This window comes from Aeromonas sp. QDB39 (assembly GCF_027707585.1).
In the GTDB taxonomy this organism is placed as follows: Bacteria; Pseudomonadota; Gammaproteobacteria; order Enterobacterales; family Aeromonadaceae; genus Aeromonas; species Aeromonas hydrophila.
The window spans coordinates 57,238-114,204 of record NZ_JAPCIV010000005.1; the positions used below are offsets into that span (position 1 = coordinate 57,238).

Here is a 56,967-nt window from a genome sequence, read left to right on the forward strand (position 1 = left end):
TGGGCGCCGTGTTGTCACACCTGGCTCAGGAGGCCGAGATTGCGCCCATGCAGGCGGATCTCGCGGCGCTGCAGCGGCTTATCTACAACCTCAACGGCTCGGTGCGCGGGAGGCTCGGCATCTTCGAGGAGGATCTGGCGTGGCTGAAGGGGCGTTACGATCACTACAACGAGGCGAGCCGCGGCCGGGTCACCGGTTTCGTGCTGCCGCAAGGGCCGCAGCCGATCCCGACCCTGCATCTGTGCCGCTGCGGCAGCAAGAAGGTGGTACGGCTGCTGGTGCGGCTGGAGGAGAGCGGGGTGCGCTTCGACCTCATTCTCTATCGGTTCGCCAACCTGCTGGCCAACTTCTTCTTCGTGCTGACCGTCTACCTCAAGCAGCTGTGGCAGGTGGACGAGGTGCCCTACGTCAGCATCAACTACTGAATACGGCCAAAAAAGCTTTTGTTTTTCATGAAGATCAAACACGATCATCCCATTTGTCGGTCACCGGGATGGTTCCGGTAGCGCAGTGGGGAAGGTCATGACCATGCTTCATCTCAGTGGCAGTTCGTTCTTGATGCCGGGCAATCTCGCCTGGCGACCCCTGGCTGAATACGGCGAAGTGCAGGTGGCCCCCCACGGCCAGTGGTTGCAGACCCTGATGCACCAGAGCGCCGAGGCTGCGGCCGGGACCCACATCATCATCTGGCTGTGGGAAGATCTGGTGCCAGCCAGGACCCTGCAGGAGTGGGGCCGTCTGGCGCAGGATGAGCAGCAGCTGGCGGTCGCCGCCTTTGTCGACGCGCTCTGCCAGCCTCTGTTGCAGCATCTGCAGCGCCGCCCGCAGGATCATCTGCTGGTGGGGGCCTGCAGCCATGCCCCGCTCTGTGTCTATGGCCCGGCCCCTGCCGTGCTCGCCGCGCTGGCCAGTGCGTTCGAGCAGCAGATGGTTCGCCTGCGCCTGCAGCAACCCGGTTTGGATGACTTGCACCTGCCGCTCTGGCTGCAACAGCATGGCCGCCAGCACTGCTTCGATCGGCGCAACCTCTATCTGATGTCCTGCCCCTTCTCCATGGCCGGTCTGGCCAGCCTGGCGCAGTGGATTCTCCCCTTGCTGCAGCGGTTGCAGCAACCCGCCCACAAGGTGCTGGTGCTCGACTGCGACAATACCCTGTGGGGCGGCGTGGTCGGCGAAGACGGTGTCGGCGGCGTTCTGCTGGGGCAGGACGGCATGGGCCGGCTCTACCAGGCCTTTCAGCAGGCAGCCAGCCACTGGCACGGGCAGGGCATAGTGCTGGCGCTCTGCTCCAAGAATCTGGCGGACGATGTGTGGCGGCTGTTTGACGAGCATCCGGGCATGGTGCTGACACGGGCGCAGATCGCCGCTGCCGAAATTGGCTGGGAGCCAAAATCCCAGGGGCTGCGGCGGCTGGCCATGCGCCTCAATGTCGGGCTGGACAGCCTGGTATTCTGGGATGACAGCGAGCTGGAGCGGGCCGAGGTGCAGGCCAACTGCCCCGAGGTGATGGTGATGACCCCGCCGGCCGATCTCTGGAGCTGGCCGGATGCCCTGCTGACGCTGCCGGCCCTGTGCAGTCGCCACCAGAGCCGGGATGACGGCCTGCGGCAGCTCTCTTATCAGGCCCAGGCCGAGGCCGAAGTGGTGCGCCGGCAACTGGGCGACGAGCATGCCTTCCTGCGGCAATTGGCGCTGCAGGCCGACTGGCAGCCGCTCTCCCCGGGTCACCAGTTGCGAGCCGAACAGCTCAGCCAGAAGACCAATCAGTTCAACCTCTCCGGCCGCCGCTATCAGGCGGCGGAGCTGGTCCGGCTGGTCAGTGAGGGGGGCGACGTCTGGCTGGCCAGCCTGCGAGACCGATTCGCCGATCACGGCATGACGGCGCTGCTGGTGGTGCGCCCGCTCGACGAGGGCAGGGCGCTGCTGGATACCCTGGCCATCAGCTGCCGGGTGCTGGGGCGCGGCTTTGAATACTGGCTGCTGGCGCAACTGGCAAACCATCTGCGGGCGCAAGGCGTGACAGAGCTGGTCATCAGCCTGATTGCCACCACCCGCAACCAGCCGGCGCGGGATTTTCTGGCGAGCCTGCCCACCCGGCCGATAACCACTCCAGCGGGGTTGCTGCCGCTGGCGGACGAGCTGTTCCTCAGTCTGGATCTCTGCTCTCTTTCTCTCCCGTTTTTGGAGTTCTACGCCAATGAATGACCTTATCGCGCTGGCACACCAGCAGTTCCCCCAGGCCAGTATCAACGCACAGTCTGCCCTCGGCAGCTTTCCCGAGTGGGACTCTCTGGGTCACTTCAACCTGCTGCTGCTGGTCGAGCAGCACTATGCCGTGCGGTTCGAGCCGCAGGAGCTGGCCGAGTTGAAGAGCCTGGCCGACATCCAGCAAGCCCTGCAGAGCAAAGGGGTTGCCGTGTGAAACAGGCGCTCGAGCAGGCGCTGACCGAGCTGGGGATCCCCAGAGGCGGCGCCCTGATGGTGCACTCGGATGCCATGGTGGTGGCCCAGTTTGCCGGCATGGGCAACGCCGCAGGCATCGCGGCTTTCTGGACATGCCTGGAGCAGTGGCTGGGCGGGCACCTGCTGGTGCCGACCTTCAGTTACAGCCCGATGGCGGACGAGTGCTTCGACCCTGCGCAGACTCCGAGCAAGGTGGGCTTGATGACGGAGCTGTTCCGCCAGCGTGAAGGGGTAGTGCGCACGCGGGATCCCGTCTTCAGCATGGCGATCAGCGGCCCGCAGGGGCCTGCACTGGTGGCGCGGGAGTGTCACGACTGTTTCGGTCAGGAGAGCCCGTTCGGCTGGCTGGCGGAGCAGGACGGCTGGCTGCTGGGGCTGGGTTGCCACCCCGACCGCATCACCTTCACCCACTACGTGGAGCAGCGGCTGGCTGTCTCTTATCGCTATCACAAGATGTTTGCTGGCCGGGTGCGCGTCGATGGCCGCGTGCGGGAGTGGCTGGCGGATTACTATGTGCGCGACCTGTCGCTGGCCAGCGAAATCGACCTCTCCCGGCTGGTGGCCCTGTTGCAGCAGCGGGGCGCCTGGCGCCAGACGCTGTGCCAGCGGGTGCCGGTCTGGGCGGTGTCGTGCCGCGACTTTATCTTGGCTGCCGGCGAATTGCTGGCGGCGGCCCCATACGCCCTGATCCGGGCGGGAGGAGAACCCCATGCAGTTTGATCATATCGGACTGGTGGTGCCGGACCTGGCGAGCGGTGTGGCCTATTGCCGCGACGTGCTGGGGCTGAGCCGCTTCTCGGCGGCGGTGGAAGATCCGCTGCAACGGGTCTGGGTGCAGTTCGTGCATGACGACCATGGCCTCTGCTACGAGCTGGTCGCCCCGGCCGGCGAGGAGAGCCCGGTCGCCCAGGTGCTCAAGACCCGGCGCAACGTCATCAACCACCTTGCCTATCGGGTGAGCAGCCTGCAGGAGAGCGCTGAACGGCTGCGCGCACGGCGCCACCTGCCCCTCGGGCCCAGCCAGCCGGCCATCGCGTTTGGCGGCGCCCACGTCCAGTTTTTCCTGAGCCCGCTTGGCCACATTGTCGAATTGATCGAGGCACCCACCCCATGAGTTTTTCACCCAAGAGCGGCTATCTGCCCACCGACTGGGACGACCAAGCACAGATCGGTGAACAGCTGCATCGGCTGCTTACCCTGCAATTTCCACTCAACCGCAGCCTGACCGGGGACGGGGTACGGCAGTCGCTGGCCCTGTGGCGCGAGCACTGCCTGCCCGAGCTGCAGATTCATGAAGTAGCCAGCGGTACCGAGTGCTTCGACTGGACCGTGCCTGACGAGTGGAACGTGCGGGAGGCCTACATAGTGGGGCCGGATGGACGCAGGGTGGTGGACTTCCAGGATCACAACCTGCATCTGGTTGGTTACTCGGAGCCGGTGCGCTGCACCCTCTCGCTGGCCGAGTTGCAGCCCCATCTTCACTCTCTGCCCGAGCAGCCAGACGCCATTCCCTATGTGACCTCCTACTACAAGCGCCGCTGGGGCTTCTGTCTGCCCCATCGGCTGCGTGAGGCGCTGCCGGAGGGGGAATATCAGGTGGTGATCGATGCCACCCTGGCACCGGGCTCGCTCACCTATGGCGACTGGGTGCTGCCGGGGGAGAGCAAGCAGGAGATCCTGCTGTCGAGCTACACCTGCCACCCCTCCATGGCCAACAACGAGCTCTCCGGCCCCTGTGTCGGCGTCTTTCTGATGGCCTGGCTGGCGTCACTGCCCACACGCCGCTACAGCTACCGGCTGATGCTGGTGCCTGAAACCCTGGGGGCCATCGTCTATCTCTCCCGCCATCTGGACCAGCTCAAGCAGCGCACTCTGGCCGGCTTCAATCTGACCTGCCTTGGCGATGATCGTGGCTACTCCTTCCTGCCCTCACGCCAAGGCAACACGCTGGCGGATCGCATTGGTCGCCATGTGCTCGGTCATCTTGCGCCGGGCTACAAAGCCTACAGCTTCCTGGAGCGGGGCTCCAACGAGCGGCAGCTGTGTGCGCCCGGCATCGATCTGCCGGTCACCTCGGTGATGCGCAGCCGATACGGCTGTTATGCCGAGTACCACACCTCGCTCGATGACCTCTCACTGGTGACGCCGGCCGGTCTGACTGGCGGCTTCATGGCGCTGCGCCGGGCCATCGAGTGTCTGGAGCGGGACGAGCGCTGCGAGATCACCGTGCTGGGCGAACCCCAGCTCGGCAAGCGGGGGCTCTATCCGGATTTGTCGACCCGCTATTCGGGCTGGCAGGTGCGGGAGATGATGAATCTGCTGGCCTACAGCGACGGCAAGCTGACCCTGTTCGAGATCGCCGAGACCATTGGGGCGCCGTTCTGGCGGGTGGAGCCGCTGGCGCGGATGTTGCTGGATGCCGGGCTGCTGCGTCGTCTCAGCCCGCAACCAGACTACTCGATCACTAGATAGGCTGGCTCTGGGTAATCACCAGCTCGGCCGCGGGCAGCGGACTGGCGTGCAGCAACTCGCTGAAGGTCTGACGGCGTGACAGCTACTGCTCGGAGGCGTTGGAAATGGCCTTGATCATCAATGGTTTCCTGTGGTGGTGTCGCCGGCCGGGGTCGACAGGCAGTGCACCACTTCATATTCGAGGTAGTCGGCCAGTCCCAGCCAGTCCTGGCGCTCCTGGCACTGCAGCAGGGCGGCTACCAGCCCGGGCGGCATGTTGCCCTGCTCGGTAAGCACCTCTTGCAGCAGTTCCGGCAATGCCTGACTCGCGGCGACCGACTGCCCCAGCCGAAACTGGTGCGCCAGGGCGGTAATGCGGGTGATCTGGCCGTTTTTCATTGCACGTACTCCGGGTGATAGCGGCAGCCGGCGATCTCCGCCCCTTCCCGGCTGCAGTTCCAGAACTGCACCTCGGGGTGGCGCGCTATGTAGCGCTCTAGCTCGGTGCGGTAGGCGGAAAAGTTCGGATTGGTCTTGACCCGCCGGCCATGGCCGTCGAGGGCCCAGCTGAGTGCCAGCGCGGCGCTGGGGCCGAGGGCACCGTCGGCCCAGCCCGAGTGGGTGAGCTCGCCGGGAAAGGCGAAGTCGGTGCCCAGCAGGATGACCTGGCGGCAACCCATCTGCACGGCGAGATCCACGGCGGGATGAATGACGCTGCCGCCCGAGTGCAGCACGCCCTTGGGGAGCGTCTGCCGCAGCTGCTGATACATGGGGCTGCGGGAGTAGGCGGTCTTGCGCGGCCCCTGCCAGGCCAGCAGGGCTGCCGTGGGAACCGTGGGGTAGTAGACCAGGGTGGTCTGGGCCGACTGGGCGGCGGGCAGCCGGTTGCCGTCGATGGCGTCATCTATGGTGACGACGATGTCGGGCCGGATGCCGTGGCCAAGCAAAAACGCCAGCGCGGTATCGACACTGATCAGCAGGTAGTCCTGCCGACGGCGCTGCAACTGGGCCTGCAAGGTGGCCAGGTTGTGCTGCAGGGTCGGGCCGCTCGCCACGATCAGGGCCTGCTTGCCCTGAGCCAGACCAAACAGGGACGCCACATCGCCGTCGCCGGCCAGCAGATCGCGGTTTTCGGCCAGCCGCCTAGTGACGTCGGGGTGCTCGGCATCGAACCTGGCCCGGGCGAACGGCAAGTCTATTTCACTCACCAGCCGGTCGCGGATGCGGGCGGCGGCATCTTCCACTAGCAACAGTTCGGGCGGCAGGGCGAAGAAGGGCAGTCGCACCTCCCCCTCGTCGCCGGCCATCATCAGCTCGACCCTAGGGTCAGTCAGCCAGTCCTGCTGGTCCAGCAGCCGCAGCACCAGGGCAAACAGGGCGCCATTCATGATCTTCACTTCCAGCCGCTTGAGGCTGTTGCGCCCCAGCAGGGCGCGCGGCAGATCGCCGAGCCCGGTGCCGTAGAGGTGCAGCACCGGCTGCTCGGGCAGGCTGGCGGCCTGCAGCTCGGCTTCCTTCACTCGATCGTGCCGGCTGGTGAGCTGGATGCCGTGGAGACTGAGGGTGGAGCCGAGCCCCTCGGTCAGCTCGGCCGGCAGGCTTTCCACGTCCTGTGCCAACAGGCGGGGCCAGAGGGCGGGCCAGCGCTGGCTGATGAGCCTGCCGTGCTGGTTGAAGAGATCATCACTCATCGTTGTCTATCCACTCCCAGCTCAGCGGTTGATTGGCACTCAGGTTGCGGTTGACCCGCTTGCCGATGAGCCGATCGTAATCGGCGGGGGGCAGGCCGAGGGCGGGGCGCACCGATTTGATGTGCGCTGCGGTGAGCTCCTCGCCAGCGGCCATCTCCTTGACCAGATAGAGGGAGCGGCGAAACGCGCGGTTGCCCTGTTCACTGGCGGTTAGCTGGTAATCGGCTACCCCGAGGGCGGCATGGGCGGTATTGACCGAGGCTACCAGCTCGGTGAGTTCGGCTGGTTCCATGGAGAAGGCGCAATCCGGCCCGCCATCGGCGCGGGCCAGGGTGAAGTGCTTCTCGATGAGGGTGGCCCCGAGCGCGGTGGCGGCGATGGCCGTGGCCGATCCCAGGGTGTGATCGGAGAGCCCCACCTCGACCCCGAAGCGCTGGCGCAACATGGGGATGGTGCGCAGGTTGTATTCGGCTGCCGGCGCCGGATAGCCGCTGACGCAGTGCAGCAGGGCCAGCTGGCCGTTGCCGTGCTTGAGCGCCATCTCGACCGCGGCGGCGATCTCGGCCTCGTTCGCCATGCCGGTGGACATGATGAGCGGCTTGCCGGTCTGGGCGGCGTAGCGGATGAGGGGAAGATCCACCAGCTCGAAGGAGGCGATCTTGTAGGCCGGGCAGTCGAGGGATTCCAGCAGATCCACCGCGCTGAAGTCGAACGGGCTGCTGAAGACCGTCAGCCCCAGCTCGCGCCCCTTGGCAAACAGGGCCTGATGCCACTCCCAGGGGGTGTGCGCCCACTGGTAGAGATCGTACAGGTTGTGGCCATCCCACAAGCCGCCATGGATCTGGAACTCGGGCCGGTCGCTGTTGAGGGTGATGGTGTCGGGCCGGTAGGTTTGTAGCTTGACCGCACTGGCCCCGGCCTCCTTGGCGGCGGTCATGATGGCCAGTGCGCGATCCAGGTTGCCGTTGTGGTTGGCCGACAGCTCGGCGATCACGTAGGGAGCCTGCGCCGGGCCGATGGATTGATGGGCGATCTGCATCTGTGTTCAGACTCCTGTGCCAAGTTGCCAGCCTTGCGGCGCCGGCTGCCAGGGGGCAGGGGGCGCTATCTGCGGTGGCTCGGCAAGATAGAGGGGAAATTGGGAGAAAATTGTCTGCAATCGATGTGCCAGCTCTTGCCACTCCGTGGGCTGAAGTGGCCGGGTGGCCTGCCATGTCAGCCGCCGGCCGTTCAGCGTCAGGGTGAGCAGCGGCTGGTTATCGCAAAGGAAGCGCCACTGCCGGCCATCTGGTAACAGCTGATAATCCGATTGTTGCAGCAACCGGGCGGTGAGCCGATCCAGCCCCAACCCGTCCACCAGCTGCTGGCCACGGTGGCGGTAGTCGTCTGACTGTTGTTCAAGCCGTTGCAGAGCCTGCAGCAGCCGCTCAGGCTCGGCCAGTTCGCTCAGGGTCAGCCGCTCGGCCAGCTGAAAGCGGGCGATCACCTGGTCGTTGAACTGCTGGTTGTCGACGATGGGCACCGCCAGGGTCGGCAGGCCGAGACAGGCCCGCTCCCAGGTCATGCCGCCGGCGGCGCCGATGGCCAAGTCGTGCCGGCTCATCAGGTCGGCCATCTGGTCGCTCTGGCGCAGCAGCACCAGGTCAAGGTCGGCCAGCTCGGCCACTCTCTGCTCCAGCTCGGGCCAGAAGGGATTGGCGCCGCCCGCCACCAGGGTCCAGCGGATGGTGCGGGCCCAGGGCAGCCTAGCCAGGCTGTTGAGGGTGATGAGGCAGGCGCCGGCCGGGTCGGCGCCGCCAAAGCAGATAAGCCCCCTTTGCCACCGGTCTGTATGTTGACGTGCCAGCTGGCGATAGGCGGGGCGCAGCAGGGCATAGTCGGTGCCCAGCAGCAGCCGGCAATCGGCAGGGGTGAGCGGCTGGTAATCGGCGGCGCGGCGCAAGGGGCCCTGATCCAGCAGCAGCTGGCAGTGGTGCGGTCGATCGGCCAGATCATCGATCACCAGCACACGGCGGCAGTGGGCGGCCAGCTGGGTTTCGAGCCGCTGGTCAATCTGGTAGTGATCGAACACCAGCCAATCGGGCTGCAGGCGAGGCAGGGCACCAGCGTCATCGAGCGTGCCAAGGGGATGATGGTGATGGGGCCGCAGCAGTGACAGCAGGTGCGCCGGCAGATCGTGGCAGAGGAAGTGGCACTCGGCCCCGGCGGCGTGCAGCCGATCGGCGATGGCCAGGCAACGCATCAGGTGGCCCAGCCCTATTTCGGCGCCGGCGTCGAGCCGGAAGGCAACTTTAAACGTCATCTTGGGCCAGCACTTGATAGAGCAGTTCGGCCAGGTGCCAATCTTCCGGCGTGTCGATGTCGACTACCCTATGCCGCGGCAATATGTGGCCAATCCCCTCTCCCCCCACCGGGCTGATCCCTCCCAGCCAGGCCGCGCGACTGCCCCAGTAGAATTGGCCGGCATCCTGATACGCGGGCTCCAGATCCTGGGAGCGTTTCGCCATCTGCTCCGGCCAGAACGGCGTGACCCGGCCCTGTTCGTCCATGCGCACCGCCCGCTGGATCGGGAAGCCGAATTCGGCCACCGTGTAGACGAAGGGAGCCTGGCTGGCGAGCAGGCGAGCGTGGGCGGCGCGCAGGTCGGCGGCCTGGATCAGCGGCACGGTGGCATAGATGCAGCAGTAGTGCTCTGCCTGGATGCCGAGCTGGTCGAGCCGCTGGATGGTGTCGATGACCACAGGGGTGGTGCCGGTATGATCATCGGCGAGGTTGGCTGGCCGCAAAAATGGCACTTCCGCCCCCAGTTGACGAGCGACCTTGGCAATCTCCTCGTCATCGGTGGAGACCACCACACGACTGAAACAGCCCGAGTCTCTGGCCGCCTCAATGGCGTAGGCAATCATGGGCAAGCCGCAGAAGGGACGGATGTTCTTGCGGGGAATGCGCTTGCTGCCGCCCCGTGCCGGGATGATGGCGATGGCCATGATGCTCTCTCCCTGAGGAGCCCGACGTGGTCGCCGGGCCGGATAATTGATGACAACTCGTTGATTATTTTTGAGATTATACCGAGTTTTCATCTTATATTATTGAGCTTTGCTACGGAATTGCCCGGCGATGGTCGATAACATGGGCAAGTGATGGGACGTCATTGGTATTGAACATGAGTTATGGTGTCGAATTGCGCCCGCTCCAGCCCTGGGATCTGCCCACTCTACGACGCTGGCGCAACCAGGACGAGGTGCGGTTGCAGATGGTGGAGCAGGCGCTCATCTCCCCCAGTCAGCAACGGCAGTGGTTCGTCAGCAGCCTGGAACGGCCTGACCAGCAGCACTGGGTGCTCTGGTGCCGCGGCCTGCGGGCTGGCTACGTCAACCTGAAAGGGGAGATGAGGCAGTCTTTGCTGGGGCAGCCGGTGGCGGATGCCGGCCTCTATCTGGGCCGCTCCAGCGTGCGCCACCCTATGCTGGCCGTCGCTGCCGCCCTGTCACAGCTCGATCAGGGCTTCGATACCTTCGGGCTCGGCTGCATCCGCACCCTGGTGCGCACCGGCAATGACGCCGCCCTGCGCCTCAATGCGCAGCTCGGCTATCGCCAACAGGGGCAACAGGGCGACTTCATCGCCCTCGAACTGCAGCCCGCCGACTATTATGCCGCCCGAGAACGGCTACGGAGATTTTTCAGATGACTATAGCGTTGGAACAGGTTTTTGCCGATGCCCTCGGCATCGACGTCGGCAGCGTCAGCGACCAGCTGGCCTACAACAGCATTCCCCAGTGGGACTCCGTCGCCCACATGGGCCTGATCGCCCAGCTGGAGGACTGCTACGGCGTGCTGCTCGATACCGATGACATCATCGACATGAGCTCGGTCGCCAAGGCGCGGGAGATCCTCGCCAAGTACGGGGTCGCCCTCTGATGCAGGGGCTGCTGCAAGGCAAGCGGGTGTTGATCACCGGCGCCGGGCGCGGCATCGGGCTCGCCATTGCCCGGTTGTTTGCCGCGCAGGGGGCCGAGCTGTGGCTGGCGGGGCGTGACGAGGCGGCCCTGAGCCGGCTGGCCGATGAACTCGGCGCCGAGTTCGGCGTGTCTTGTCACTCGCTCTGTGTCGATGTGGCACAGCCGCAGGCAGTCAAGCAGGCCTTTCAGCAGCTGTTTGCCCAGACGCGCCAGCTGGACGTGCTGGTCAACAATGCCGGCATGCTGGAAGAGGGGCTGCTCGGCATGGTCAATCAGGCCCAGCTGGAACAGACCTTCAGTCACAACACCTTCAGCGTGGTCTATTGCAGCCAGTATGCCGCCCGCCTGATGCAGCGCAGCGGTGGCGGCAGCATCATCAATCTGGCCTCCCTGATGGGGCGGGTGGGGGCCGCCGGCCTTTGTAGCTATGCCGGCAGCAAGGCGGCGGTGATCGGCATCACCCAGTCGCTGGCCAAGGAGCTGGCCGCCAGCCGTATCCGGGTCAATGCCATCGCCCCCGGCTTCATCGACACCGAGATGGCCCACGCCATCCCGGACGACAAGTTTGCCGAGCGACTCGCCAGCATCGCCATGGGGCGCATCGGCACGCCGGACGAAGTGGCCAAGGTCGCGCTGTTTCTCGCTTCCGACCTGGCAAGCTATGTGACCGGTCAGGTCATCGGCGTGGATGGAGGCATGACGGTCTGATGGATCACGCGCACGCACTGCTCGCCCACCTGCGGGAAGACAACCCGGCGCCGGCCTGGTGCGATCCGCAAGAGGGCTGGCTCTCCTACGGCGAGCTGGCACGGCGGGTGGCGCGGCTGGCGGCCAGTTATCCGGACGAGCGCAACCTGGTCTATCTGCCCTTTTTCACCCGCACCGCCCACCTGCTGCACTATCTGGCCGCGCTCAAGCTGGGGCATGCCGTGATGCTGGCAGACCCGGCCCTCCCAGCGAGCCAGCACGATGCCAGCTGCCGGCAGTTTGGCGTGAGCTGGCGGGTCAATGACGCCGGCCAGCTGGAGCGGCTCGCCGCGACGACGCCCACCCTGCACCCGGTGCTGGCGGTATTGCTGCCGACCTCGGGCAGCACCGGCAGCGCCAAGTGGGTGCGGCTGTCGGGGCGCAATCTGGCTGCCAACGCCGCCTCCATCGCCGACTATCTGACGCTGACAGCGGCCGAGCGGGCCATCACCAGCCTGCCGCTGTACTACTCCTACGGCTTGTCGGTGCTCAACAGCCATCTGCTGGTGGGCGCCTCCCTGGTGCAGCACGAAGGGAGCGTGCTGGAGCGCGACTTCTGGCAGCAGATCGATCTGCACGAGGTGAGCAGCTTTGCCGGAGTGCCCTTTACCTATCAGATGCTGGCCCGGCTGCGCTTTGACTGGGCCCGCTACCCCTCGTTGCAAACCCTGACTCAGGCGGGCGGGCGTTTAGAGCCCGCGCTGGCACAGCAGTTTGCCGAGCAGGCCCTGCGGCTGGAGCGGCGCTTCTTCGTCATGTACGGCCAGACCGAGGCCACCGCCCGCATGGCCTGGCTGGCGGCGCCCGAGGTGGCCGCTCATCCCGATGCCATCGGCCGCGCCATTCCCGGCGGCCAGTTCGCTTTGCGCGCGCTGGAGGGGGGCAAACCCGGGGAGGGGGAGCTGGTCTATCGCGGCGACAACGTCATGCTGGGCTACGCCGGCACGGCCGAGGATCTGGCGCTGGGCGCCCAGCTGCAGGAGCTGGCCACCGGCGATCTGGCCCGTTGCGATGAGGCGGGCCGCTACTACATCTGCGGCCGGCTCAGCCGTTTTCTCAAGCTGTTCGGCAAGCGGGTCAGCCTGGCGGAGGTCGAGAGCCAGCTCCATTGCTGGGGCTGGACGGGGGCCTGCGGCGGGCGTGATGACAGCCTGCTGGTGGTCGTCGAGCCCCGCGGTGACCAGCCGGCCGACGGCTTGCAGCGTGAGCTGGCGCAATGGCTGCAGGCCCCGCCGCGGGCGGTACAGGTGGTGCAGGTGCCACAACTGCCGCGCACCGCCAATCACAAGATTGACTACGCCGCTCTGGCCAGACTGGCGGGGGAGGCGTGATGGAGCAGTTGCTGAGCGCGCCGGTCTTCGCCCTGCCCCAGGCCGCCAAACAGGCGCTGCTGCTGGCGCGGCTCAACGCGCTGACTGCGCACCATCAGGCGCACTGCACGGCCTATGACAATGTGCTGCAAGCCTTCGGCTGGACGGCCGCGGCGACCGACTACGATGCGCTGCCTTACCTGGCGGCCCGGCTGTTCAAACTAGCCCAGTGGCAGAGCGTGCCGCAGAGCGAGGTGTTCAAGGTGCTCACCTCGTCGGGCACCACGGGTTCACCATCACGGATCGTGCTGGACAGGGAGACCGCCGCCCTGCAGAGCAAGGTGCTGGTGAAGATCTTGCAGGAGTTTGTCGGCAAGCAGCGCCTGCCCATGCTGCTGGTGGAGCAACCCGCCCTCATCCAGAACCGCAGCGGCTTTTCGGCGCGCGGCGCGGGCGCGCTGGGGCTCTCTTTCCTCGGCCGTGATCATACCTATGCTCTCGACGAGCAGATGCGGCCCAACTGGCCGGTGATAGAGGCTTTTTGTGACAAATATGCCGGCCAGCCGGTGCTGCTGTTCGGCTTCACCTTCATGATCTGGCAATGCCTGCTGGAACCGCTGCGCGAGCGCGGCCTGCAACTGCCGCTGACGCAGGGTATTTTGTTTCACAGCGGCGGCTGGAAAAAGCTGCAGCACCTGGCGGTGGACAATCCCGCCTTCAAGGCCCGCTGCCGGGAACAGCTGGGGCTGGGCCGGGTACACAACTTCTACGGCATGGTGGAGCAGGTGGGCTCCATCTTCGTCGAGTGCGAGCAGGGTCACTTGCATGCTCCCGTGTTTGCCGATGTACAGGTGCGCGATCCGCTCAGCCATCAGCCGCTCGGGATTGGCAGCCCAGGCCTGCTGCAGGTGCTCTCCGCCATTCCCGGCAGCTATCCCGGCCACAGCCTGCTGAGCGAGGATCTCGGTGTGCTGCTGGGGGAGGATGACTGCCCTTGTGGCCGCCATGGCCGTTATTTTCACGTAGCGGGACGCCAGCACGGCGCCGAGGTGAGGGGATGCAGCGACACCTTTCAATGACCCCGTCCGGGGTGGCCACCGGGCTCTGGCAGGAGGGGCCGGCGGTCAGCTTCGTGGCGCCGGCTGCGGGCTGGCAAACCTTCTGCCCGCAGCCGCTGCCCTGCTTTGCCCCTGTCATCTGCGACTTCGTGGCGGCGCTGTCGACCCGCCTGCAACAGGAGGGTCGTCGTCACCCTGATCTGGCCGCGTTCGGTTTCTGGCTGCGGCCCCGTCAGCTGGCCAGAGAACAGCAGCGCTTGCAGGGGCGGGGGCCGCTGGGGGTCACCTTTCACCTGGTGCCCTCCAACGTGCCGACGGTGGCCTTCTACTCCTGGCTGGTGGCTCTGTTGATGGGTAACCCCTGCGTGGTGCGGCTTTCGTCACGCCGCGATCCGCAGCAGGAGGCCATGTTGACGATCCTCAACGAACTGTTCAGCCTCGGTGAATGGCAAGAGATCGCTGCCCGTACCCGCTTCATTCGCTATGACCACGACGAGGGTATCACCGCCTGGCTGTCGGCGCGCTGCCGGCTGCGCATCATCTGGGGCGGCGACGAGACCATTCGCCAGGTGCGGGCCATTCCCTTGGCACCCACGGCGCAGGAGGTGGTGTTTCCGGATCGCCGCTCGATGGCGGTACTCGACAGCCGCTGGCTGGCGGGGCTGGATCCGCAAGAGTGGCAACGGACGCTGGATGCCTTGCAGCAGGACTGTACCCGTTTCAACCAGCAGGCCTGCGCCTCGCCGACCACCCTCTGCTGGCTGGGTGAGCCCGACGAGGGACTACGCCGCCGCTTGCTGGAAGCCCTGTTCGCCCCCTTTGCCACCGATCCCGCCCTGGCGATGGAACGACTCATCCACAGTCAACAAAATGCCGCCGAGCAGGGGGCAATGAAGGTGACCGGCTTGCCCGGCGTCACCTTATTGACTCCGACCAGCACGCTGCGGCTCGCACACGTCGGAGGAGGTACAGTTGCCGAATTTGTGGCCGATACCCTGAATGAGCTGCTGGCACAGCCCTGGGGCATGCAGACCTGCGTCTGGGTCGGCGGTGACAGGGGCGGGGTCGAAGCGGTGCTGCCGACTGCCCCCACCTGCCGGATTGACCGGGTGGTGGCGCCGGGACAGGCGCTCGCATTCGAATGGCACTGGGATGGTATCGACATGCTGCAACTGTGCAGCCGTGGCCTCAGCCGACGCGAATAATCGGGTGTGGCTCACATAAATCCCGCAGCTTCAATGGATTAGCTTGGTCAGGCATACCTCTTGCAGTAAAACCTGACAGAGAGGGAGAAGGGTTGACAGGGACCGTGCGGTAGCCTTGCCCATTTTCTCCCATCCGCTTCTTTTCTATTCATTTTCCCTTGGATTTCCCTATGAAAGTCAGCGTATTGGTGCCCGTCTACAATCTGGCGTGCTTCATCGAACCCTGCCTGCTCAGCCTGCTCGAGCAGCAGACGGATTTCGAGTTCGAGGTGATCGCCATCGATGACGGCTCGAGTGATGACTCCTGGTCCATCATGCAGCGGCTGGCACGGCAGTGGCCGGCCCTGCGGGCCCTGCAAAACGAACAGAACATGGGGCTGGCCAGAACCCAGAAGCGGCTGCTTGGTGAAGCAAAAGGGGCCTACCTTGCTTATGTGGATGGCGATGACCTGGCCTTGCCGGGCAAGCTGCAGCGGCAGGCCGACTATCTGGACACGCACCCCGGCTGCACACTTTGCTATCACGAGGCGGAGATGTTTGATGATGAGACCGATGCGCGCATCAAGCTCTTCACTCGCGATTACTACAACGCCCGTTACCTCGAACCCGTGATGACGCGGGAGGCGTTGATCCGCTTCGGGGTCTTCGTCAATGCCAGCTCCATCATGTTCCGCCGCTATGACGGCATGGCTGATGCCATCGATGAAGGGTGCAAGATCATTCTCGATTATCCCTGGCACATCCTGAATCTCTCCCTCAATCCTGGCACCCTGGATTTTATCCCCGAGCTGCTGGGGCGTTATCGCTTCCATACCCAGAGCTTCGGCGGGCAGACCCGCAAGTCTGCAGAGCGCCGTGAGCAGTCGCTGCGCGACCTGCTGCGCGCCTGTGACAATGCGGCTGCGTTTGGCGCGGACCCGGTGATCATTGCCCAGGGGCGTGCCCATCACTACTACTCTGCCGCGCTCTACTTTTTGCGGCAGGATGACGTCGTCCGCTTCACACAGCTCATCGAGCAGTCGGTGGTAGAGGTTGCGGAGTTGGCGCCAGGCTGGTTCTTCGACGAGCGGCATCAACTGGCGTGGGAAGAACGGAAGACCCCGAAATCAGTATTCGCACGGTTGTTTTAACATCAGCCAAGAGGACTTAAATGAACAATGTGTTTTCCCAACAAGTTGAGCTATTGTATATAAAGAGCAATAGACTAATAGATCTAATAGAAGACCGAACTGTATTTGGAATTTTTGGAACAGGCCAGCTTGCTCAGAATTGTTATGATCAACTTATAAAGTTTGGGCATACGGCATCCTATTTTGTGGGTAGAAATGAAGATGAAGGTATATTTATGAACCTTCCGCTTAAGACTATAAAATATATCTCCTCAAAAACAGCACCTTTACTGATCGCATCTACATGGGCAAAAGAAATAACGCTAGATTTAAGACGTGCTGGGTTTGTAGGGGAAGTGTTTGTTATAGACCCCTTTGTTACTGTATTTGAACGCATGACAATTACTGATAAGAATGAGCTAATCAATTTTTATTCATCATTAGAAGATGATGCTTCTAAGAAAAGTTTGATTGACCTCATTTCCTTCCGTTGTGGTAATGTAGATAGTATATCCGTTAGTAGCTATCCACAATATATGTCACCCAATGTTGGATATTCAACCGCTGATATAATTATTGATGGCGGGGCATACATCGGCGATACGATTAAAAGCTTGGATGAGCACAATATTATTGTGCGAGAAATTCATGCTTTTGAGCCAGATTCAGAAAATTTTCAAGCTCTGCTCCGTTATGGAGATAAAACAAAGTTAAAAGTGATATCTAACAATTTAGGCTTATGGTCATCAGCACAAGAGCTCAATTTTTCGGATAATGATACCATCTCGTATGGACGACGAGTCGATGAAAAAGGCGAGGTGGCTATCAATGCGATTAGCATTGATGACTATGTAAAGTCGAATGGCATAGCTCCAACGGTTATCAAACTAGATATTGAGGGCGCTGAAATGCATGCTCTTGTGGGGGCAAAAAATACAATTACTACTCGAAAACCAAAATTAGCGATCAGTCTTTATCACTGTCAATCGGATTTATGGCGTATACCAGAGTATATAAAGTCACTTAATCCAGATTATCTTTTTTATTTGGGGCATCATAGAAACAGCTGGATGGAAACAGTGCTATATGCCCAAAGTAAAAATTCTTAGAGCAAAATATAAATGAAATATCAGGCAATCGTCATTGGCGCCGGGCTTTCGGGCGCCGTCATGGCTGAACGAATGGCCAGCCAGCTTGGCTGGAAGGTGCTGGTGCTGGAACAGCGCGACCACATCGGGGGCAACTGTTTCGACGAGTATGACAAGCATGGCGTGCTGATCCATCGCTATGGGCCGCACCTCTTCCATACCGACAGCAAGGAAGTGTGGGATTACCTGTCGCAGTTTACCGAGTGGTTGCCTTACGAGCATCGCGTGCTGTCGCGCATCGATGGGCAACTGGTGCCTATCCCGTTCAACCTGACCAGCATCGAACGCTGTTTCCCCGCCGACAAGGCCGGCGCCATGATTGAGGCCCTGCGTACCCGGTTCGGGGATGGCGCCAGAGTGCCGATTCTCGAACTGCGCAAGGAGCAGTCTCCCCTGCTGGGTGAACTGGCGGATTTCATCTATCAGAAGGCGTTCGTCAACTACACCAGCAAACAGTGGGGAGTCCCCCCCGAGCAGATCTCCCCCGAGGTGACGGCGCGGGTACCTGTGGTGGTCAGCCGGGATGATCGCTACTTCACCGACCCCTGGCAGGCGGTGCCGGCCGTAGGCTATACCGCCATGTTTGAGCGCATGCTTGCGCATCCGCTGATTGACGTGAGGCTGTCGACCCCCATGGCAGAGCACGTCAGGCTGGATTGGCAGCAGAAGCGGGTGCTGCTGGATGGCGAGCAATTTGATGGCCCCTTGATCTATACCGGGATGCTGGATCATCTGCTGCCGGCAGAGGGGAATTACCTGCCATACCGTTCACTGCGTTTTGAGCATCGCCATCTGGCACTGGAGCAATTTCAACCGGTCACCACCGTCAATTATCCAAATGAAGAAGCCTTCACACGGATCACCGAGTTCAAGCATTTCAGCGGGCAGGTACATCCCGGTACCAGCATCGTTTACGAATATCCCTGTGACTATCAGCCGGAACAGGGGCTAGAGCCCTACTACCCGCTGTTTACCGATGTAGCCAAACAGCATTATCAAGCGTGCCGTGATGAGTTGACCCGGTTCCCGCAGCTGATTGCTTTGGGCCGCCTTGCCGAATATCGCTATTTTGATATGGATGATGCGGTGAACAATGCGTTGAATCACTTTGCCAAGCACACGACAACTCTTTGAACCTTGGATACACATGCCGTGACCAAACCACTGTTATCTGTATTAATGCCTGTCTATAACTGTGCAGAATATATCGAAGAAGCTCTTGCTAGTATCCAGGCTCAAACTTTCACAGACTTTGAAGTGCTGGTGATCGATGACGGTTGCAGTGATGAGACACCTGCAATTGTTCGGCGTATAGCTTGTCATGATCAACGGATCAAGATCATTTCCCGGGAAAATCGCGGAATTGTCGATTCTCTTAACGAAGGGGTGGCATTAGCCCAGGGCAGATGGTTGGCCCGCATGGATGGCGATGATATTTGTGAGCCCCATCGTTTCTCTTGTCAGTTGGCTTTTCTCAACGCTCACCCAGAGGTAGACATTGTTGGAAGCTGGGTGCAGCTTTTCGGGGCTCGCAGCGAGATCTGGCATCACCGCCGGGAAGATACATTTATTAAATTCATGCTGTTGTTTCGTTCATCTGGGTTCAGCCATAGCTCTATCATGGGTAAAATCGAGTTTTTTCAGAATTTTGCATATGACAAAAAATATGAAGATGTCGAGGATACTGAGCTCTGGTCCAGAATGGCACTTTGTAGTGGAGTTAAATTTGCCAACATCCCGGAAGTATTGGTCCATTACAGAGTTCATGATGCTCAAGTCTCAAAAATAAAACGAACGCGTCAAATGATTCTTTATCGGCAGATCATGAGCAAATACATGCTAACTCTCGGCGTCGCGGACATAGATATTGAGGCGCATGAATGGTGCTGTGATCTGCGAAGTGATTTAAGTGATGTAGAGTTAGAACGGATTTATTTATGGCTAGAAAAACTCAGTAGTAGTATCAGAGCTGACTGGAAGGATGATTTTGGCGTGATATCTGAACGTTGGGCCAGACTTTGTGCGTTGAATGGACATGCAAATAAGAAAGATGGCCTGTTTGGGTTTCGCCCCGTGACCTGGCTGTACAAGACGCTACCCGTATTGAACTATAATAAGCAGGGTTAACTCATGAATCTCATACTGTTTCCCTTCGATCGTGTCATCAAGGGAGCAAACATTGCTATCTATGGTGCTGGAGAAATTGGCGAATATTTCCTGCGACAGTTGGCTGCAGTTCCTTTTTGTCATGTGGTTTGGCTGGTCGATAAAAAATTTAAGTCCTTGGGAAAACAGCAACAACTCATTTCTTTACCACCGGCGTTGATGGATTGGCAACAGCCTGATCAAATTATTATTGCTTCTCAATTATTTGAAGAAGAGATAACAAAGTATCTTGTTAGTGAGGGCGTTGATCCTACGAGAATTGTAGGTATCGGCGCTGAGCAGAAAATTGATGTGCTAGACCTGATTCAAACCAGACTGAATGCTACCCCGGCAGATGATGAATGGGATGCCTACTATAAATTGGCAGAAAATTCAGCCCAAGCCCAATATAATAGATTCATTCAACCTGTATTGAGCCGGCTGGAAGGTGTGTTGGATTATAGTAATGTCCTTGATTTTGCCTGTGGTAAGGGACGTATTGCAGAGATAGTGCATACTCGTTGTCAGTATCTACAGTTGGTTGATGCCAGCTTTGACGCAATAGAGTTCTGCCGCCAGCGCTTTGCTAAATATTCAAATATTAGTATGCAATGCAATGGTGCAGATCAGTTACCTCAGCAAGCCAGCTCTCTAAGTCTGATATATTCTTGGGATGCGATGGTCCATTTCTCTTATAAAAGCTTGGATTTCTATCTCGGCGAATTCAACCGTGTACTGAAAGGTCAGGGATATGTTGTTATGCATCACTCCAATCTTGGTGCATTGGTGGATAAGATGAGAGTGTTCGACCAATGGAATCTGAATCCGGCCGGACGTAGTAGGATCTCAAAAGATGATGTTGCTTTGATTGCCCAGCATCATAATTTCGAGGTTGTAGAACAAACACTCATCGATTGGGAATGCAAGGATATGGATTGTATCAGTGTATTGAGAAAAGCGGCAGGCGTTCGTAGCTGACCTTTGGTTTAGAATGCCCTTTATACTGCTCTAATGGATGAAAATTAAATGAAAGTTTCTATCATCACAGCAACATATAATAGTGCTGCAACTATCGAAAGATGCTTATGTAGTGTGGCTAAGCAAACCGCCATTTCCCAGATAGAACATATCATTGTCGATGGCCGATCTTCAGATCAGACACTCACCCTAGTGTCTACATTTCCACATATAGCAAAAGTGGTGTCAGAAGCAGATAACGGCGTTTATGATGCTTTCAACAAAGGATTAGCTGCTGCAACGGGTGAAATTATTTATTATCTTAGTTCAGATGATCACCTCTGTGACTCAGATGTCATTTATGATATTTTGACCGAATTTGAAAGAGACGATTCTCTAGATTATTTGGCTGCTAGAGTTATTATAAAAGATCCTGCGACCAATGCTGAGTGGATTTTGCATGGAAATGAGTTGCGTAAAGGTGAACAGGAATTTAGCCATCCTCATCATCAAGGCTTTTTCATGAAACGAGCCCTGCTGAAGGAATATGGTGGTTTTCCCCGGTCTTTTAATATAGCTGCTGATTCCTATATTATGTTGAAGACCATTCTTTTTAAGCATGGGGATTTTTCTGACCGAACAGTGGCCAATTTCTATCTTGGTGGACTTAGCAGTAATATTGAAAATTATAACCTAATTAATCGGGAGACCAGAATTATTTACGAGCTTCTGGATCTGGAAAGAGTAAACCAACAAGATGTAGCTTTGGCGTTGGCAAATAAAAATATGACGTTATTGAAGCGGCTTTTCCATAGTTATTTGGAGAAGGAGCATGATGTTTCAGTATTGAAGGGAAGACGTATTGGTATCTTTGGTACAGGTATTATGGCGAGCATAATATACATGCTGCTTGAAAAATCGGGTATTGTGACAGACTTCTTCATTACCTCTTTGGGGAGTGAGAGTGCCTTTAATGGTAAACAAGTCTGGTCTTTACATGATTTCCCCTCCAATGTGGATATATTGTTTAACTCCGTAGAGGGAGAGCATGGTGATGACATAGTCTTGAAGTTACAACACAAGGCACCTGTAGCACGAATCATCAAGTGGCATGAAATCTATGAATAAGAAAGTCGCACTTATCACTGGTGTAACCGGCCAGGATGGCTCCTATTTGGCCGAGCTTCTGTTAGAGAAAGGATATCAGGTACACGGGATCAAGCGCCGAGCTTCTTCGTTCAACACTCAACGTATAGACCATATCTACCAAGATCCTCATATTGAACATCAAAACTTTGTACTGCATTATGGTGATCTGACGGACTCCTCTAACTTGACCCGTATTATTCAAGAGGTTCAACCTGATGAGGTATATAATTTGGGGGCTCAATCTCACGTAGCAGTCAGCTTTGAGTCTCCTGAATATACGGCCGATGTGGATGCTATGGGCACATTGCGCCTGCTAGAGGCTATCCGGTTGTTGGGATTAGAGAAAAAGACCCGGTTTTATCAAGCTTCGACGTCAGAGTTGTTTGGCCAAGTCCAAGAGATACCGCAAAGAGAAACCACCCCCTTCTATCCACGCTCTCCTTATGCCGTTGCCAAACTTTATGCATACTGGATCACGGTGAACTATCGTGAGGCCTATGGTTTATATGCATGCAACGGCATTCTTTTCAATCATGAATCTCCCCGTAGGGGAGAAACTTTTGTTACTAGAAAGATTACCAGAGGCTTGGCCAATATTGCCCAAGGTTTGGATAGTTGTCTCTACATGGGGAATATTGATTCGCTACGGGATTGGGGTCATGCAAAAGATTATGTAGAACTACAATGGCTCATATTACAGCAAGAAAAACCTGAAGACTTTGTGATTGCGACTGGCGAGCAGTATTCTGTGCGTCAGTTTATTCTTTGGGCTGCGGAAGATGTAGGTATGCAATTACGTTTCGAAGGTAAGGGTATTGAAGAGGTTGCAGTTGTGGTATCGGCCAAGGGGGAGCTGGCCCCGGCAGTCCGTCCTGGTGATGTTGTCCTTCGTATTGACCCTAGGTATTTCCGTCCTGCAGAAGTTGATTCTTTGTTAGGTGATGCGAGTAAAGCACGAAACAAATTGGGTTGGAAACCCAGTATTACAGTAAGAGAAATGTGTACTGAAATGGTTGCTGCTGATGTGAAAGTGGCGCAGCGCCATGCCTTGTTGAAAAAACATGGATTTGAGATTGGTGAGGCCATGGGGGACTGAATATATGGCTAAGAAGAGAGTCTTTGTTTCTGGACATCTCGGCATGGTAGGACAAGCCTTGTGTCGGCAACTTGCGATGTTGGATTCAGTTGAACTGGTTACCGCTACTCGAGGTGACCTAGATCTGACAGATCAGCAAGCGGTAAAACGGTTTTTGATGTGTCAACAAATAGATGAAATATATATAGCGGCTGCCAAGGTCGGAGGAATTTCTGCAAACGAGAGTTTCCCAGCTGAATTCATCTATCAAAATTTAATGATTGAAGCTAATTTAATTCACAGTGCACATCTTGCTGATGTACAAAAAATGTTGTTTCTGGGTTCTAGTTGCATCTATCCAAAGTTGACCCCACAACCGATTTCGGAAGAGGCACTTCTTACCGGCCCACTGGAGCCGACCAATGAACCTTATGCTATTGCCAAAATTGCCGGTATTAAACTGTGTGAAAGTTACAATAGGCAATATGGAAGAGATTATCGCTGTGCCATGCCGACCAATCTCTATGGCCCATATGATAATTTTCACCCTCAGTACAGTCATGTTATCCCTGCTTTAATAGGAAAGTTTTATCGAGCCATTGAACAAGGCGATAAGTTTGTAGAGATCTGGGGTAGTGGCAACGCCCGCCGTGAATTCATGCATGTCGATGACTTGGCGGCAGCATGCATACATATTATGTCTATATCTAAGCAGAACTTACAGTCACTGACTGATCCTAGATGCTCTCATATTAATATTGGGACAGGAGTTGATTGTTCGATTCGTGAGCTGGCAGAATATTTGAAAGCGGTCAGTGGCTTTAATGGTGACTTGCACTTCAATGAACATAAATCGGAGGGTACACCAATTAAGCGACTAGATGTTAGACGGTTGAATGAACTTGGATGGCAAGCAAAAATATGTTTAACGTCGGGACTCAAGGATGTATGGATTTGGTATCAAGATAACCATAAATAAATTCAACAACAACCGGAGAGATTTATATGCTTAGAGTTCTGCCATGGGTTACTGATGGAGCAATAGATTTTCTTGATACTTTTATTTCAGAAAGAAGGAAAATGGGTTTTACAACTAAAGTATTTGAATTTGGTTCGGGAAACTCGACGCTCTATTTCCTGAGTAAAGGTTGTTTTGTTACGTCTGTAGAGCATGATGCCAACTGGGCAAAAAAAATAATCGATACGGCATATGCATTTGATTATCAAGATCGTTTGAAAATGATTAAATCAGAAAGACCATATGATGATTGTTATGAAGATGAAGATATCAGCATCACTGTAATTGACGGCAGAGATCGGGTTATGTGCTTTGAAAGAGTGTTGAGTAAAATTAAAAATAGAAAGCAAATCATAGTCTTAGATAATACCGAAAGGATGGATTATAAATATAGTGAATATATATCTTTAATAAAAAGATATGGTTTTAATTCCATTCATTTTGAACAGCATCAACTAGAGCATGAAGGAAGAAGATTTACAACCCGCTCATATGCTAGAGATAGGGTATATCATCGCCATATTACTACTATTTGTTTCCTAGAGGGGATGTATACAACGGATGGTAAAGCTCTCTTACGTGATTCATTATGGGATTAAAAGTAAATGATTATAATCGATTACATGAATCCGCTTTATATTTTTGGTAGAATAAAAAGATATATTAGGATTGCTCTGTTACGTAGGACTGCAAATGTTCTTTGGAATAGGCTCAGTAGCAATAGCATAATAAAGCTTGAATTGGGATCAGGAACAAAAAAAGGATGTGGTGGTTGGACAACAGTCGATCTTTATGGTGCCGATATCAACTACGATTTAAAGAGAGGAATTCCATTGGGTCAGAGCTCGGTGGATATGATATATACATCTCATATGTTAGAACATTTTAATTATAATGACTTGATAATTTTCATAAAGGAGTGTTACCGAGTTTTAAAGCCAAATGGTAAGCTACTTGTCTGTGTGCCTAATTCTAGATGTTATATTGAGGCATATGTCAATGGCCATCACTTTAGAGATCCAAATGACCTCTATCAACCTGCTCGTATCGATACTGGTTCGTTAATTGACCAAGTAAATTATGTGGCTTATATGTCTGATCAACATAAGTACATGTTTGATGAGGAGAATCTTGTCAATACACTGAAAAAAGTGGAGTTCTCATCTGTATTGCTGAGATCATTTGATGGTTCAATTGATATTAAAGATAGAGAATATGGTTCTATATATGCAGTGGCTGTTAAGTAACCTATACCTAATTCAAAATGGAGTCAGCGATAGTGGGTCAAAATGTGCAATGCAATAGCTGTGCTCCTGTTGTTCTTTTTGCTTACAATAGGCCAGAACATACAGCCAAAACACTTTCTTTTTTACAGCAGTGTAATTTGTCTGAAAAGACTCCGCTAGTAGTTTATTTGGATGGTATAAAGGATATCGATGATCATGGTAAACAAGCTCTGATCTTAGAAAACTTGCACAACCTTAGTCATTTTAAATGTTTTCATTCATTGGTTATTAAACAACGAAGAGATAATTTAGGGCTGACAGAGAACATTATATCTGGTATCGCTGAAGTTATGGCTGAATATGGTAGAGCCATAATATTAGAGGATGACGTTTTAGTTTCTCCATCATTTCTTGAATATATGAATGATGCACTTGAATTTTATAAAAATGAACCTATGGTTTGGCATATTAGTGGTTGGAATTTTCCTATTCAGTCAGAGGGACTTCCATCTACTTTTTTGTGGCGAACCGCCCTTGGGTGGGGGTGGGCTACATGGGCTGATCGCTGGAATTACTATGAGCGTGACCCGCAAGCTTTACTTGATGAATTTGATGAAATTGGCATTCAGAACTTTAACATATATGGTAGTTATAATTTTTGGGATCAAGTTATAAATAATGCCACTGGTAAAATTAGCACGTGGGCAGTCTTTTGGTATGCAACTATTTTCAAACATGGTGGTTTGTGCTTAAACCCGATTAGCGCTATGACCACAAACATTGGTTTCGATGGTTCTGGTACACATTATGCCAGTATTGAACATTCGTTACCACATGACAGTTCCTCTTCTTATCATAAGGATGGTTTTCCTATAGATTTATCTGAGAACCGTAAGGTGGTTAGTTCTATTATTAGATTCAATAACGACCTTAATTATGAAAAGAAGTTAAACCAAAATAAAACGAATGTTGATCTTAAAAGATTGACTCGGGTTTCTTTGTCACCTCACTATTATTTTTCCTATCTTTCAGGAAAAAAAGTTGCCATATTTGGAACGGCAGACCTTTCATTGCTAATTTTCCAGCTGTTAAGGTTTAGGGGAATATCTGTCTGTGCATTTTTAGTCTCTAGCTCAGGTCAATATGAATGTATTGAAGGAGTACCTGTTGGAAAATCTGACCAGTGGCATATATTTAACCCGGATGTTGTTATAAATTGCGTTGAAGGATGTCATGAAAGTGTAATTACAAGTATGTTATCTGACGCGTTACCTAGCTGTAGTATCATGAGTTGGCGTTCATTATAAATTATTGGTTTTTGCCTTGTATGAGAGGATAGTAATGAATCAAAATCAGAGCATAATTGATGATGCTAATATTAACACTAAACTTGCCAACTTAAATAAAAAGTATGAAATTGACAGTGCTATAAATAAAGTTCTGTTAGGGAAGCTGCTAGCTAAACTAAATAATAATATTGTGTCATCCTTACAAGATGCTGAGTTTCGAGTGTTTTCTCAATTTGGTGATGATGGGATCATTCAACATCTTGTAAATATACTGGGTATTAAAGAAACAGTATTTATTGAGTTCGGAGTGGAAAACTATAATGAGGCCAATACTCGATTCTTATTAGAGAATAATAACTGGCGCGGGTTGGTTATTGATGCAGAACCTGCAAATATAGAATATATTAAAAAAACACAGAATTATTGGCGTCATGATCTGACAGCTCTCTGTGACTTTGTTACTGCTGAAAACATAAATGATATAATTTCTGACGCTGGTTTTTCCGGCGATATTGGACTACTACATATAGATGTAGATGGAAATGATTATTGGATTTGGAAGGCCATCAATGTAGTGAATCCAGCTATTGTCATAGTTGAGTATAATAGCCTTTTCGGTTCGAAACGCAGTATCACGATACCGTATGAACCAAACTTCATTCGTCATGTTAGTCATTATAGTGGTCTCTATGCTGGAGCGTCTTTAAATGCTCTATGCTGCTTAGCAAAGGAAAAGGGATACAGATTTATTGGGTGTAATAGTGCAGGCAATAATGCATATTTTGTTATTGACAAGCTGACTGATGCTTTGGCTGAACTAAGTTGTGAGGAAGGTTATATTCTTGCCAAGTTCCGAGAGCATCGCAATGAACAGGGTGAGCTAACGTTTACCTCAGGACTTGATGCTATTGAAGAAATACGTGGCATGCCAGTTTTTAATACTATAACAGAACAGCCTGAGGACTTTTAGCGTGCACTCATTTATTCCAGTCTACCAGCCTGACTTGTCGGGTAATGAAAAAAAGTATGTGGTCGAGTGTATCGACTCCTCATGGATTTCCTCGAAGGGAGAGTTTATTCAAAAGTTTGAAAAAGAGTTCGCTAACTTTACTGGTATGGCACATGCCGCGTCTGTGTCCAATGGAACGGTTGCTCTGCATCTGGCCCTGTTGGCTTTAGACATTGGGCCAGGTGATGAGGTTATTGTTCCTACCTTCACTTACATTGCATCTGTCAATGCTATCAATTATGTTGGAGCAAAACCTGTTTTTGTTGATATAGAACCACTAAGCTGGCAGTTAGATTGTGATCTTATCGAAGAGTTAATTACAGAGAAAACTAAAGCAATTATTTCCGTTCATATTTATGGACAGCCGACGGATATGTTAAAGCTACAGACTATTGCAAAACGGCATAATTTATTTTTGATTGAAGATGGTGCGGAAGCTTTTGGCAGCCTTATTGATGGTCACCACATAGGCCATTTATCTGATATTACGACCTATAGTTTCTTTGGGAATAAAACAGTGACAACTGGAGAGGGGGGCATGGTCACCACCAACAGTGCTGAATTGGACAGAAAAATTCGTCACTTAAAAGGGCAAGGATTGATGGAGGGAAAGGAATACTGGCATGATATTGTTGGCTATAATTATCGTATGACCAACATCTGTGCTGCTATTGGACTGGCTCAATTGGAAAAGGCTAATAGCTTTATTAATCGAAAGCGAGAGATTGCTAACTTTTATATTGCTCATCTTCAAGGGTTGCCGCTCCAATTTCAGAAAGAGCGGCCGGGGAGTTGCCACTCTTGGTGGATGTTTTCTATTTTAACCGACACTAGAGAAGTAAGAGATACATTGCGTCATTACTTAAATAATGCCGGAATAGAAACAAGACCATTATTCCCCCCCATTCACTTCATGCCAATGTATTATCAGGATGGGCATTCTTTTCCGAACAGTGAGGATATTTCAGAGCGCGGCATGAACTTGCCAAGTTGGCCTGGTATGACAGATGAGATGCTGCACTATATAGTGGAAAAAATAACTGGTTTTTATGAATGAACGTTAATTCTAAATATAAAACTAACAACCTTTATATTTTTGGTGCGGGTAGTTTTTCTCGTTGTATTTTACCACTGATAAGGAAATTCTGTGCTCAGCAGGGTTTAGAATATTGCTTTGTAGTCGAAGATATAAATGGAGTTTATTTTCCTTATGGTAAACTTATCTCGGACTCATACTTTGAACAAAATATAAAACCAGGCTTCCTCTTTACTATTGCGATCGCAGATGTAGTATTGAGACGTAAAATTGCCGAACGGTGTATCCGTCTTGGTGGAGTGCCGATTAACCTCATGGCAGACGAACACATATGTTATGATAATGTAAGAGTTGGCCTTGGAGCCATTCTGTGTGCCCATAGTATGGCAACAACCGATATTGTCATTGGTCAATTTTTTCATTGTAACATTTACTCCTATATTGAACATGACTGTATTATTGGAGATTTTGTTACTTTTTCACCTAGAGTCAGCTGCAATGGTCGTGTGCACATATCTGATGATGTATTCGTAGGGGCCGGAGCTATCATTCGCAATGGCAGCCTTCATCGCCCACTCTCCATAGGGCGTGGAGCCATCATAGGTATGGGAGCCGTCGTCACCAAAGATGTACCACCCGAGTGTACTGTTGTTGGCAACCCAGCAAGAGTAGTCACTAAGTCATCTGTATTCTAAGCGGAAATTTATATGAGAAAGTTAAAAGTAGCCTTACTGCCTCAGCACTTTTGTTGGTCGGGAGGGCTGGAGTTTATTCGTCATATCCTCAATGGTCTCACCGCTGTAGTGCCTCTCTACGAATGGCAAGTTGTAATCGCATTGGACGAAGAGTTTGTAAAGGAAGATATATATCTCCAATTACAGGACTATCTTGCCAATGCTACGATTGTTCCTGAACAGGTCTTTTATTCCTCTCGCCATAACGATCTAGCTAGTACATTGGAAAATAACAATGTTGATATTGTTCTCCCAGTTAACAGTGACCTGGGGGCTAATTTTCCTGTTCCTTGGCTAGCTTATATTCCTGATTTCCAACACAAGTATCTTCACTATTATTTTACGGAGCATGAATGCTTCGCTAGAGAGACGGCGTTTTCTGCTCGCTTGCGTGACTGCAAAGCCGTTGTTGTAAACTCAATGTCAGTTAAATCTGATATTATTAAGTTCTATCCATGGATTAACGCTGCACGTATTAAAGTGTTACCTTTTACCCCCCATCCAATACCAGATTGGTTAGCTGTGGACTCGCTAGAGATAAAGAAAAAGTATGGCCTGCCACAAAACTATTTTCTTATCTGCAATCAGTTTTGGATTCATAAAGATCATCCAACGGCATTCCATGCTTTCGCACAGCTAGCTAGTAAGGATGTGCATCTGGTTTGTACCGGTACATTATCTGATTATCGGCATCCGGACTATGTTGAGGAGCAAAAAATGCTGCTTGACACACTTGGTATTTCTGAGCGAGTTCATTTTCTTGGGCACATTCCAAAATTTGATCAAATAGGATTGTTGAAAGGCTCTATTGCGTTGGTACAGCCCACCCTATTTGAAGGTGGCCCTGGTGGTGGAGCAACTTATGATGCAGTCTCTCTTGGTATCCCTGTTCTGCTTTCAGATATTGAAGTAAATCAGGAAATTATGACACCGGAGGTATATCATTTTCATCAGCAGAATGCAGAAGACTTGACCCAGCTTATGCAAAAGGTATTGGTCCAGAAGAGGGGGATGCCGGCAGCAGATGTGCTACTTGCTGAAGGTTTTATCCGTCAACAACAACTAGGGAAAGCATTGTATGAGGCTATCACTTATACCCTTGGTTGTTATGAAAACTCTGACTGAGTCCAGTCACTGGCTATTCAAGTTATTCCAGCTATTCATCGTTTCTATTGCAATATATAAAGTTTTTTCAACTAGCGTCCTTGCTTCCAGCTGACTTTTGGCTTCTGCATAACAACGAAGTTCTGGAGCATTAGCAGAGGCCCGCAGGTGTATGATCCTGTGATCAGGGAGCTGCATTCTTATGCCATCAGTCATGTCTATATCAACATCTATGTCTGCAGCCAACCCTAGCGTTTCCAATAGCCAAAACCGGTTACTGATGGCCTTTTGCATAAAGGCCGTCGGATTAACCTTGATCCTGTCGCTATGAGTAAAGCGGCTTGGTAGCGTGGCCAAGATGGCAGCAAGGCCAGTTTCCCTTGCCAGTATCAATGCAGCCAATGCTGGCAGTAGAGCATCACGAGTGGGGAGGGCCGCAAGATGCCGCCCTTCATGATCAATGCTACTGCCTAGCATGAAGCCTCCATTTGCTTCAAAACCGGCGAATTTTCCTGCGAGGCCACCCATCGCTTCCAATACATAAGGAGAGCCAATCCGAGTGCGTATGACTCGTGTGGCTATCCCTGATTGCTCAACGGCACTATTGCAGTTAAGTGGCATTGCTAAACTCTGGATTCCCAAGTATTGGCAACAGAGTAGTCCGAGAATATCCCCTTTGAGCCAATGCCCCTGTTCATCAGCGAGCATAGGTCTATCCCCATCACCATCGGTCGAGAATAGAGCATCCAGGCTATATTGTTGAGTCCAAGATAGGGCCCTCTGTTCATCCTCTGTGCTCAATGCTTCGGTATCGATAGGAATAAAGTCGTCACTCCGCCCCAATCGTATAACTGTTGCTCCCAATGCTTGGAAAATCGACGGGTAAATATCTCGCCCGGCACTGCTGTGTTCGTAAATGCCAATCCGTTTATGTGCCAGTGCACTCTTGTTGAAAAAATGCAAGTAACGCTCTGTATAGCGTTCTGCTGCCTCTGTGGAGGGCTGCAGCATGGGTTGTGCCATTATCTTGGAGAACACTATATCTGCTTCTAGGATCTGTCGTTCTTCAGCTTTGGTGATCTCTCCACCAGGGCCATAGAACTTGAGACCATTTCGGTCATGTGGGATATGGCTACCGGTAACCATGATGGCCGGAATGCGGCAACGCATGGCTTGTAATGCCAAGGCCGGTGTTGGTAGTACCCCATAGAAGAGGGGCTCAACGCCAAGTTGTTGCAGGGCGGCGGCGCAGGCGCCTGCCATGCCGAGGCTGCTGGGTCTGTTGTCTATGCCCAACGCTACATGCTTAAAGGTGAAGCGATCACGCATGACAGAAATGAAGGCATGCGTAAATGCTTGGCAAACTTCTGCTGTCAACTGGTTGACTAACCCTCTGACACCGCTTGTACCAAAGCCCAAACCACTATGCTGGATAATCGTCTTGGTTCTCAGCATGGCTCGCTCCCATCTTTGTGGTAGTGCTCCCCCAGCCTTACAATGTCGTCTTCCCCCAAATAGGAGCCTGATTGAACTTCGATAAGTACCAAGTCGACTTTACCCGGGTTTTCCAACGAGTGAACGGTTGCAATAGGGATATAGACGGACTCATTTTCCGTGATGTAACGCTCGACACCGTTCATTGTCATCCTGGCTGTTCCGGAGACTACTATCCAGTGTTCGGCCCTGTGGTGATGCAGTTGTAGAGAAAGCTTGGCACCAGGCTTGACGGTGATGCGTTTGACGTGGAAACGCTCTCCGCTGTCGATAGCATCATATTTTCCCCATGGGCGGTAAACCTCGCGATGACGTTCGGTTTCTGTGCGATTCATACTTTTAAGACGTGATGTCAGTGTCTTGACCTCTTGAACCTTGTCGTGCGCGGCAACGAGTATGGCATCCTTGGTTTCCACTATGACTAGCTTGTCCAATCCAATGGTGGTTACTAGCCGGTAACTGCTTTTGATATAACAATCTGTTGTGTCAAGCGCCAAGATGTCACCTTCTAGGACATTCCCTTGCCCGTCTTTCTCGTTCACCTCCCACAGGGTGGACCAAGAGCCCACATCGCTCCATCCGGCATCCATGGGCACGACAACGGCATCTTGCGTTTTTTCCATCACCGCATAATCCACTGACTCGCTGGGCGATTCCTCGAAAGCCGCGCTACCGACACGGATAAAATCGAGATCATGTTGTCTGGTGCTAAACGCTTTTTCACAAGCGGCCAGGATATCAGGGCGATAAAGTTTAAGTTCCTCAAGGTAGCGGCTGGCCTTGAACATAAAGAGGCCGCTATTCCAGAGGTATTTTCCAGAGGAGAGATACTGTTTCGCCGTGTCCAGATCCGGTTTTTCGATGAAGGCGTCGACGCGAGAAACTCCCCCCCCAAGAGATTCCCCTGCTCTGAGGTAGCCATAACCGGTTTCAGGTGTTTGGGGGACGATGCCGAATGTCACCAGTTTGCCATGGACTGCAAAGGGGTATGCGGCTTCTATGGCTTGTCGGAAGGCGTGCGGCTCCTTGATTGCGTGGTCTGCAGCCAGCACCATCAACACGGGATCATCAGCGATCGTCATACCGTGCAGAGCCGCCACAGCGATAGCTGGGGCCGTATTGCGTGCTGAAGGCTCCAGCAGAATATGGTTCTGTATTCCGGCCTCCCGCAACTGCTCCGCGACAATAAAGCGATGGGCCTCATTGCAAACCACGGTGAATGGGTGAGTGGCAAGTTCTTTGACCCTGCCAATAGTATCCAGCAGCATTGAGGCCTCACCCAAAAGCGGCATGAACTGCTTTGGATATAATTCACGAGAAAGAGGCCAAAGCCGACTACCTGACCCCCCAGCCATCACAACTGGCAAGATTGCTGTATCCGTCATTTTATCTCTCTGTAAATCGAGTATCTGGACCTTCTGACGGCAAGCTCAGAGCCTGCTTGTTCTTTTATGTACTGCTACGCATCGGCAATTACCAATGTAAATACCTGATGTTGTTCTGCTGTCGTTAAATGAGGGAAAAGCGGGAGAGTGATGGCTCCGTAATAGTGAGCCTCTGCCATCGGTAGGGCTGACTGGTGGCCTTCTTGGTGCCAAGGCTGCTTGTAGATGGGCATATAGTGCACGTTGGCACCGATACCATGATCGCGTAGTCGCTGGAACAGATTGCGGCGCTGTTCGGGGGCTACATGGTGTACATACAGGTGGAAGGCGCTGCGTCGTTCTGCACTGAAATAACGGGGCAGACGTTCGGGGGCCAATGCTTCAAAGTAACAATGGGCAATTTCGCTACGCTTGGCGATCCAATCTTCCAGATTGGCCATCTGGCTCAACCCCAGCGCAGCCTGAATATCCGTCATGCGGTAGTTGAAGCCCAGCATTTGCTGCTCGTAGTACCAGGGGCCATCGGGCTCATTGATGAAGTCGGCCGGATCCCGGGTGATGCCGTGACTGCGCAACATGCTCATGGTTTTGGCGAGCGCAGGGTCATTGGTCATCGCCATACCGCCTTCGCCGGTGGTGATGATCTTCACCGGATGGAAGCTGAAGACGGTGATGTCGCTGTAGCGGCAGTTGCCGGTGGGTTCACTGTGATAGCGGGCGCCGAGGGCATGACAGGCATCCTCGATGATCCGAAAGCCGTACTCTTGTCCCAGACGATGGATCTCCTGCATGTCGCAGGGCAGGCCTGCGAAGTGTACCGGGATGACCAACTTGGGCAGACATCCTTGAGCCTTGGCTGCTACCAGCTTGCGCTCCAGCTCCATGGCGCACATGTTGCCGGTATCGGGCTCGATGTCGACGAAGTCGACCTGGGCTCCGCAATAGAGAGCGCAGTTGGCCGAGGCGACAAAGCTGATGGGGGAGGTCCAGACCCAGTCACCCGGGCCGACACCCAGTGCCAGACAGGCGATATGCAGGGCGGCCGTACCTGAGTTGACCGCCACCCCGAAGCGGGCACCGCAGTAATCCGCCACTGCCTGTTCGAAGCGCGGCACCACGGGCCCCTGGGTCAGAAAATCGGACCTCAATACTTCGACCACGGCTTCGATATCCGCTTCGCTGATCGACTGTCTGCCGTACGGGATCATTCCATTACCACCTTGCTATTCAATGCTTTCAGCTGTTCAACCGTCAGGAAATCATCGTTGTCACGGGAGTTGTACTCGAATCCCTGGGCCACCATGGCTCCCTTTTCACCTGAGGCGGTGACGGAGAAGTCATTGTTGCGATTGTTGAAGTTGATGGTCGGTCCGATGATGAAGAAGTTATCGAACTCGAAGGTGTGGTAGGAGTCGTCACACGGGCACATCACTTCATGCAGTTTTTCACCCGGGCGGATGCCGATGATCTCCTGGTCCAGCTGAGGGGCCATGGCGGTAGCCAGGTCGGTGATCCGCACCGAGGGCAGCTTGGGCACGAAAATCTCACCCCCCTTCATGCGCGGGAAGTTGTTCATCACGAAGTCCACCCCCTGCTGCAGGGTGATCCAGAAACGGGTCATCTCGGTGTGAGTGATGGGGAGGGTGGTGGCGCCCTGATCGATCCGTTTCTGGAAGAAGGGCACCACAGAGCCGCGCGATCCTACCACGTTGCCGTAGCGCACCACCGCAAAACGGGTTGGATCCTGGCCGGCGATGTTATTGGCGGCGACGAACAGCTTGTCGGAGGCCAGCTTGGTGGCGCCGTACAAGTTTATCGGGTTGGCAGCCTTGTCGGTGGAGAGGGCGATCACCTTCTTGACCTGATTGAGCAGGGCGGCCTGGATGACGTTCTCGGCCCCGTGGATATTGGTCTTGATGCACTCCATGGGGTTGTATTCGGCAGCCGGCACCTGTTTGAGCGCCGCCGCATGCACCACATAGTCAACCCCGCGCATCGCCATGGTGAGCCGGTTGGCGTCCCGCACGTCACCGATAAAGTAGCGCATGCAGGGGGCGTTGAAGACCTGCTGCATCTCGAACTGTTTCAGCTCGTCGCGGGAGTAGATGATCAGCCGTTTCGGCTTGTAGCGTTCCAGCACTGTCTTGACCAGCATCTTGCCAAACGAGCCAGTGCCGCCGGTAATCAATAGGGTTTTATTGTCGAACATGACGGATTCTCGCTAGTGATGCCAAGTGACAAGCAATTTATGTGCCTTGGGCCAGTTTAGCCGAAAAGGGTCGGAAGCGGTCTTGTATGATGCCAGTTTTATTCCACTCTGAGTGAACTAACTAGATGATTCATAGAGAAATCCAACCCAGCTCAAACAACTTTATGTGATATAGGGGCCTTTAACAAAAAGCGGAACACAGGGTTCCGCTTTTTTGACGCCTAGCTGGAGAGCAGCACTCTGGCCGAGTTGGCGGGGATGGTGAGCTGCACCTCGCCCTGCACCACTTCGAATTTATCGCCGTTGAAGGCGTCGGTAAAGCGGCTGGCCGGGCCCGCGGTCTGCCACAGGGGCAGGCTGATGGTGCGCGGCTCGCTGGGGTGGCGGTTGCAGGCCACCACTACCTGATCGCTTTGCAGGGTGCGGGCAAACACATAGCTGTGCGGGCCGGCATAGAGGGTCTGGATATCGCCGCGACGCAGTGCTGGACGCTGCCTGCGGATCTGGATCAACCGGCGGTAGTGGTCGTGCAGCACGTGATCCCAGGCGGTGGTCTCCCACGGGAAGCAGCGGCGGCAGTCCGGATCGTTGCCGCCAGAGAGCCCCACTTCATCGCCGTAGTAGATGGAGGGCACCCCGATGTAGGTGAGCAGCAGAGTGGCCGCGAGCCGCATCCGCTGCTTGTCCTCCCCCAGCAGATGGAGGAAGCGGGCTGTGTCGTGGCTGTCCAGTAGATTGAACTGGGCCAGCTGGTTCTTGAACGGAATGTGGGCCCGCGCCAGCTTGAGCCAGCGATCCAGCTCTTCGGCGCTGATCTTGATGGGGTGGTAGGCGATGTCCTGGCCCGCCAGGAAGGCGCGAATAGGGTGGGCGAAGCCGTAGTAGTTCATGGCGCCGTCCTCCTGATCCCCCTGCAGCCACTGGCTGGCCTCGAAGAAGTGCTCGCCCAGCACGTAGGCGTCCGGGTTTTCCTGCTTCACCGCGCCGCGAATGGCGCGCACGTGGCCGCGGTTGCCCTCGGCAGTGCCACGCTCCCCCAGCATGTGGATGACGTCGAAGCGCCAGCCATCGATCTGGTAGGGGGCACGCATCCAGTAGCGCAGGATGGCGTCGTCGGCGCGATAGACGGCGTCCTGCACCTGTTCGCTGGAGAAGTCGAGCTTGGGCAGGCTGCGGATGCCCTTCCAGCTGACATAATCCCCGTCGTTGTCAAAGGTGTAGAAGCTGCGCCACGGCGAATCCGGGTTGCGCTGGGCGCCCAGCGGCGGGCAGAACCAGGGGTGCTCGGTCGAGGTGTGGTTGACCACAGCATCCAGGATGATCTTCATGCCGCGCTGGTGCAGGTTGCGGGTCAGCTCGGCAAACTGGGCGTTGCTGCCGAGGTGTGCATCCACCTTGAAGTAGTCCTGAGTGTCGTACTTGTGGTTGCTCGGCGAATCGAAGATGGGGTTGAGATAGAGCGCCGTCACCCCGAGGGATTGCAGGTAGTGCAGCTTGGCATCGATGCCCGCCAGGTCGCCGCCGTAGAATTCGCAGGCGCCGTGGCCCTCTTCGTGGCGGCTGACCGGCTCGCCCCACGCCTTGCTGATCACCGCCTTGCCGCGGTATTCGTATTCGTGATGCTTGACGCTGAGCGACGGGTCGCCGTTGCAGAAGCGATCGGGGAAGATCTGGTAGAACACCTGGTCCTGCACCCAGGCCGGTGGCTGGTGCAGGCTGTTGAAGCGAAAATGCTGCTCGCGCGGCGGCATGGCGGCGCTGACGCCGGCCCCGTGCAGCCACCACTGCTCCTCATCGGTCAGACACTTGAAGCAGTAGAGGTGAATGTCCTGCCCCTTGATGAGCGGCAGGGTCGCCTGCCATACCTGCAGCCGGTCGCGGGTGGAGACCGCCGTCATCGGGATCAGGTACTCCTCGTTGTCCGGCTCGTGGCGCAGCCACACCTCGCGGATCGGGGCATCCAGCTCGCTGAACAGGGTCAGTTGCAGGGCATCGGCGCTCTCTTTGAACCAGGGCGCCACCTGGGGATGAAACAGAAATGGATGGGTCATGATGCTTATTGAGTCAGAAGATCGGCGAGGGCATTGCCCTGTTCATGCAAGGTCTCGAGCTGGCCGGCGAGCGACTTGGGATCCAGCCCCAGCTGGTCGGCCAGTGGCTTGGGGAAGCGGGCGATGATGGCCTGGGCCGGCACCCCCGCGTTCCAGGCGAAGGAGATGAAGACCGCCAGGCGGATCAGCACTGCCTCCTTGCTGACCGGGTCGTGGGAGAGGGGATCCAGCTGCTGGGAGATGGCATCGACGAAGGCCTCGGAGAGGTTCCAGCGCCGTGCCAGCTCGGCGCCGAGCTGGGCGTAGTCATAGCCCAGCATCTCGCGCTGGGCCTCGACCCGGCTGCTCCCCTTCTGGATCGCCAGACTGATGAGCTCGGCCTCTTCCGGCAAGGTGCTCTGGATCAGCAGCTCGCCAATGTTGTGGATGAGGGCGCAGGTAAAGGCTGTCTCGGGGTCGAGCACCTTGGCCTCCTGGGCCAGGGTCTTGGCGATGGTGGCGACCTGGAAGGTCTCGGTCCAGAATTTGTTCTTGTCGAAGCTGGGAGGCGCCTTGAAGCTGCCGATGATGCCGGAGGCGACCACCACAGAGCGCAGCCGGTTAAAACCGAGGCGGATCACCGCCTGTTCGATGGAGGTGACTTCGTTGCCGCGGCGCAGGGCGGCCGAGTTGGCCATTCGCAGCACCTTGACGCTGATCACCTGGTCCATGGCGATCTTGGCCGCAATCTCGTCGATGCGGGCATTTTCATCGCTGAAGCTCTGCATCAACTCATGCAGCAGTTGCGGGATAGTGGGGAGTTGTTTGATCTTGTCAAACAGACGGTCCATCGACATGGCTGAGGCAGCCTCCATTGCGAGCACTGCCTCATATTGTGCCACAGGCGGGGCACATGTTCCTGTTTGTGATGCCGGTTTGTGAGCCCTAGAGCACCCAGTCGCGCAGGGTGTATTCCAAACGATGCCGTTTGCCCTGCAGGATCAGGGTCTGGGTGGTGCCGTCCAGGGTGGCACCTTCGGTGAGGGTGGTCAGCACCGCCTGCTCCACGGCATCAAGCGGGGCCAGACAGGCCATCTCGGTGCTGCCCAGACTGGTCACCCAAAACTTGTTCCCCTCGAGGTGGCCCTGACCGAAGTAGCGATTGCAACCGGCGATGCCGTTGACGGTGAAGTGCTCACCTATCTCGAAATCGGGCGGATTGTCTCGCGGCGCGGCAACGGGCTGGCCATCCAGCTTGTCGAGCACCCAGTGGTGGTGCTGCAGGTCTTGCGAGGCGAAGCGGGGAGTACTGCTGCAGGCGCTGAGCAGAAGCAGGGCGAGCAGCAGTAGCAAGAATCTGGGCATGAAAGGGCTCCGGTAGTGGGAGTGACAAGCATACCCTCTGTGCGCGCCCTCAGGCAGGGCGAGGGGGAGTGCCCCCGACTGCTTCTGTCGCCCTGTGGGTGGGGCCTGTGTCGTTAAATGGCAACACAGACCCTTTGCCGGATTTCATTTGGGTCAGGTCGGGGTGGGCTGACCGTTGCCAAACAGTCGCTCGGCGTAACGGGCCAGACCGGAGGCGACCGAGCCGAAGTCATCACCCCCTTCCAGCGGCACCTGGGGCAGCTTCTGGCGGATGAAGGCCTGGATCAGCGGGGAGCGGGCGCTGCCGCCGGTGATGAAGACCCGATCCGGCTGCACGCCGGCGGCGGCGATGGCTTCATCCATTAGCTCGCCAATCTTCTCCAGCAGCAGGGCAGAGGCATTGGCCAGCTGTTCGCGGGTCAGCTCCGCCGCCAGCCCTTTTTCCAGCTCGCTCAGCGATTGGTGATTGGACTCCTGCGTCGAGAGGGCGATCTTGCCCTGCTCGGCACGCCACACCAGCTGGTGGCTCAGCTTGTGGGCGCGCAGGCTGGCGAGGCGGCCCAGCTTGCTGCCAGGCTGGCTGTCGAGCTGCAGATCCTGCAGCTGGCGGGCGGTCTCCAGGCTGTAGAAGCGGCTCTGGGCGCTGACGTCGTTGATGGCGGCGGCGTCCCAGAACAGCGGGTGGGGCAGCGGCTTGCCGGTCTTGAGGGTCTCGTGCATGCCGAGCAACGGCATCATGCCCTCCACCGTCAGCCGGATGTCGAAGTCGTTGCCGCCGATGCGCTGGCCGCTGTGGCCGAGCAGATCGCCGTCTCGATCGAGCCGGTCGCGGTGGCTCGGGCCCATCCGCAGCACCGAGCAGTCGGTGGTGCCGCCGCCGATATCCACCACCAGCACCACCGCATCCTCGCTCAGGCGGGCCTCGAATTCGAAGCCGGCCGCCACCGGCTCATAGAGAAACTCCACCTGCTCGAACCCGGCGAGGCGGGCCGCTTCGCTCAGGATGGCGATGGCCTGACGGTTGCTCTCTTCCCCCGCCAGTCCCTGGAAGTTGACCGGGCGGCCGACCACGGCCCGGCGGATCGGTGCGCCGAGCTGCTGCTCCGCCTCGCGCCGCACGTGCAGCATCATGGCGCAGACGATGTCTTCGAACAGGGCGATCTGCGGTGCCTTGAGGCCGTAGGCGCCAAGGAAGGATTTCGGCGACTTGAGGTAGTAGCCGTCGTCCGGCTCTTCCAGATAGCGCTCCAGCGCCGCGGCGCCAAAGCTGAGCTCGTCGATCAGCCCCTCTTCGCGCATCTGGCGGCGTACCGCCTGGGCCCGGGTGACCACGGGGCCGCGCAGCTTGAGGTACTCGCTCTGCTGGGCGGGGGCCAGCCCTTCGGCCAGCAGGCCGGCGATGGCATCCCGGTGAGGGGCGTGCAGGGTGGAGGGAAGGTAGTGGGCACCGCTCAGGTTCAGCAGCCTGGGGCTGCCTTGTTCCATCACGGCGACGGCACAGTTGGAGGTACCGTAATCAAATCCGATAAACATGGGCAGCCAGACTCCTGAGCAAAAAAGGGCTGGTAGCCTACCCGAAGGCGCCGGGTCTCACAACCCGGCGCCTCGCTTATTGCGCGGTGGTTTACTCCACCTCGTTGTCGCAGCGCCCCTGGCTGTCGATGGCGCGGATGTTGCTGAGGGTGGTGTCGGCGATGGCGTGCAGCGCCTCGCGGGTGAGGAAGGCCTGGTGACCGGTGAACAGCACGTTGTGGCAGGCCGACAGGCGGCGGAACACGTCATCGGTGATCACCTCGTTGGACTTGTCGGCGAAGAAGAGATCTTCTTCTTCCTCGTAGACGTCCAACCCTAGCGCGCCGATGCGGGCGGTCTTGAGCGCCTCGATGGCGGCGTTGGAGTCGAGCAGGCCGCCCCGGCTGGTGTTGATGATCATCACCCCGTCCTTCATCTTGGCGAACGCCTCCTTGTTCAGCAGGTGGTAGTTCTCCTTGAACAGCGGGCAGTGCAGGCTGATGACGTCGGACTGGCGGAACAGGGTATCGAGATCCACGTACTCGGCACCGAGATCGATGGCCGCCTGGTTCGGATAGGGATCGCTCACCAGCAGGCGCATGCCGAAGCCCTTGAGGATGCGCAGGGTGGCGATGCCGATCTTGCCGGTGCCGATGATGCCGGCGGTGCGACCGTGCATGTTGAAGCCGACCAGCCCCTCCAGCGAGAAGTTGGCGTCACGGGTGCGCTGATAGGCTTTGTGGATGCGACGGTTGAGGGTCATCATCAGGCCCACCGCGTGCTCGGCGACCGCTTCCGGGGAGTAGGCGGGCACTCGCACCACCTTCAGCCCCAGCTCCTTGGCGGCGGCCAGATCCACGTTGTTGTAGCCGGCGCAGCGCAGGGCGATCACCTTGGTGCCGTTGGTGGCCAACTCAGTCAGCACCTCGCGGTCGGCATCGTCGTTGACGAACAGGCACACCACGGGGAAGCCGTGGGCCAGCCGGGCAGTCTTGGCCTCCAGCCGCACGTCGAAGAACTCCAGTTCATAACCGTACTGGCTGTTGGCCTGATTGAAGTGCTCTTTGTCGTAGCTCTTGGTACTGAAAACGGCGACTCTCATGGTGCGCTCTCCGCAGATAATGATGTAGTTAAATTACAACAAATGTTGGTCGTCATCACGGGATAAATGGTGGGGATTCAGCCCCACGGCATGATGGGCACGGCGCTGACCGCACTCTTGTAAGAACCATCCACCAGCTTGGTGCTGTAAGTCAGATAGACCAGCGCGTTGCGCTTTTGATCGTAAAAGCGCACCACTTTCTGCTCCTTGAACACCAGCGAGGTGCTGACGTCGAACACCTCTTCCCCCGCCTTCAACTTGGCGGGCAGGGTGATGGGGCCGATCTGGTGGCACGAGAGGGAGGCGTGGGAGGGATCTTCCGCCAGCCCGAGTCCGCCCTTGACGCCGCCGGTCTTGGGGCGCGCCAGGTAGCAGGCGACGCCGTCGATGCGTGGGTCGTCGAACGCCTCCACCAGGATCTTGTGGTTGGGGCCAAACAGCTTGAAGGCGGTGCTCACCTCGCCGACGGGGTCGGCCTTGTCGGCCAGCGCCGGACCGGCAATCAGTGCGCCCAGCAGCAGCGGCAGGGCGCGAGCAAGGATCTGAGAATGTCTCATGGTCTCTCCTGTTGGCTTCCCTCAGTAGGGAATGCCCAAACGACGATAGAGGCTGGCCAGCACCCAGGCGGGGCCGATCAGCAAAAACTGCAGGTCGGCGAAGAAGGAGGGGCGCTTGCCCTCGATCTTGTGACCGACGAACTGGGCTATCCAGAGCAGCCCGAACCCGGCCAGCGCCGGCCACAGCAAGGGGCCTTGCCAGCTGTGGCAAATGACCAGCCCCAGCGCGGTCAGCACCGTCATGCCCACAAACAGCGCAAATGACAGCCGCAGGTAGAAGGCCAGCACCGGGATGGCGACCAGCGCGGCCCAGTTGAGCGACGGCGGCAGCGGCCCGGCCGGCAGGCTCCAGAGCAGGGCCAGGGCGCAGAGATAGATACCGGGCACCGCCAGCTTGTGGATCGCCACATTGACCGGGTGCCGGTGGCTCTGGTCGTACAGTTCAAACCACTCCTCGATTCCCTTCATGGCACCTCCCTGGCGCGCTGTGGGTGCCACCCCGGTTGAGGTGGCCGACTCTTATCCCTGCGGGGGATACTCCCAATATTGGGCCGGAATGGATTTTAGCAACGGTGTCATGTCGGGATTGGGCAGGGAGATGGTGACTCGCCGTTCGAGATTGGCGCTGGCCAGGGCCTCGCGGATCTTGGGGTTCTCCCGGAAGAATTTCATGAAGCTGCCGTCGGCATAGGCCCGCTCAAGCCCGGTCTGGATCGCCTTGGCCAGCTTGGGGGATTCCGGGCTGACGAAGAAGAACTCGGCGAAGGGGTAGCGGATCAGCAGGTGCTGATCGATGACCAGGTTGGGATATTGCGCCACCAGCTCGCTGCGCTCGGCGAAGATCTCCACCAGGTTGCGCGGGAAGAAGTCCAGCTTGTCGCCGTCGTTGATCAGCCGAAACAGGTTGCTGTAGCGCCCCGAGTAGGTGGGGATGCCGGCGTTTTCGAGGATCTTGTTGTCGGCCCAGCCCACCCCTTGCGCCGCCTTCAGCTGCTTGAGATCGGCCAGCGAGTTGATCTGGTTGAACTTCTCCTGGGCATCGGCGTGGATGAAGGAGAGCCGCAGCCCTTCCAGGCCGCGAAACAGCGGGAGCGGCACGGCGATGAGCGAGGATTCGAGGGCGCTGGAGGTACCCATCCAGAACACATTGATGGTTTGGCCCTTGCTCAGCTGTTGCTGTAGGCTGTACTGGTTGAGGTTGAGTTCGACCTGCTTGATGCGAAACGGCTGGCCGGCATGGGTCAGCGCCAGTTCCAGCAGCTTGAGCTGGTACTCTTTATCGAGGTCGTTGATCGGCCGGCTGGGAACCTTGACCGTGAGGGTCTGTGCTTGTGCCAGCAACGGCAGACACAAGCACAGTTTGAGGAACCATTTCACTCTCTGCTCTCCTGTAGATTCCGGGCTTGCCCGGAGTCTAACAGAACTTGTCACGCTCTTGCTGCGTAGCCGTGATCCGCCAGGGTGAGCAGCCTGGTGTCCTCATTGTCACCTGCATGCCCACCCTGCTGGCGACGCTCGCCGCACGACAGTGAGCAGGCAGCGAGGCGTCAGGCGACGCGACGATACACGTGGGTATCGTTGAACTCCTTGGTGCTCTGGCATTCAACGCAGAAGCGGGACTCGGGACGAGCCTGCAGCCGCTTGAGGGAGATCTCGTCACCGCAGGATTCGCAGTAACCGAAATCCCCTTCGCTGATGCGCTTGAGGGCACCACGCAGCTTGCGCAGATGCAGCTTGTCATGCTCGATGCGGTTCAGCTCCAGACGACGGGCTTCCTCGATGCTGGCACGGTCAATTTCATCAGCCATCTCGTTGGTATCGGTGGCGATGGCCTGGCTGGCCTGGGAGTTGAGGCGATCTTCGAGTTCGAGGATCTGGCGCTCGATCTGTCCCTTGTAAAAGGCCAGTTGGTCTTCAGTCATGAAATCACACATACGATTTACTACCAGTCAGTTTACTAACCCAATTATCCCTGTTTATGGGGGCTGTCTGCCTGCAGACCAAGCCCTGTGTCCTGAATTTGCACCAAATCCAAGCAGGAGAGTGCAAATCAGGGCGGGCCTTGTACCAAAAAAATGCAGGCATGCAAAGCAAAGAGGACAAGTATTGTGCGCCCTTGCAAAAAAATGACCCGATTCAGACAGGGTCTGACTGAGAACATGGGGGATCCTGCACGCTTGTTGGCACCGGGCTTGCAGTGAGTCGTTACCACGCCAGGGTGTTTAGTATTTGTCCCCGCCATGGTCATTATATGCGCCGTTATTTATAGTTTTTTAAACACCATCGCTTGACATTGCCCCTGATGGCGGGCTTTTATGGTGGTGTTGATTACAATTTGATAACAAGGGTGTTCCATATATTAGACACCCTTGCCAATGGCAACCGTAGAGTCGGGGTTTAACATGGACAGTATCAAGGGCTGGATGGAGAGCAATCGCATCACGGAAGTGGAGTGCCTGTTTCCGGATTTCACCGGCAATGCCCGAGGCAAGATCATTCCGGCCAACAAGTTTCTGCGCGAGGGGGGCATGCGCCTGCCCGAGGTCATCTTCACCCAGACGGTGACCGGCGAGTATCCGGATGACGACAGCATGATCGACCCGCTGGAGCGGGACATGCAGCTCTATCCCGATCCCAACACCATTCGTTTCGTACCCTGGGCGCTGGAGCCGACCGCCCAGGTGATCCACGACTGTTTCGACATCAATGGTAAGCTGATCGACATCGCGCCGCGCTCCGTGCTGCGTCGGGTCCTGTCATTTTACGAGAAGCAGGGCTGGAAGCCGGTGGTGGCCCCCGAGCTGGAATTCTACCTGGTCAAGCGCAACGAAGACCCCGACTATCCGCTGGTGCCGCCGGTGGGGCGCAACGGCCGCCCCGAGACGGCCCGCCAATCGTTCAGCATCGATGCGGTCAACGAATTCGATCCCATCTTTGAAGACATGTACGACTACTGCGAGGCGCAGGAGCTGGAGGTGGACACCCTGATCCACGAGTCCGGCGCCGCCCAGATGGAGATCAACTTCCTGCACGGCGACGCCGTCGATCTGGCGGATCAGGTGTTCCTGTTCAAGCGCACCATGCGGGAAGCGGCCCACCGCCACGGGATTTACGCCACCTTCATGGCCAAGCCGATGAGCGACGAGCCCGGCTCCGCCATGCACATCCACCAGAGTCTGGAAGATGTGAACGGCCGCAACCTGTTTGGCACCGAGAACGGCGGCCACTCCGAGCTGTTCATGCACTTCATCGCCGGCCTACAGAAATACACGCCGGCGGTGACCGCGCTGCTGGCCCCCAACGTCAACTCCTACCGCCGCCTCACCTTTGGCGAGAGCGCGCCGCGCAACGTGCAGTGGGGGGTGGAGAACCGCACCTGCGGGTTGCGGGTGCCCTTCTCCGAGGCCAGTGCCCGCCGGGTGGAGAACCGCTTCGCCGGCGCCGATGCCAACCCCTATCTGGCGCTGGCTGCTACCCTGGCCTGCGGCTACCTCGGCATGATGGAGAAGCTGGAACCGCTGCCGGAGATGAAGTCGAGCGCCTATGAGCTGCCCTACAGCCTGCCCCGCTCGCTGGAGGAGGCGTTGAGCCACCTGGAGCAGTGCGACCCCATCAAGGAGATGCTGGGCGAGCGCTTTACCCGCGCCTTCGTGGCGGTCAAACGCAAAGAGTACGAGACCTACTTCGGGGTGATCAGCCGCTGGGAACGGGAGTTCCTGCTGCTGAACGTGTGACCCGGATGCGCGCCGGTCGCGCATCACCCTGCCCGGAGGGGCCGCCGGCCCCTCCCGCATGAATCGAGACAGTTGGGGAGCAGGCACTGCACGACACCCGGTGCGTCACCGTGACCGGGGGAGTTGTCTGTACCTCATCAACTGACTAACAAACATCGCTTAAATCGAAGGAACCGAGGAGCAAGCAATGCAGCATACCACCCGTGAGTGGCAGCAACTGGAAGCCAGCCATCACCTGCATCCGTTTACTGACTTTCAGGCGCTGAACAAGAAAGGCAGCCGCATCATCACCCGGGCCGAGGGCGTCTATCTGGAAGACTCCGAAGGCAAGCGCATTCTGGACGGCATGGCCGGCCTGTGGTGCGTCAACCTGGGCTATGGCCGCCAGGAGCTGGTGGACGCCGCCACCCGCCAGATGCAGCAACTGCCCTATTACAACCTCTTCTTTCAGACCAGCCACCCGCCCGCTGCCGAGCTGGCGACCCTGCTGGCCGAGATCACGCCGCCGCACCTCAACCACGTCTTCTTCACCGGCTCGGGCTCCGAGTGCAACGATACCGTGCTGCGCATGGTGCGCCACTACTGGGCCAGCAAGGGGCAGCCGGACAAACAGGTGATCATCAGCCGCCACAACGCCTACCACGGCTCCACCGTGGCGGGGGCGAGCCTCGGTGGCATGAAGGGGATGCACGCCCAGGGCGGGCTGCCTATTCCTGGTATCGTGCACATCGATCAGCCCTATCACTTTGGCGAGGGGCAGGGGATGAGCGCCCACGAATTCGGGCTGGCCCGTGCCCGTCAGCTGGAGGAGAAGATTCTGGCGCTGGGGGTGGACCAGGTGGCCGCCTTCATCGGCGAGCCGATCCAGGGTGCCGGCGGCGTCATCATCCCGCCCGACAGCTACTGGCCGGAGATCCAGCGCATCTGCGACAAGTACGGCATCTTGCTGATCGCCGACGAGGTGATCTGCGGCTTTGGCCGCACCGGTCACTGGTTCGCCAGCGAAGGCTTCGGCATCAAGCCGGATCTCATGTGCCTGGCCAAGGGCATCACCTCCGGCTATCTGCCGATGGGGGCCGTGATGGTGGGGGACAGGGTCGCCAAGGTGCTGGTGGAAGAGGGGGGCGAGTTCAACCACGGCTTTACCTACTCCGGTCATCCGGTGGCCTGCGCCGTGGCGATTGCCAACATTACGCTTATGCAAAACGAAAGCATAGTTAAGCGAGTTCATGATACCATCGGCCCCTATTTGCAGCGCCGCTGGGCGGAGCTGGCGGACCATCCGCTGGTGGGCGAAACCCGTGGCAAAGGCCTGGTGGCCGCGCTGGAAATAGTGCAGGACAAGCAGACCAACAGCCGCTTCCCGGCTGGGCTGCAGGCCGGTATGACCTGTCGGGAGTTCTGCTTTAACAATGGCTTGGTGATGAGGGCTGTCGGCGATACCATGATCATATCGCCCCCCTTGGTGATCACCGAGGAACAGGTGGATGAATTGGTCAATCTGGCCAGGCTCAGTCTCGATCTGACGGCGGCAAAGCTGCGGGGATAGGCGGGCGCCGGGCAGGTTGGCTTGCGCATACAATTTGCTTAGGAGACAAGGACGATGTCTTTCAAAACGGGAATGATTGCAGCCTCTGTGGCACTGGTCATGATGAGTACCGGGGCGATGGCCGAGGACAAGGTGTTGCACGTCTACAACTGGAGCGACTATATCGCGCCCAACACGCTGGAAGACTTCCAGAAAGAGACGGGCATCAAGGTGGTCTACGACGTGTTCGACAGCAACGAGGTGCTGGAAGCCAAGTTGCTGGCCGGCAGTTCGGGCTATGACATCGTCGTGCCGTCCAACCCCTTCCTGGCCAAGCAGATCAAGGCGGGCGTGTTCCAGAAGCTGGACAAGTCCAAGCTCTCCAACTGGCAAAACCTGGATACCTCGTTGCTCAAGGCGCTCGAACCGAGCGACCCGGGTAACCAGTACTCCATTCCTTACCTGTGGGGCACCATCGGTTATGCCTACAACCCGGAGAAGGTGAAAGCCGTGCTGGGTGACAAGGCGCCGGTGGATTCCTGGGATCTGGTGTTCAAACCGGAAAACATGGCCAAGTTGAAGGAGTGCGGTGTCTCCTTCCTCGACTCGCCGACCGAAATGCTGCCGGCTGCCCTGCAATACCTGGGCTTCAAGCCGGACAGCCAGAAGCCGGACGAGTTGAAGAAGGCGGAGGAGCTGTTCCTCTCCATCCGTCCCTATACCGCCTACTTCCACTCCTCCAAATACATTTCGGATCTGGCCAACGGCAACCTGTGCGTGGCGGTCGGTTACTCCGGTGACTTGCAGCAGTCCAAGTCGCGGGCGATCGAGGCCAAGAACGGCGTCAACCTGACCTACGTGATCCCGAAAGAGGGGGCAGGCAGCTTCTTCGACATGCTGGCCATCCCGGCCGATGCCAAGAACGTGGAAGCGGCCCATGTGTTCCTGAACTACCTGATGAAGCCGGAGGTGATCGCCAAGATCTCCGACGCCGTCAGCTACCCGAGTGGCAACAAGGCTTCCGTGCCGCTGGTGTCCGAGAAGATCCGCAACGATCCGGGCATCTACCCGAGCGACGAGACGCTGGCCAAGATCTACACCTTCCCGGATCTGCCGGCCAAGGTGCAGCGTCTGATGACGCGTAGCTGGACCAAGATCAAGTCAGGCAAGTAAGTGACGAGTGCCCCTCCCGGTCCGCAGTTCGGCCGGGAGGGAGGTGACCCACCCGACAGGTTGGACGGCGCGTAAGGATGCGCGACTGGCAAATCACACATTAAGAGGACTGAGTAAGTGCACACAACCAAGATAGTGACGATGGCCCTGGCTCTGGGGTTGGCAAATGTGGCTCAGGCAGCCCCTGTGGTCCACTTTTACAACTGGTCCGACTATATCGGCGAGACCACCCTCAGCGACTTTCAGCGGGCGACCGGGATCCAGACCGTCTATGACGTGTTTGATTCCAACGAAACCCTCGAAGGCAAGCTGCTGACCGGACGCACCGGTTACGATCTGGTGGTGCCCTCCAACAATTTCCTGGCCAAACAGATCAAGGCGGGGGCCTTCCAGAAGCTGGATCCCGCCCTGCTGCCCAATCTGGCCAACCTGGATCCCGTGCTGCTCAAGCAGCTAGACAAGGTGGATCCGGGTCATCAGTACGCCGTGCCCTATCTGTGGGGCACCAACGGCATCGGTTACAACATCGACAAGGTCAAGGCCGTGCTGGGAGTCGACAAGATTGACTCCTGGGCCGTGATCTTCGAACCGGAAAACATGCAGAAACTGGCCCGTTGCGGGGTCGCCTTCCTCGACTCGGCAGACGAGATGATCCCGGCGGCGCTCAACTATCTGGGGCTCAACCCCAACAGCCAGGATCCGGCGGACCTCAAGCGTGCCGAGGAGCAGCTGCTCAAGGTGCGTCCCTACGTGGCCTATTTCCACTCCTCCAAGTACATCGGCGATCTCGCCAATGGCGACATCTGCGTGGCGGCCGGTTTCTCCGGCGACATCCTGCAGGCGGCGGCCCGTGCCGACGAAGCCGGCAAGGGGATCAAGATCGCCTACAGCATACCGAAGGAGGGGGGCAACCTCTGGTTCGACATGATGGCGATCCCGGCCGATGCCACCAACGTGAAAGAGGCGCACGCCCTCATCAACTACGTGCTGCAGCCCGAGGTGATTGCCCAGATCAGCAATCATGTGGGCTACGCGAACCCCAACGCCAAGGCGGGGGAGTTCATGGAGGAACACGTGCGCAATGACGAGTCCGTCTATCCACCCCAGGCGGTGCTGGAGCGGCTGTATGTGCAGCAGGCACATCCCCGCGCGGTGCAGCGCCTGATCACCCGGAGTTGGACCAAGATCAAGTCCGGAACCTAACCTTGGCGCCCATCCCGGGGCGCCAGACTGTTTTATGGATCGGCCCCGGCCGGTATTACCTTTGGGAGTTTGGTAATGGCGATAGCCTCCAGTGCCTACAAGAAAGCCCTCGAGGGCAGCCAGCAACGCAAAGAAGTGCTGGTCAAGATAGACAGGGTAAGCAAGCAATTCGATGAAACGCTGGCGGTCGACAACGTGTCCCTCAACATCCACAAGGGCGAGATCTTCGCCCTGTTGGGCGGGTCCGGCTCCGGCAAGTCGACCCTGCTGCGGATGCTGGCGGGGTTCGAGCGTCCCACCGAGGGACGCTTGTTTCTCGACGGGGTCGACATCACCGACATGCCGCCCTATGAACGCCCCATCAACATGATGTTCCAGTCCTACGCCCTGTTCCCCCACATGACGGTGGCACAGAACATCGCCTTCGGCCTCAAGCAGGATGGCCTGCCCAAGGCAGAGGTCGATGCCCGGGTGGAGGAGATGCTCAAGCTGGTGCAGATGACCCAGTATGCCCGCCGCAAGCCCCATCAGCTCTCCGGCGGCCAGCGCCAGCGGGTGGCGCTGGCGCGCTCGCTGGCCAAGCGGCCCAAGCTGCTGTTGCTGGATGAGCCCATGGGGGCGCTGGACAAGAAGCTGCGTTCCCAGATGCAGCTCGAGCTGGTCGAGATCATCGAACGGGTCGGGGTAACCTGCGTCATGGTGACCCACGACCAGGAAGAGGCGATGACCATGGCCGAGCGGATCGCCATCATGCACCTGGGTTGCATCGAACAGATCGGCAGCCCGATGGACATCTACGAAACCCCGGCCAGCCGGCTGGTGTGCGAGTTCATCGGTAACGTCAACCTGTTTGACGGCCTGCTGGTGGAGGATGAGCAGGACCACGCCACCATCGCCTGCGCCGATCTGGAGCAGCCCATCTATGTGGGCCACGGCATCAGCTCCCGCGCCGAGAACAAGAAGGTCACCTACGCCCTGCGGCCGGAAAAACTGCTGATGAGCCTGCAAAAGCCGGTGGAGATCGAGCATCCGGACTTCAACTGGACCAAGGGCGAAGTCTATGACATCGCCTATCTGGGCGGCCATTCGGTTTATCACATCCAGTTGCCTTCGGGCAAAATCGTTCAGGCTTTCATCGCCAATGCCGAACGCCACGGCAAGCGGCCGACCTGGGATGACCAGGTGTTCCTCTACTGGGAAGATGACAGCGGCGTGGTGCTGCAATCATGATGGCATTGAGACGACTGAAGGCACTGGGGGGGCGGCAGCTGGTGATCGGCATCCCGTTCTTCTGGCTGTTCCTGTTCTTCCTGCTGCCCTTCATCATAGTGGTGAAGATCAGCTTCGCCGAAGCGGACGTGGCGATCCCGCCCTACACCGACGTGGTGAGCTGGGCCGACGATCAGCTCACCATCTTGCTGCACATGGGCAACTACCTGTTGCTGCAGGAGGATGAGCTCTACATCGCGGCTTATCTCGGTTCCCTCAAGATGGCCTTCATCAGTACAGTGCTCTGCCTGCTGATCGGCTATCCGATGGCCTACTCCATCGCCCGGGCCAACAAGGAGACCCAGACAGTTCTGCTGCTGCTCATCATGATGCCGACCTGGACCGCGATTCTGATCCGGGTCTACGCCTGGATGGGCATTCTCAGCAACAACGGCCTGCTCAACAGCCTGTTGATGGGCATCGGCCTCATCAACGAGCCGCTGCAGATCCTCAATACCAACCTGGCGGTCTACATCGGCATCGTTTACTCCTACCTGCCGTTCATGGTGCTGCCGCTCTACGCCAACCTGGTCAAGCACGATCAGAGCCTGCTGGAGGCGGCCTCCGACCTCGGCGCCCGCAACCTGACCCGGTTCTGGCAGATCACGGTGCCGCTCTCCAAGAACGGCATCATCGCCGGCTGCATGCTGGTGTTCATCCCGGTGGTGGGCGAGTTCGTCATTCCGGAGCTGCTGGGCGGCCCCGAGACCCTGATGATCGGCAAGGTGCTGTGGCAGGAGTTCTTCAACAACCGCGACTGGCCGGTGGCGTCCGCCCTGGCGGTGGTGATGCTGGCGGTGCTGATCATTCCGATCATCCTGTTCAACCGCAACCAGGCCAAAGAGCTGGAGGGTAAAGTATGAGGCGCTTTGGTTTTGCCAAGCTGATGCTGTGGCTGGGGCTGCTGTTCATCTACCTGCCGATGATCATCATGGTGATCTACTCCTTCAACGCCTCCAAGCTGGTGACGGTATGGGGCGGCTGGTCGCTGAAGTGGTATTTCGGCCTGCTCGACAACAAGCAGTTGATAGGTTCGGTACTGCGTTCGCTGGAGATCGCCTTCTATACTGCCATCGCGGCGGTGGCACTGGGGACGGTGGCGGCCTTCGTGCTGACCCGGATCCCGCACTTCCGTGGCCGGACCCTGTTCGGCGGCATGGTGACGGCGCCGCTGGTGATGCCCGAGGTGATCACCGGTCTCTCCCTGCTGCTGCTGTTCGTGGCCATGGCCCAGCTGGTGGGCTGGCCCGCCGAGCGGGGCATGGTGACCATCTGGATCGCGCACACCACCTTCTGTACCGCCTATGTGGCGATCGTGGTGTCGGCCCGCCTGCGGGAGCTGGATCTCTCCATCGAGGAGGCGGCCATGGATCTGGGGGCCAAGCCCTGGAAGGTGTTCTTCCTGATCACCATCCCGATGATCGCCCCGTCGCTGGCGGCGGGCGGCATGATGTCGTTTGCCCTGTCGCTGGATGACCTGGTGCTGGCGAGCTTCGTCTCCGGCCCGGGCTCGACCACCCTGCCGATGGAGGTCTTCTCGGCGGTGCGACTCGGGGTGAAACCCGAGATCAACGCGGTGGCCAGCCTGATCCTGCTGTCGGTGTCGTTGTTCACCTTCGGCAGCTGGTATCTGATGGCCAAGGCGGAGAAACGTCGCCGCGCCGAGATCGCCATGACCACCCAGATGCAGGCAGTCGCCTGACCTCGTGTTAAGATCCGCATTCTCTCGTCAATCCGGAGGATGAGAATGCGGATCTCCATCTTTAGCGGCCAGGGTACCGAACTGGTTCCCGGCCTTGTCAGTGCCATCCACAAACAAGCCACCTCCATACCGCTCTGGTGCGGTGCCAATGGTCTGGCTGGCGACGAACAGTGCGACCAGCGCCACCATGGCGGCCCGGATCGGGCGCTGCACTACTATCCCGCCGATCACTACCCCTGGTGGCACAACTGGCAGACGGCGCTGGGCCTGCCGGCCCCGCGTACACCCTGGCAACCGGCCGCCTTCGGCGAGAACCTCTCCGGGGTCGGGCTGACCGAGGTGCAGGCCTGCATCGGCGATGTCTATCGACTCGGCGAGGCGCTGATCCAGATAAGTCAGCCCAGATCCCCCTGCTTCAAGCTCAACCAGCGTTTCGGCTATGGCCAGATGTCGCAGGTGATGCAGCTCAGCGGCCGCTGTGGCTGGCTGTTGCGGGTGCTGGAAGAGGGGATGGTGATGCCGCAGGAGCGGCTGGAGCTGGTGGACAGGCCTTACCCTGAACTCACGGTAAAGCGCACCGCCGATATCCTGTTCAACCAGCTGCGCAACGAGGCGGACCTGCTGTTGCTGCTGGAAAATCCGGCCCTCTCGCCCAACTGGCGCAAGCATGCGGCAGACTGGCTGGAGCATGGTGTGGTCGCTGACTGGCGTCGCCGCTTGCTCGGCCCGGCCGAATTCCAGCTCGCTTCGTCATAAGCGTTGCCAGGCCATTTTTTGGCCGCTGACGGCTCAGGACGGATGGAACTGACGAATAGTTGAGCGAACAGCCATTTTTTTGCTTACAAACGTAAAAAAGGCTTGTGTCGAGTCGGGGCTTTCGGTAAATTCCCGTCCCGCAGACATCGGTGTGTAGCGCAGCTTGGTAGCGCACTTCGTTCGGGACGAAGGGGTCGGAGGTTCGAATCCTCTCACACCGACCACATTAGAAAAGGCCGCTCAATAGAGCGGCCTTTTCGCATTTGGCGTTCGCGCAAGTCGAGGGCGATATTCAGGCTGGCGGCTTGCTAGGGTAACTGCAATGCTCCTCTGTTCCTCTGTTCCTCTGTTCCTCTGTTCCTCTGTTCCTCTGTTCCTCTGTTCCTCTGTTCCTCTGTTCCTCTGTCACCCTGTTTCATCCATCTCGTCAGTTCCGTTGCCCAGCGCTGGGCAATAAAAGGGCCACCGCTCGGTGGCCCAGGGTGGAGTCTGATCCTGACTCCGGCACTCTAGATTGTGGCAATCTCTGGTTGGGTTCTGTCTATGGTGCCCTCCTTGCGCGCCAGGCGCCTGTTAGATATGCCAGTGCTGATGCCGCAATGCCTTGAAGCCGTGCTGAGGTTGCAAGGCCGCGTGCTTGGGGTACTCACTAATGAAATGTTCGATTCCCTCCATCAGTTGTTCACGTAATGAAGACACGGGCTCATGCCAGGCTTGCAGGCATAGATGGCCGGGGATCAGCTGCTCCTGATAATCTTCCAGCAGCTGTTCTGGCCAGGGCTCAATACCGGAATTGCGTTGCAGCAAATAGTGGGCGGCGGGTTCACGGGCATAGATGAACTGAATTTGGGCCAGGTCGCGTTGGCTTAGCGTTTGACTGTTGATATGACAAGTCAGGTATTTTCCCGTCTTCAGGTCCAAGAAGTGACCGCGTTGCCGACAGGCTATGATGCGATACCAAGGCAGGGGCGAACAGAGAGAGTATCCCTCAAGCTCCTGTTCCAGCCAGTGGCGACACTCGGGTGTCTGCACCTCGTCGAGCATGGACTCGAGCTGCCTCAACAAGGCTCTGGATGGTTTGGTGGCCAGTTTCGCACTCATCGCCTGCAATCCTCCCTCTGCACACAATCCCGACTTTCAGTATGAACCCGGTGGCGGCAGAGGGGGTAAGGTTTCTAATGATTAAAATCAGATTAGCAGCGTGGTTTTTATGCAATAGGCTGGCTCAGCCCACCAGGTAGGTGCCGGTGCCGAAGGCGATATGAGTCCCTTCTTCGTTGTGCAGTTCCATGCGGGCAACCGCGACCTTGCTACCGGCCCGGATGATGTGGGCGGTGGCGATGAACTCGTTGCCGCGCCCCGGCCGCAGGTAGTCCACCCGCAGATCGATGGTGCCGAGGCGGGAGAAACGCTCCTTGAGGTAGCTGGGGGAGAAGTCTTCCAGCTCGTCGATGCAGGAGGCGGCGACTATCATGCCGCCGGCTACATCGAGCAGGCTGGCGGTGACGCCGCCGTGCAGGATGTTGTGGAAGGGGTTGCCGATCAGCTTCTCCTCCATCTTGATGCGCAGCTCCACCTTGTCGAAGTCGTAGTGCGTCACCTGCATTCCGATCAGCTTGTTGAACGGCATCCTCTCGGCGAACAGGTTGGCAATGCCACTGAGCGCCATCTTCTTGAGCATCTGTTTCATTCCTTGAGTCCGATCCCTGGCAGTATGACCGAGTAAAAACTCCAGCCAGTCTGCAACACTTCCTTAACAGTCGCAATGGCAGGTTTATTGTGGGCGGCGGCTGCTTTAGAATGGCGACCCCAAAGGAGAGCCCATGACCGCCATTGCCGAAACCCTGCCTGACCCCCAGCCAGAGAATCCGCTTGCCCTGCTGCAGGCGGTGTTCGGCTATCAGCAATTCCGGCCGGGCCAGCTCGAAATCATCGAGCAGATAGTGGCGGGGCGCGATGCGCTGGTGCTCAAGCCCACCGGTGGCGGCAAGTCGCTCTGCTACCAGATCCCGGCGCTGCTGCGCCCCGGGCTCGGGGTAGTGGTCTCTCCCCTCATTTCGCTGATGAAGGATCAGGTGGACAGCCTGCGCGCCAACGGCGTGGCGGCGGTCTACATCAACTCGGCCCTCAGCCGGGAGGAGATGATCCAGAATTTTTCCGCCATGCGGCGCGGCGAGATAAAAATCGTCTATGTCTCCCCTGAACGCCTGCTGCAGCACGAGTTCATGGACCGGCTGGCGGAGTTGCCGCTCGGTCTGTTTGCCATCGACGAGGCGCACTGCGTCTCCCAGTGGGGGCACGATTTTCGGCCGGAATATGCGGCGCTGGGCCGGCTCAAGCAGTGGTTCCCGCAGGTGCCCGTGGTGGCGCTCACCGCCACCGCCGACGAGGCGACCCGTAGCGACATGCTGCATCGGCTGGAACTCCACGACCCCTTTATCCACACCGCCAGCTTCGATCGGCCCAATATCCGCTACAGCCTGGTGGAGAAGTTCAAGGCGGCGGAGCAGCTGCTGCGCTACGTGCAGAGCCAGAAGGGCAACTGCGGCATCGTCTACTGCTCCAGCCGCAATCGGGTGGAGGAGGTGGCCGAGCGGCTCTCTCGCCACGGCTGCAAGGCGGCGCCCTATCACGCAGGTTTGCCGCTCGAGCTGCGCCAGCGCACTCAGGAGTCCTTCCTCAAGGACGACATCGAGATAGTGGTGGCGACGGTGGCGTTCGGCATGGGCATCGACAAGCCCAACGTGCGCTTCGTGGTGCACTACGACATCCCGAAGAACATCGAGTCCTACTATCAGGAAACCGGCCGGGCCGGCCGTGACGGTACCCCGGCCGAGGCGCTGCTGCTGTACGATCCCGCCGACATCGGCCGGGTGCGCCGGCTGCTCGACAACATCGAAAACCCCCAGCAGTTGCAGGTGGAGCAGTACAAGCTCAACGTGATGGCGGCCTTCGCCGAGGCGCAGACATGCCGCCGGCAGGTGCTGCTCAACTACTTCGGCGAGTACAACGACAAGCCGTGCGGCAACTGCGACATCTGCCTCGACCCGCCCCAGAGCTATGACGGCACCGAAGATGCCCAGAAGGCGCTCTCCTGCGTCTGGCGGGTGGGTCAGAACTTCGGCGTGGGTTATGTGGTGGAGGTGTTGCGCGGGTCGCTGAACCAGCGCATCAAGGATCACGGCCACGACAAGCTGTCGACCTACGGCATCGGCAAGGATCAGAGCCACGAGTACTGGATGAGCGTGATCCGCCAGTTGATCCACAAGGGGCTGCTGACCCAGAACATCACCCGCAATCTGGTGCTGCAGTTGACCGAGGCGGCCCGTCCCGTGCTGCGCGGCGAGGTGAAGCTGGATCTGGCGGTGCCGCGCCTGCAGCCCATCTCCAGCCGCAAGGAGAAGCGCAACGGCCTGCTCGACAACGCCAACTACGACAAGCGGCTGTTCAAGGAGCTGCGCGCCCTGCGCAAGCAGATCGCCGAGGATGAAGAGGTGCCGCCCTACGTGGTGTTCAACGATGCCACCCTGGTCGAGATGGCGCAGCTGATGCCGATGACCGAAGCGGAAATGCTGGCGGTCAACGGCGTGGGTCACCGCAAGCTGGAACGCTTCGGCGAAGCCTTTATGGACCTGATCATCGACTACTGCCGTCGGTAAAATGTTGGCGAAGTTGCACCGGGCGGGTGCGTCGCCAACGGGCGCCCGTCTGCCGGGCGCGCCGGTTATTTGAGGCTGGCGTAATAGGCCGCCAGATTCTCCATGTCCGCATCGGTGAGCGGCGCCATGAAGGGCACCATCAAAGGCTCCTTGCGGCTGCCATCCTTGAAGGCCTTCAGCTGTTTCACCAGATAGGCGGCGTTTTGTCCCGCCAGATGGGGATAGTTGGGGATCAGAGCCCTGCCTTCGACCCCGTGACAGGCGGCGCAGACGGCGGCCTTGGCCTTGCCTGCCTCGACATCGGCCGCCTGGGCCGGCCCCCACAACAACAGCAACAGGGGCAGGGCGCCCAGCCATCTTTGCATCTTCTTCTCCTTGAAATGAAATAGCGCATCGTCCGTTAGCC

At 57.1% G+C, this 56,967-nt stretch carries 57 protein-coding genes and 1 tRNA gene (1 of these 58 only partly in view); 37 read left to right on the plus strand and 21 right to left on the minus strand.

Translation table 11 applies throughout. The features are described 5' to 3' along the window. The 6 genes from PG899_RS04200 to PG899_RS04225 form a co-directional block, all read left to right on the plus strand. Positions 1-425, plus strand: partial view of an ATP--cob(I)alamin adenosyltransferase gene (locus tag PG899_RS04200; RefSeq protein WP_077096293.1) — the 3' portion only. The gene continues 109 nt to the left of window position 1, outside the view; 425 of the gene's 534 nt are visible here — the last part of the coding sequence; its start codon lies beyond the left edge, outside the window; its stop codon occupies positions 423-425. Between the two features lie 97 nt (positions 426-522). Then, complete coding sequence (locus tag PG899_RS04205; protein WP_179101423.1) at positions 523-2,205, plus strand: HAD-IIIC family phosphatase; 1,683 nt, start codon at positions 523-525, stop codon at positions 2,203-2,205. Further along, on the plus strand, positions 2,198-2,422 hold the full coding sequence (locus tag PG899_RS04210) for an acyl carrier protein (RefSeq protein ID WP_005306755.1): 225 nt from the start codon (positions 2,198-2,200) through the stop codon (positions 2,420-2,422). Before PG899_RS04205 ends, PG899_RS04210 begins: the two co-directional genes overlap by 8 nt. Then, a complete protein-coding gene (locus PG899_RS04215; protein WP_042879827.1) occupies positions 2,419-3,183 on the plus strand; it encodes an AAC(3) family N-acetyltransferase in 765 nt (254 codons plus the stop codon). Before PG899_RS04210 ends, PG899_RS04215 begins: the two co-directional genes overlap by 4 nt. After that, positions 3,173-3,577, plus strand: coding sequence for a VOC family protein (locus PG899_RS04220; RefSeq protein ID WP_077096294.1), 405 nt, complete (start codon positions 3,173-3,175; stop codon positions 3,575-3,577). The genes PG899_RS04215 and PG899_RS04220 overlap by 11 nt, the downstream gene beginning before the upstream one ends. Further along, positions 3,574-4,935: a DUF4910 domain-containing protein gene (locus tag PG899_RS04225; RefSeq protein WP_077096295.1), complete on the plus strand. Its 1,362-nt coding sequence runs from the start codon at positions 3,574-3,576 to the stop codon at positions 4,933-4,935. The genes PG899_RS04220 and PG899_RS04225 overlap by 4 nt, the downstream gene beginning before the upstream one ends. Before the next feature lie 117 nt (positions 4,936-5,052). On the opposite strand, the gene PG899_RS04230 is transcribed toward PG899_RS04225, so the two are convergent. The 5 genes from PG899_RS04230 to pseF are packed head-to-tail and all read right to left on the minus strand — an operon-like array spanning position 5,053 to position 9,592. Next, positions 5,053-5,313, minus strand: coding sequence for a hypothetical protein (locus PG899_RS04230; RefSeq protein ID WP_270697074.1), 261 nt, complete (start codon positions 5,311-5,313; stop codon positions 5,053-5,055). Continuing rightward, positions 5,310-6,605, minus strand: coding sequence for a motility associated factor glycosyltransferase family protein (locus tag PG899_RS04235; RefSeq protein WP_077096297.1), 1,296 nt, complete (start codon positions 6,603-6,605; stop codon positions 5,310-5,312). The genes PG899_RS04230 and PG899_RS04235 overlap by 4 nt, the downstream gene beginning before the upstream one ends. Then, positions 6,598-7,644 carry a pseudaminic acid synthase gene (gene pseI / locus PG899_RS04240; protein ID WP_077096298.1) on the minus strand — a complete coding sequence of 349 codons (1,047 nt, stop codon included), beginning with the start codon at positions 7,642-7,644 and terminating at the stop codon, positions 6,598-6,600. Before pseI ends, PG899_RS04235 begins: the two co-directional genes overlap by 8 nt. A 6-nt stretch (positions 7,645-7,650) precedes the next feature. Further along, positions 7,651-8,907, minus strand: a complete 1,257-nt coding sequence (gene pseG / locus PG899_RS04245) for a UDP-2,4-diacetamido-2,4,6-trideoxy-beta-L-altropyranose hydrolase (RefSeq protein ID WP_077096299.1) — start codon at positions 8,905-8,907, stop codon at positions 7,651-7,653. After that, the gene (gene pseF, locus PG899_RS04250; protein ID WP_077096300.1) at positions 8,897-9,592 is read right to left on the minus strand and encodes a pseudaminic acid cytidylyltransferase; all 696 of its coding nucleotides are present in this window, start codon (positions 9,590-9,592) and stop codon (positions 8,897-8,899) included. Before pseF ends, pseG begins: the two co-directional genes overlap by 11 nt. Positions 9,593-9,756: 164 nt before the next feature. Here pseF and PG899_RS04255 point away from each other — a divergent pair, with 164 nt between their 5' ends. The 21 genes from PG899_RS04255 (at position 9,757) to PG899_RS04355 (ending at position 29,904) form a co-directional block, all read left to right on the plus strand. Beyond that, positions 9,757-10,293 (plus strand): GNAT family N-acetyltransferase, encoded by a 537-nt coding sequence (locus PG899_RS04255; protein ID WP_077096301.1) that lies wholly within the window; start codon positions 9,757-9,759, stop codon positions 10,291-10,293. After that, positions 10,290-10,523, plus strand: coding sequence for an acyl carrier protein (locus tag PG899_RS04260; RefSeq protein ID WP_077096302.1), 234 nt, complete (start codon positions 10,290-10,292; stop codon positions 10,521-10,523). The genes PG899_RS04255 and PG899_RS04260 overlap by 4 nt, the downstream gene beginning before the upstream one ends. Then, positions 10,523-11,272, plus strand: a complete 750-nt coding sequence (locus PG899_RS04265; protein WP_077096303.1) for an SDR family NAD(P)-dependent oxidoreductase — start codon at positions 10,523-10,525, stop codon at positions 11,270-11,272. The genes PG899_RS04260 and PG899_RS04265 overlap by 1 nt, the downstream gene beginning before the upstream one ends. Then, positions 11,272-12,642: an AMP-binding protein gene (locus tag PG899_RS04270; RefSeq protein WP_077096304.1), complete on the plus strand. Its 1,371-nt coding sequence runs from the start codon at positions 11,272-11,274 to the stop codon at positions 12,640-12,642. Before PG899_RS04265 ends, PG899_RS04270 begins: the two co-directional genes overlap by 1 nt. Then, complete coding sequence (locus PG899_RS04275; protein WP_077096305.1) at positions 12,642-13,700, plus strand: LuxE/PaaK family acyltransferase; 1,059 nt, start codon at positions 12,642-12,644, stop codon at positions 13,698-13,700. Before PG899_RS04270 ends, PG899_RS04275 begins: the two co-directional genes overlap by 1 nt. Beyond that, on the plus strand, positions 13,697-14,884 hold the full coding sequence (locus PG899_RS04280; protein ID WP_077096306.1) for an acyl-CoA reductase: 1,188 nt from the start codon (positions 13,697-13,699) through the stop codon (positions 14,882-14,884). Before PG899_RS04275 ends, PG899_RS04280 begins: the two co-directional genes overlap by 4 nt. 158 nt (positions 14,885-15,042) lie before the next feature. Continuing rightward, the gene (locus PG899_RS04285; protein ID WP_077096307.1) at positions 15,043-16,014 is read left to right on the plus strand and encodes a glycosyltransferase family 2 protein; all 972 of its coding nucleotides are present in this window, start codon (positions 15,043-15,045) and stop codon (positions 16,012-16,014) included. Between the two features lie 20 nt (positions 16,015-16,034). After that, complete coding sequence (locus PG899_RS04290; protein WP_190283829.1) at positions 16,035-17,102, plus strand: FkbM family methyltransferase; 1,068 nt, start codon at positions 16,035-16,037, stop codon at positions 17,100-17,102. 12 nt (positions 17,103-17,114) lie between these two features. Beyond that, entirely contained in the window at positions 17,115-18,275 is a 1,161-nt protein-coding gene (gene glf, locus PG899_RS04295; RefSeq protein WP_077095742.1) for a UDP-galactopyranose mutase, read from the plus strand. Positions 18,276-18,293: 18 nt separating this feature from the next. Then, positions 18,294-19,268 (plus strand): glycosyltransferase family 2 protein, encoded by a 975-nt coding sequence (locus PG899_RS04300; RefSeq protein WP_143238962.1) that lies wholly within the window; start codon positions 18,294-18,296, stop codon positions 19,266-19,268. A gap of 3 nt (positions 19,269-19,271) precedes the next feature. Continuing rightward, positions 19,272-20,264, plus strand: a complete 993-nt coding sequence (locus PG899_RS04305; RefSeq protein ID WP_077095740.1) for a class I SAM-dependent methyltransferase — start codon at positions 19,272-19,274, stop codon at positions 20,262-20,264. 48 nt (positions 20,265-20,312) lie between these two features. Continuing rightward, on the plus strand, positions 20,313-21,371 hold the full coding sequence (locus PG899_RS04310; protein ID WP_077095739.1) for a glycosyltransferase family 2 protein: 1,059 nt from the start codon (positions 20,313-20,315) through the stop codon (positions 21,369-21,371). Then, the gene (gene gmd / locus PG899_RS04315; RefSeq protein WP_077095738.1) at positions 21,364-22,488 is read left to right on the plus strand and encodes a GDP-mannose 4,6-dehydratase; all 1,125 of its coding nucleotides are present in this window, start codon (positions 21,364-21,366) and stop codon (positions 22,486-22,488) included. Before PG899_RS04310 ends, gmd begins: the two co-directional genes overlap by 8 nt. 4 nt (positions 22,489-22,492) lie before the next feature. Further along, positions 22,493-23,446 carry a GDP-L-fucose synthase family protein gene (locus PG899_RS04320; RefSeq protein ID WP_077095745.1) on the plus strand — a complete coding sequence of 318 codons (954 nt, stop codon included), beginning with the start codon at positions 22,493-22,495 and terminating at the stop codon, positions 23,444-23,446. A gap of 26 nt (positions 23,447-23,472) precedes the next feature. Continuing rightward, on the plus strand, positions 23,473-24,084 hold the full coding sequence (locus tag PG899_RS04325) for a hypothetical protein (protein ID WP_143238961.1): 612 nt from the start codon (positions 23,473-23,475) through the stop codon (positions 24,082-24,084). A gap of 6 nt (positions 24,085-24,090) precedes the next feature. After that, positions 24,091-24,732, plus strand: a complete 642-nt coding sequence (locus PG899_RS04330) for a class I SAM-dependent methyltransferase (RefSeq protein WP_077095737.1) — start codon at positions 24,091-24,093, stop codon at positions 24,730-24,732. Between the two features lie 32 nt (positions 24,733-24,764). Next, complete coding sequence (locus PG899_RS04335; protein ID WP_077095736.1) at positions 24,765-26,018, plus strand: hypothetical protein; 1,254 nt, start codon at positions 24,765-24,767, stop codon at positions 26,016-26,018. A 34-nt stretch (positions 26,019-26,052) separates the two neighbouring features. Continuing rightward, positions 26,053-26,970, plus strand: a complete 918-nt coding sequence (locus tag PG899_RS04340; protein WP_077095735.1) for an NADH dehydrogenase — start codon at positions 26,053-26,055, stop codon at positions 26,968-26,970. Position 26,971: 1 nt separating this feature from the next. Beyond that, entirely contained in the window at positions 26,972-28,066 is a 1,095-nt protein-coding gene (locus PG899_RS04345) for a DegT/DnrJ/EryC1/StrS family aminotransferase (RefSeq protein ID WP_077095734.1), read from the plus strand. Then, entirely contained in the window at positions 28,063-28,740 is a 678-nt protein-coding gene (locus PG899_RS04350; protein WP_077095733.1) for an acetyltransferase, read from the plus strand. The genes PG899_RS04345 and PG899_RS04350 overlap by 4 nt, the downstream gene beginning before the upstream one ends. Before the next feature lie 12 nt (positions 28,741-28,752). Next, on the plus strand, positions 28,753-29,904 hold the full coding sequence (locus PG899_RS04355; RefSeq protein WP_077095732.1) for a glycosyltransferase: 1,152 nt from the start codon (positions 28,753-28,755) through the stop codon (positions 29,902-29,904). A 6-nt stretch (positions 29,905-29,910) separates the two neighbouring features. On the opposite strand, the gene PG899_RS04360 is transcribed toward PG899_RS04355, so the two are convergent. The 13 genes from PG899_RS04360 to PG899_RS04420 all read right to left on the minus strand — a co-directional run bounded on the left by PG899_RS04360 (position 29,911) and on the right by PG899_RS04420 (position 43,471). Then, positions 29,911-31,338: a phosphomannomutase gene (locus tag PG899_RS04360; protein WP_077095731.1), complete on the minus strand. Its 1,428-nt coding sequence runs from the start codon at positions 31,336-31,338 to the stop codon at positions 29,911-29,913. Continuing rightward, positions 31,332-32,762, minus strand: a complete 1,431-nt coding sequence (locus PG899_RS04365) for a mannose-1-phosphate guanylyltransferase/mannose-6-phosphate isomerase (protein WP_077095730.1) — start codon at positions 32,760-32,762, stop codon at positions 31,332-31,334. Before PG899_RS04365 ends, PG899_RS04360 begins: the two co-directional genes overlap by 7 nt. 74 nt (positions 32,763-32,836) lie before the next feature. After that, positions 32,837-33,970: a UDP-4-amino-4,6-dideoxy-N-acetyl-beta-L-altrosamine transaminase gene (pseC, locus tag PG899_RS04370; RefSeq protein WP_077095729.1), complete on the minus strand. Its 1,134-nt coding sequence runs from the start codon at positions 33,968-33,970 to the stop codon at positions 32,837-32,839. Then, positions 33,967-34,971 (minus strand): UDP-N-acetylglucosamine 4,6-dehydratase (inverting), encoded by a 1,005-nt coding sequence (gene pseB / locus PG899_RS04375; RefSeq protein WP_077095728.1) that lies wholly within the window; start codon positions 34,969-34,971, stop codon positions 33,967-33,969. The genes pseC and pseB overlap by 4 nt, the downstream gene beginning before the upstream one ends. 221 nt (positions 34,972-35,192) lie before the next feature. Beyond that, complete coding sequence (malZ, locus tag PG899_RS04380; protein WP_077095727.1) at positions 35,193-37,022, minus strand: maltodextrin glucosidase; 1,830 nt, start codon at positions 37,020-37,022, stop codon at positions 35,193-35,195. A gap of 5 nt (positions 37,023-37,027) precedes the next feature. Continuing rightward, the gene (locus PG899_RS04385) at positions 37,028-37,876 is read right to left on the minus strand and encodes an HDOD domain-containing protein (RefSeq protein WP_017409738.1); all 849 of its coding nucleotides are present in this window, start codon (positions 37,874-37,876) and stop codon (positions 37,028-37,030) included. Positions 37,877-37,946: 70 nt separating this feature from the next. Further along, positions 37,947-38,366 (minus strand): META domain-containing protein, encoded by a 420-nt coding sequence (locus PG899_RS04390; protein ID WP_016352339.1) that lies wholly within the window; start codon positions 38,364-38,366, stop codon positions 37,947-37,949. 153 nt (positions 38,367-38,519) lie between these two features. After that, positions 38,520-39,899 (minus strand): molecular chaperone, encoded by a 1,380-nt coding sequence (gene yegD / locus PG899_RS04395; protein WP_077095726.1) that lies wholly within the window; start codon positions 39,897-39,899, stop codon positions 38,520-38,522. Positions 39,900-39,990: 91 nt separating this feature from the next. Next, entirely contained in the window at positions 39,991-40,980 is a 990-nt protein-coding gene (locus tag PG899_RS04400) for a 2-hydroxyacid dehydrogenase (RefSeq protein ID WP_024945568.1), read from the minus strand. Between the two features lie 77 nt (positions 40,981-41,057). After that, positions 41,058-41,537 (minus strand): CreA family protein, encoded by a 480-nt coding sequence (locus tag PG899_RS04405; protein WP_029302329.1) that lies wholly within the window; start codon positions 41,535-41,537, stop codon positions 41,058-41,060. Between the two features lie 21 nt (positions 41,538-41,558). Next, a complete protein-coding gene (locus tag PG899_RS04410) occupies positions 41,559-42,005 on the minus strand; it encodes an Mpo1 family 2-hydroxy fatty acid dioxygenase (protein ID WP_077095725.1) in 447 nt (148 codons plus the stop codon). Between the two features lie 51 nt (positions 42,006-42,056). Continuing rightward, a complete protein-coding gene (locus PG899_RS04415) occupies positions 42,057-42,914 on the minus strand; it encodes a hypothetical protein (RefSeq protein ID WP_077095724.1) in 858 nt (285 codons plus the stop codon). Between the two features lie 170 nt (positions 42,915-43,084). Beyond that, the gene (locus PG899_RS04420; protein WP_010635769.1) at positions 43,085-43,471 is read right to left on the minus strand and encodes a TraR/DksA family transcriptional regulator; all 387 of its coding nucleotides are present in this window, start codon (positions 43,469-43,471) and stop codon (positions 43,085-43,087) included. 468 nt (positions 43,472-43,939) lie between these two features. Between PG899_RS04420 and PG899_RS04425 the strand changes: the two genes are divergently transcribed. From PG899_RS04425 to PG899_RS04465, 9 genes are all read left to right on the plus strand, one after another. Next, a complete protein-coding gene (locus tag PG899_RS04425) occupies positions 43,940-45,271 on the plus strand; it encodes a glutamine synthetase family protein (RefSeq protein WP_011707799.1) in 1,332 nt (443 codons plus the stop codon). A 187-nt stretch (positions 45,272-45,458) separates the two neighbouring features. Next, positions 45,459-46,820, plus strand: a complete 1,362-nt coding sequence (locus PG899_RS04430) for an aspartate aminotransferase family protein (protein WP_011707798.1) — start codon at positions 45,459-45,461, stop codon at positions 46,818-46,820. Between the two features lie 54 nt (positions 46,821-46,874). Then, on the plus strand, positions 46,875-47,972 hold the full coding sequence (locus tag PG899_RS04435) for a polyamine ABC transporter substrate-binding protein (RefSeq protein ID WP_016352333.1): 1,098 nt from the start codon (positions 46,875-46,877) through the stop codon (positions 47,970-47,972). A 141-nt stretch (positions 47,973-48,113) separates the two neighbouring features. Then, a complete protein-coding gene (locus PG899_RS04440; RefSeq protein ID WP_219255756.1) occupies positions 48,114-49,175 on the plus strand; it encodes a polyamine ABC transporter substrate-binding protein in 1,062 nt (353 codons plus the stop codon). A gap of 75 nt (positions 49,176-49,250) precedes the next feature. Beyond that, positions 49,251-50,405 carry a polyamine ABC transporter ATP-binding protein gene (gene potA, locus PG899_RS04445; RefSeq protein ID WP_011707795.1) on the plus strand — a complete coding sequence of 385 codons (1,155 nt, stop codon included), beginning with the start codon at positions 49,251-49,253 and terminating at the stop codon, positions 50,403-50,405. After that, a complete protein-coding gene (locus PG899_RS04450) occupies positions 50,402-51,307 on the plus strand; it encodes an ABC transporter permease subunit (protein ID WP_017409743.1) in 906 nt (301 codons plus the stop codon). Before potA ends, PG899_RS04450 begins: the two co-directional genes overlap by 4 nt. Further along, the gene (locus PG899_RS04455; protein ID WP_011707793.1) at positions 51,304-52,146 is read left to right on the plus strand and encodes an ABC transporter permease subunit; all 843 of its coding nucleotides are present in this window, start codon (positions 51,304-51,306) and stop codon (positions 52,144-52,146) included. Before PG899_RS04450 ends, PG899_RS04455 begins: the two co-directional genes overlap by 4 nt. A 45-nt stretch (positions 52,147-52,191) precedes the next feature. Continuing rightward, positions 52,192-52,902, plus strand: a complete 711-nt coding sequence (locus PG899_RS04460; protein WP_077095723.1) for an MOSC domain-containing protein — start codon at positions 52,192-52,194, stop codon at positions 52,900-52,902. A 147-nt stretch (positions 52,903-53,049) separates the two neighbouring features. Then, a tRNA-Pro gene (locus PG899_RS04465) sits at positions 53,050-53,126 on the plus strand. 349 nt (positions 53,127-53,475) lie between these two features. Here the strand turns inward: PG899_RS04465 and PG899_RS04470 are convergent. Together PG899_RS04470 and PG899_RS04475 are read right to left on the minus strand one after the other, a co-directional pair. Then, on the minus strand, positions 53,476-54,003 hold the full coding sequence (locus PG899_RS04470) for an AbiTii domain-containing protein (RefSeq protein WP_011707791.1): 528 nt from the start codon (positions 54,001-54,003) through the stop codon (positions 53,476-53,478). Positions 54,004-54,127: 124 nt separating this feature from the next. Then, the gene (locus tag PG899_RS04475; protein ID WP_029306122.1) at positions 54,128-54,592 is read right to left on the minus strand and encodes a thioesterase family protein; all 465 of its coding nucleotides are present in this window, start codon (positions 54,590-54,592) and stop codon (positions 54,128-54,130) included. A gap of 133 nt (positions 54,593-54,725) precedes the next feature. Between PG899_RS04475 and recQ the strand changes: the two genes are divergently transcribed. After that, positions 54,726-56,561, plus strand: coding sequence for an ATP-dependent DNA helicase RecQ (gene recQ / locus PG899_RS04480; protein ID WP_077095722.1), 1,836 nt, complete (start codon positions 54,726-54,728; stop codon positions 56,559-56,561). 65 nt (positions 56,562-56,626) lie between these two features. Here the strand turns inward: recQ and PG899_RS04485 are convergent, their stop codons facing one another. Next, the gene (locus PG899_RS04485) at positions 56,627-56,926 is read right to left on the minus strand and encodes a c-type cytochrome (RefSeq protein WP_017409746.1); all 300 of its coding nucleotides are present in this window, start codon (positions 56,924-56,926) and stop codon (positions 56,627-56,629) included. Positions 56,927-56,967 lie beyond the last annotated feature (41 nt).

Bases quoted from the DNA above. Each gene is read 5' to 3' on its own strand.
- PG899_RS04475 (WP_029306122.1), bottom strand. From the start codon at position 54,592: ATGAAACAGATGCTCAAGAAGATGGCGCTCAGTGGCATTGCCAACCTG.
- PG899_RS04310 (WP_077095739.1), top strand. From the start codon at position 20,313: ATGAAAGTTTCTATCATCACAGCAACATATAATAGTGCTGCAACTATC.
- PG899_RS04450 (WP_017409743.1), top strand. From the start codon at position 50,402: ATGATGGCATTGAGACGACTGAAGGCACTGGGGGGGCGGCAGCTGGTG.
- pseF (WP_077096300.1), bottom strand. From the start codon at position 9,592: ATGGCCATCGCCATCATCCCGGCACGGGGCGGCAGCAAGCGCATTCCC.
- PG899_RS04460 (WP_077095723.1), top strand. From the start codon at position 52,192: ATGCGGATCTCCATCTTTAGCGGCCAGGGTACCGAACTGGTTCCCGGC.
- PG899_RS04360 (WP_077095731.1), bottom strand. From the start codon at position 31,338: ATGCTGAGAACCAAGACGATTATCCAGCATAGTGGTTTGGGCTTTGGT.
- PG899_RS04265 (WP_077096303.1), top strand. From the start codon at position 10,523: ATGCAGGGGCTGCTGCAAGGCAAGCGGGTGTTGATCACCGGCGCCGGG.
- PG899_RS04385 (WP_017409738.1), bottom strand. From the start codon at position 37,876: ATGGAGGCTGCCTCAGCCATGTCGATGGACCGTCTGTTTGACAAGATC.
- PG899_RS04320 (WP_077095745.1), top strand. From the start codon at position 22,493: ATGGCTAAGAAGAGAGTCTTTGTTTCTGGACATCTCGGCATGGTAGGA.
- PG899_RS04365 (WP_077095730.1), bottom strand. From the start codon at position 32,762: ATGACGGATACAGCAATCTTGCCAGTTGTGATGGCTGGGGGGTCAGGT.
- PG899_RS04230 (WP_270697074.1), bottom strand. From the start codon at position 5,313: ATGAAAAACGGCCAGATCACCCGCATTACCGCCCTGGCGCACCAGTTT.
- PG899_RS04205 (WP_179101423.1), top strand. From the start codon at position 523: ATGACCATGCTTCATCTCAGTGGCAGTTCGTTCTTGATGCCGGGCAAT.
- PG899_RS04340 (WP_077095735.1), top strand. From the start codon at position 26,053: ATGAATCAAAATCAGAGCATAATTGATGATGCTAATATTAACACTAAA.
- PG899_RS04280 (WP_077096306.1), top strand. From the start codon at position 13,697: ATGACCCCGTCCGGGGTGGCCACCGGGCTCTGGCAGGAGGGGCCGGCG.
- PG899_RS04410 (WP_077095725.1), bottom strand. From the start codon at position 42,005: ATGAAGGGAATCGAGGAGTGGTTTGAACTGTACGACCAGAGCCACCGG.
- PG899_RS04210 (WP_005306755.1), top strand. From the start codon at position 2,198: ATGAATGACCTTATCGCGCTGGCACACCAGCAGTTCCCCCAGGCCAGT.
- PG899_RS04270 (WP_077096304.1), top strand. From the start codon at position 11,272: ATGGATCACGCGCACGCACTGCTCGCCCACCTGCGGGAAGACAACCCG.
- PG899_RS04455 (WP_011707793.1), top strand. From the start codon at position 51,304: ATGAGGCGCTTTGGTTTTGCCAAGCTGATGCTGTGGCTGGGGCTGCTG.
- pseB (WP_077095728.1), bottom strand. From the start codon at position 34,971: ATGTTCGACAATAAAACCCTATTGATTACCGGCGGCACTGGCTCGTTT.
- potA (WP_011707795.1), top strand. From the start codon at position 49,251: ATGGCGATAGCCTCCAGTGCCTACAAGAAAGCCCTCGAGGGCAGCCAG.
- pseC (WP_077095729.1), bottom strand. From the start codon at position 33,970: ATGATCCCGTACGGCAGACAGTCGATCAGCGAAGCGGATATCGAAGCC.
- glf (WP_077095742.1), top strand. From the start codon at position 17,115: ATGAAATATCAGGCAATCGTCATTGGCGCCGGGCTTTCGGGCGCCGTC.
- PG899_RS04325 (WP_143238961.1), top strand. From the start codon at position 23,473: ATGCTTAGAGTTCTGCCATGGGTTACTGATGGAGCAATAGATTTTCTT.
- PG899_RS04290 (WP_190283829.1), top strand. From the start codon at position 16,035: ATGAACAATGTGTTTTCCCAACAAGTTGAGCTATTGTATATAAAGAGC.
- PG899_RS04470 (WP_011707791.1), bottom strand. From the start codon at position 54,003: ATGAGTGCGAAACTGGCCACCAAACCATCCAGAGCCTTGTTGAGGCAG.
- pseI (WP_077096298.1), bottom strand. From the start codon at position 7,644: ATGCAGATCGCCCATCAATCCATCGGCCCGGCGCAGGCTCCCTACGTG.
- PG899_RS04405 (WP_029302329.1), bottom strand. From the start codon at position 41,537: ATGAGACATTCTCAGATCCTTGCTCGCGCCCTGCCGCTGCTGCTGGGC.
- PG899_RS04435 (WP_016352333.1), top strand. From the start codon at position 46,875: ATGTCTTTCAAAACGGGAATGATTGCAGCCTCTGTGGCACTGGTCATG.
- PG899_RS04305 (WP_077095740.1), top strand. From the start codon at position 19,272: ATGAATCTCATACTGTTTCCCTTCGATCGTGTCATCAAGGGAGCAAAC.
- malZ (WP_077095727.1), bottom strand. From the start codon at position 37,022: ATGACCCATCCATTTCTGTTTCATCCCCAGGTGGCGCCCTGGTTCAAA.
- pseG (WP_077096299.1), bottom strand. From the start codon at position 8,907: ATGACGTTTAAAGTTGCCTTCCGGCTCGACGCCGGCGCCGAAATAGGG.
- gmd (WP_077095738.1), top strand. From the start codon at position 21,364: ATGAATAAGAAAGTCGCACTTATCACTGGTGTAACCGGCCAGGATGGC.
- PG899_RS04355 (WP_077095732.1), top strand. From the start codon at position 28,753: ATGAGAAAGTTAAAAGTAGCCTTACTGCCTCAGCACTTTTGTTGGTCG.
- PG899_RS04220 (WP_077096294.1), top strand. From the start codon at position 3,173: ATGCAGTTTGATCATATCGGACTGGTGGTGCCGGACCTGGCGAGCGGT.
- PG899_RS04330 (WP_077095737.1), top strand. From the start codon at position 24,091: ATGATTATAATCGATTACATGAATCCGCTTTATATTTTTGGTAGAATA.
- PG899_RS04260 (WP_077096302.1), top strand. From the start codon at position 10,290: ATGACTATAGCGTTGGAACAGGTTTTTGCCGATGCCCTCGGCATCGAC.
- PG899_RS04400 (WP_024945568.1), bottom strand. From the start codon at position 40,980: ATGAGAGTCGCCGTTTTCAGTACCAAGAGCTACGACAAAGAGCACTTC.
- PG899_RS04275 (WP_077096305.1), top strand. From the start codon at position 12,642: ATGGAGCAGTTGCTGAGCGCGCCGGTCTTCGCCCTGCCCCAGGCCGCC.
- PG899_RS04420 (WP_010635769.1), bottom strand. From the start codon at position 43,471: ATGTGTGATTTCATGACTGAAGACCAACTGGCCTTTTACAAGGGACAG.
- PG899_RS04350 (WP_077095733.1), top strand. From the start codon at position 28,063: ATGAACGTTAATTCTAAATATAAAACTAACAACCTTTATATTTTTGGT.
- PG899_RS04225 (WP_077096295.1), top strand. From the start codon at position 3,574: ATGAGTTTTTCACCCAAGAGCGGCTATCTGCCCACCGACTGGGACGAC.
- PG899_RS04430 (WP_011707798.1), top strand. From the start codon at position 45,459: ATGCAGCATACCACCCGTGAGTGGCAGCAACTGGAAGCCAGCCATCAC.
- PG899_RS04390 (WP_016352339.1), bottom strand. From the start codon at position 38,366: ATGCCCAGATTCTTGCTACTGCTGCTCGCCCTGCTTCTGCTCAGCGCC.
- yegD (WP_077095726.1), bottom strand. From the start codon at position 39,899: ATGTTTATCGGATTTGATTACGGTACCTCCAACTGTGCCGTCGCCGTG.
- recQ (WP_077095722.1), top strand. From the start codon at position 54,726: ATGACCGCCATTGCCGAAACCCTGCCTGACCCCCAGCCAGAGAATCCG.
- PG899_RS04485 (WP_017409746.1), bottom strand. From the start codon at position 56,926: ATGCAAAGATGGCTGGGCGCCCTGCCCCTGTTGCTGTTGTTGTGGGGG.
- PG899_RS04440 (WP_219255756.1), top strand. From the start codon at position 48,114: ATGGCCCTGGCTCTGGGGTTGGCAAATGTGGCTCAGGCAGCCCCTGTG.
- PG899_RS04235 (WP_077096297.1), bottom strand. From the start codon at position 6,605: ATGAGTGATGATCTCTTCAACCAGCACGGCAGGCTCATCAGCCAGCGC.
- PG899_RS04425 (WP_011707799.1), top strand. From the start codon at position 43,940: ATGGACAGTATCAAGGGCTGGATGGAGAGCAATCGCATCACGGAAGTG.